We start from the raw sequence: 55,392 nt of genomic DNA on the forward strand, positions 1-55,392 counted from the left end.
CCCGCGCACAGCTATGATTTCGGCCAACCGGCACCAGCAGCCAAGGCTACTCGCAGCATTGAAGTTGTACTGAACGACATGTCGTTCGACCCCAAGGCGATTCAGGTCAAGGCCGGTGAGACGGTTCGCTTTGTGCTGGTGAATAAAGGCCAGTTGCTGCACGAATTCAACCTCGGTGACGCGGCGATGCATGCCCAGCACCAGCAGGAAATGTTGCAGATGCAGCAAAGCGGCATGCTCACGCCTACCGGCATGAAAGAAATGTCCCACGACATGGCGGGTATGGATCACGGCAGCATGGGCCACGGCATGAAGCACGACGACCCCAATAGCGTGCTGGTCGAGCCGGGCAAGACCGCCGAGCTGACCTGGACCTTCAGCAATGCCACCAGCCTGGAGTTCGCCTGCAATATTCCCGGTCACTACCAGGCGGGCATGGTCGGCAAACTGACTGTCAGTCAGTAAGCACTCAAAGGCGGGCGCAAAGGCTGATAGAATCCGCTGATTCTTCAGTCAGGTTTCCGCCATGCATCCCGCAGCCGAACATTCGCCGCTGGGCAAATCCAGCGAATACATCGCCACGTACACGCCGTCCCTGCTGTTCCCGATTCCGCGCACCGCGAAATGGGCCGAGCTGGGCCTGACCGCCGAAACCCTGCCGTATAAAGGCGTGGATTTCTGGAACTGCTTCGAACTGTCGTGGCTGTTGCCGTCGGGCAAGCCGGTGGTGGCGATCGGTGAATTCAGCATTCCGGCGGATTCGCCGAACATCATCGAATCGAAGTCGTTCAAGTTGTACCTGAACTCGCTGAACCAGACGCCGTTTGACGATATCGCCAGCCTCGAAGCGACACTGGTCAAGGACCTGTCGGCCGCTGCCGGCAAACCGGTCGGCGTACGGGTACGCAGCCTGAAGGACGTCGAAGCCGAAGGCGTCGTGGCGTTGCCGGGCGTGTGCATCGACGATCTGGACATCAGCGTCAGCAACTATGAGCATCCGCGTCCGGAACTGCTGCGTTGCGATGATTCGAAGATTGTCGAAGAGAGCGTGCATAGCCATCTGCTCAAATCCAACTGCCCGGTGACCAGTCAGCCGGACTGGGGCAGCGTGGTGGTGGAATATCGTGGTGCGGCGCTGGATCACGCGAGTCTGCTGGAATACATCGTCAGCTTCCGCCAGCACTCGGACTTCCACGAGCAGTGCGTGGAGCGGATTTTTCTCGACCTGCAACGTTTGCTGAAGCCGGAGAAACTGACGGTGTTTGCGCGCTATGTGCGTCGGGGTGGGCTGGATATCAACCCGTATCGCAGCACTGAAGCGGTACAACTGCCGAACCATCGTCTGGTCCGTCAATAAAGAATCAGGATGTGGCATATCCAATGTGGGAGCGTTTCAAATTGTGAAAATGAAAAAGCCCCGCCAGCGCTGGCAGGGCTTTTTGCATTTCAGGGGAGGAAAATCAGATCCCCATGCTACCCAGCGCATTGACGATATTGCGCAGGGTGCCGGCAATGGCCGGGTGTTCGACTTCGAAGCGTTCCACTGCCAGGTTCACACCGTCGGCGATGCTCGCGTCCTGAGTGGCAGTTTCCAGTTTGATTTCCGATTCAATCTGCGCCATCAGCTCACGCAGATCGTCACGTTCGGCTTCGGACAGCGGCGGATTCTGCTCCAGTTGCTCGCGCAGGGTGTTGAGCTGTTCTTGAAGTTCACGGGCGGGCATGGTGGTTTCCTTTTATCGAGAGGCACTGGCATTGACCACAGCCGCGCGCCAAAGGTCTATGGCTGACCTTTAGATTAATCCACTCTGCTGCAACCTGCATGATCCCGGTCAGGGCTTTTCGCCCTTGAGGCGGCGCAGGTTGATGTCGGCCAGGCAGGTGTCGAGCTCGCCCAGATGATCGATCACCGAATGCACGCCCAGCCCGAACAACTGCAGGGTTGCCTTACCGCGTCGTTGGTCGCGTTCGTTCTGGCTCAGCGCTTGCCACTCGCTCGGCGACAGGCCGCACAGTGAGCCGCAGGACGCCAGGCCGATGGTCCACAGCCCGGCGTTGAGGCCCGCTTGCAGCAACCGGGGCTCGCCGCTCACCAGCACGCAGCCATCCAGGCAGCTGACGTTCAAAACCATCAGCGCCTGCCAGCAGGCGTTCGGTGCGGGCCATGGATTGATTGTTGCTGAATATTGCGTCGGTTTGATCCACGCCGGCAGAGAGGCCGCCAAGGGTTGCGCGAGGGCAGGGGGCAGCTCGTCGATCCACGCGCAGGGAATCTGCTGGCGCTGCAGGCTGAGCAGGCTGTCGAGAGCGCCAGGAGTGGCGTCGGCGTGCTCGGGCAGCATGCTGGCGTGTTGATGGGCACGGGCACCGAAATCCACCAGACAGCCACTGAGTCCGAACAGCACGGCGGTCAGGCCGGGCGCGGCGACAGGCAAGACTTCAGCGTGGGTCATGGCAACGTCCCTGAAATAAGCATGAGGCTAGGCGACATCGGTGACAGTTGGATGACAGGTGTGTGAAGGCGCTCCCTGGAAACGTCCTGCATTACTCTTCACGGGCAGACTGCCCAAAACGGCTTTTGCGCTTATACTAGCGCTCTTAACGCCTGGGCCCGGGTGCCCGCGCCAGTAAAAATCCAAGGAGTTTTTCTATGCGCTGGAGCAATCCTCTCGCTCAGCTATGTGTATGTGCCAGCGTCCTGCTGGTTCCGTTCGCCGCCAACGCTGCAACGGAAGAAGACCCTTGGGAAAGCGTCAACCGCCCGATCTTCCAGTTCAACGACTTCGTCGACACTTACGCGCTCAAGCCGCTGGCGCAGGGTTATGAGTTCGTGACGCCGCAGTTCCTCGAAGACGGCATCCACAACATGTTCCGCAACGTCGGTGACGTCACCAACCTGGCGAACAACATTCTGCAGGCCAAGCCGGCAGCAGCCGGTGTCGATACCGCGCGTATCATCTTCAACACCACCTTCGGCCTGCTGGGCTTCTTCGATGTCGGTACCAAAATGGGCCTGAATCGCAGTGACGAAGACTTCGGCCAGACCCTCGGTTATTGGGGCGTCAGCAGCGGCCCGTACGTGATGCTGCCGTTGCTCGGCCCGAGCACCCTGCGTGATGCACCGTCCAAGTACGTCGACAGCTTCACCGGTCCGTACCGCTACATCAACGACGTGCCTGTCCGTAACTCGGTGTTCGGCCTGAACATCGTCGACACCCGCGCCAGCCTGCTGTCGAGCGAGAAGCTGATCAGCGGCGACAAATACACCTTCATCCGCAACGCCTACCTGCAGAACCGCGAGTTCAAAGTGAAGGATGGCCAGGTCGAAGACGATTTTTAATCTCGACCGATGACAAGGAGGCGGCCCATGAGGCCGCCTTTTTTGTGTGCGCTTATTTCATCTTCAAAATGGTCAGGCCGAGCTTCTGGCTGGCGCCATCCTGTGCCTTGACCCAGACCACTACGGTCTCCGCCTCCAGCCCGCTCAGCGCCGCATGATCGGAATCGATGCGCACGCTCAAACGGTCACCGACCGCGAACTGGCGCGGTGCTTCGACCTGCATGCCGCTGCTGGAGAGGTCGATGCACACGCCGGCGATCTCATCACCTTCATGAATCAACACCACATCGGCATCGACCCGCATGCGGATGAAATCGCGCTTTTCGCTGTAGTCCCGACCGGTTTGACTCATGGCTTCGACCTTCCATTGGGTTACGGTTTGAGCTGTTCTTATAACTCTCGGTGATTTGACAAGTAAAGTCGTCAAGCGACCATCGGCGCATGCTTGAAACGCCCCGCGGATGGGAGTACCGTCTGCGCCTTAGAAGGGCACCTCTGGTGCAATCGCGTTCCGGCTCAGTGCTCGAAAGCGGTGCAGCAGAGAGGCTAGAAAGCGAATCCAGTAGTCTGAGCCGGGCCGATGCCCCGCCTGCTACGCCAACCTAATTCTGGCGCCGTTTGCCCACATGCCAAAAACCAGTGCCACGCTGCTGATAATCGATGATGACGAAGTAGTGCGCGCGAGCCTCGCGGCCTATTTGGAAGACAGCGGTTTCAGCGTCCTGCAGGCCAGCAACGGCCAACAGGGTCTTCAGGTATTCGAGCAAGACAAGCCCGACTTGGTCATCTGCGATCTGCGCATGCCGCAGATGGGCGGTCTCGAACTCATCCGTCAGGTCACCGAGCGCTCACCGCAAACGCCGATGATCGTCGTTTCGGGTGCCGGCGTGATGAACGACGCGGTCGAGGCGCTGCGCCTGGGTGCGGCGGACTACCTGATCAAGCCTCTCGAAGACCTGGCCGTGCTCGAGCATTCGGTGCGTCGCGCGCTGGATCGTGCGCGCCTGCTGCTGGAGAACCAGCGCTACCGCGAGAAGCTGGAGAAGGCCAACCGCGAGCTCGAAGCCAGCCTGAACCTGCTCCAGGAAGACCAGAACGCCGGTCGTCAGGTGCAGATGAACATGCTGCCGGAAAGCCCGTGGCGCATCGACGAGTTCCAGTTTGCCCACCAGATCATCCCGTCGCTGTACCTGTCGGGTGATTTTGTCGACTACTTCCGTGTCGACGAGCGTCGGGTGGCGTTCTACCTGGCCGACGTATCGGGCCATGGCGCCTCGTCAGCGTTCGTCACGGTGCTGCTGAAGTTCATGACCACGCGCCTGCTGTTCGAGTCCAAGCGCAACGGCACGTTGCCGGAATTCAAGCCTTCGGAAGTCCTTGGTCATATCAACCGGGGGCTGATCAGTTGTAAGCTGGGCAAACACGTCACAATGGTCGGTGGAGTCATCGACGAGGAGACCGGTTTGTTGACCTATAGCATCGGCGGCCATCTGCCGTTGCCTGTGTTGTACACGCCTGACAGTGTTCGTTACCTCGAAGGCCGCGGTTTGCCGGTGGGCCTGTTCAATGAGGCCACCTACGAAGATCACGTGCTTGAGCTGCCTCCGACGTTCAGCCTGACGCTGATGTCCGACGGCATTCTGGATCTGTTGCCAGAACCGACGCTCAAGGAAAAAGAAGCCGCTTTGCCCCAACGGGTGAAGTCGGCGGGCGGCAGCCTGGATGGTCTGCGGCAAGTGTTTGGATTGGCCACGCTAGGGGAGATGCCGGATGATATCGCCCTGTTGGTGTTGAGCAGGAACCTTCAATGAGTACCGGTAGAATCCAGTTCGCCGAGCAGGACGGCACCTTCGTCCTGAAGTTCGTCGGTGAAGTTCGCCTGACCCTGTGTTCGGCGTTGGATGCGACTATTGAGAAAATCTTCACCGCGTTGAATTTCAACGCGATCGTGATCGATTTGACCGAAACCCGCAGCATCGACAGCACCACCCTCGGCTTGCTGGCCAAACTGTCGATCCTGTCGCGGCAAAAGGTCGGCCTGCTGCCGACCGTCGTCACCACCCACGAAGACATTACCCGTCTGCTGCAGTCGATGGGCTTCGAACAGGTGTTCAACATCGTCAACCACCCGGTGCCGTGCCCCGAGTGTCTCGATGACCTGCCGGATCAGGACCAGTCCGAAGAAGTGGTGCGGATCAAGGTGCTCGAAGCGCACAAGATCCTCATGGGCCTGAACGACTCCAATCGTGAAGCCTTTCATGATCTGGTTAACGCCCTCGAAAGACACTGATTCTTTGGGGTTGAGGTTGTCTGTTCCGGCCTCTTCGCGGGCAAGCCCGCTCCCACAGTGATTGAGTGACCCCGAGATCTTCATTCCACACCTGACCCTGTGGGAGCGGGCTTGCTCGCGAAGGCGCCAGTCCAGACGATGCATCTTTCAGCACCGCATAAAAAAAAGGGCGAACCCGTTTGGGTTCGCCCTTTTTGCATTTCAGCGATTCAGATCACAGCTTGGCCTGCAGCAGCGCCTCGAGCTTCTCCTGGTCACGGGCAAACTGACGGATGCCCTCAGCCAGTTTCTCGGTAGCCATCGCGTCTTCGTTGGACAGCCAGCGGAATTGCGCTTCGTTGAGGCTCAGGCGCGCTTCGCCGGCGTGGCCCGGGGCGAGTTTGCGTTCCAGTTTGCCGGTGTCTGCCGCGAGCTTGTCGATCAGGTCCGGGCTGATGGTCAGGCGATCGCAGCCGGCCAGTTGCTCGATCTGGCTCAGATTGCGGAAGCTGGCGCCCATGACCACGGTCTTGTAGTCATTGGCCTTGTAGTAGTTGTAGATGCGGGTGACCGACTGCACGCCCGGATCATCGGCACCGGTGTAGTCGTTGCCGTTGGCCTTTTTGTACCAGTCGTAGATGCGGCCCACGAACGGCGAGATCAGGAACACCCCGGCGTCAGCGCAAGCGGCAGCCTGAGCGAAGGAGAACAGCAGGGTCAGGTTGGTCTGGATGCCTTCCTTCTCGAGGATCTCCGCAGCGCGAATGCCTTCCCAGGTCGAAGCGATCTTGATCAGCACGCGGTCACGGCCGATGCCGGCCTTGTCGTACAGCTCGATCAGGCGATGCGCACGCTTGAGCACGGCGTCCTGGTCGAACGACAGGCGCGCATCCACTTCGGTAGAAATGCGGCCCGGAATCACTTTGAGGATTTCCTGGCCGACAGCGACGCCGAAACGGTCGCTGGCCAGACCCACGTCGCCCTTGCAGTCGCTGACGCAGGCGTTCAGCAGCTCGGCGTAGGCGGGGATGGCGGCTGCCTTGAGCAGCAGGGAAGGGTTGGTGGTGGCGTCGACCGGCTTGACCCGGGCGATCGCTTCGAAGTCGCCGGTGTCGGCAACTACGGTGGTCATCTGTTTGAGTTGTTCCAGCTTGGAAGTCATGGGTGTGCTCTGTCCTGTGGGTTTGACGACATTACCCGAGCGTTGACAGCCACTCAAGGGCATCAAGGCGCAACGGGTTCCCCGGGGGCAACAACCTGAGAACGGCTGTTTGAATGGTGGGGCGCGGTATCGATGAATACGATGCCAAAATCGGCCGCAGGTTCAAAGCAACTGACGGCCAGCGCCCCTTGAGCACATTGATGGAGGTTATTGCTGGCTTAGCTGGGTTTTGACCGCAGTTTCTGCCGGTTTCGGCTGGCCATCGGACGTCAACAGACCGAAATTCTTCTCGCGGTCATTGCTGCCGGTGTCGCTGTTTTTCCACTCGTAAATCGAGGTCAGGGCAATGTTGCGGGTTTTGATATCGGCGACGAATGCGCTGATTTTGCTGGCCTGACCCTCAATCCCGCCGTTGGAGGCGAGCGCCGAGATGCCCCATTCGCTGATCACCCCCGGCAGATGGAAGTTCTGCTGGATAAACGCCTGGGCGTTGCTGATCTGCGTGCCGCTCATGCCGTAGGGATGATAGGAGACCGCGTTGAGGCATTTGGGGTATTCGCTGACGATTCGGTTGAGTGCCACGGTGGACGCCGAGCCGGCAGTCGGCGGCCGGGCGAAGCCAAAACCGATCACCGGGACAGTCTGGGGTTTGTCTTGCAGGGTCTTGCACGCTGCGCTCATGAACGGCACGAAGGTCGTGTCGAAATTGCCGGTCGGCCAGTAGGTGCCGAGGTCCGGCTCATTCCATAGCTCGATCGCCACCAGTTGTGAGCCATAGGTCGCTGCCAGGCTGGTCAGCGCGTTGGCATACGCGATCCCCGCGTTCGCCAGATCATTGGCCGGTAACGGCTTGGTCGCGCGCAGGGTCATCAGCACCGGCAGACCAGCAGCGCGGGCCACGGCGAAGGCATTGCTGATCTGCTTCTGGTAGGCCGCGCTGGGCAGGCTGTCAGTCCATACGCCAAAACGCACGAAACTGAAGCCGGTGGCTTTGACGCGCTCGGCGTCGGCAGCGGAGAAGGTCTGGACTTTGACCTGAACCCCGATGGTTTTATTGGCGGGCAATGCCGGGAACAGTTCATTGGCCTGGCTCTGGCCGGTTGCCGCCAGCAGTAACAGGGTCAGGGCGCTCAGGGGTTTGAGATGGGCTGATTTCATGTCGGTTCTCCGGGTGAGAAGTGACAACGGCGAAAAAGTATCTCGAGATAACTGTTTCGAAACTGACAATGGCACTAAGTGCGCCAATGTTATTTTTTGTCAGGAAAACCAGCCCTGAAAATCACAGTTATTTTTAGTCCGTTAATTGTGTTTTGGCGGCTTTTGACCCTGTGGTACTTAATACGCTGGTACTAACAGGGCGAATCTATTTCTGAGTGCAGAATGATCTAGTGGGTTCATTAAGATCCGCTCTAGATGTTGGCAGAATGATATTACACAGGAATGTAAACCTTGTTCAAAAAGATCCTCGTCGTGTGCGTTGGCAATATTTGCCGAAGTCCGACAGCAGAACTTCTGCTGCGCAACGCGCTGACCCCCTCAACCATTTCGGTGACGTCCGCAGGTCTTTCTGCGCGGGTCGGCGAAGGCATGGAAGCCTCGGCGCGCCAGGTGCTGGAAGACCACGGGCACAGCGCCGAGGGTTTCCGGGCCCGGCAATTGACCGCCGATATCGTCAATGAATCAGACCTGATTCTGGTCATGGAAAAACAACATGTGAATCAGGTGCTGAAGATTGCCTCGCACGCCCGAGGCAAAGTATTTCTTCTCGGCAAGTGGCAGAGCGAACGAGAAATACAGGATCCGTATCGTCAAGGTAAGGCCGCTTTTATTCATGCCCATGCATTGATTGAAGATGCTGTTAGCTCGTGGGCGCAGCGCCTCGGACATTGATGAATATTCTTCAGATCAGTGAATGGTAAGAAAGACTTATGCAGTTACCGTCAGTAATCGCCAACCGTGATAACGATCAAGACAGTATTGATCTTCTCGGCATATTCGGCAGTTTGATCGACCAGAAATGGTTGATCGGTGCATTCACCGGTGCATTCATGGCCGCCGGCGTTGCCTATGCGGTATTGGCGACGCCGGTGTATCTGGCGAACGCGCTGGTGCAGGTCGAACCGAAAAAGAACGACATGCTCGGTTTTTCCGACCTCAGTAGCATGCTCGGCGGGCAATCGCCGTCGGTGACCGAAATCGGCATCATCAAATCCCGTGCGGTGATCGGCAAAACCGTCGATGACCTGCGCCTGGATATCGACGTCACCCCCAACACCTTCCCGGTGGTCGGCGGTTTTCTCGCCCGGCGTTATCGCGGTGAAACCGAGTTCAGCGTGGCGCCGCCGCGTTTTGGCTTCAACAGCTACGCCTGGGGCGGCGAGCGTCTGGAGTTCACTCGGCTCAATCTGCCCAAAGAGTTGTTGGGCAAGAAGCTCACCCTGGTGGCTGGCGAACAACAGCACTTTCAGTTGCTCGATGACAACGACAACCTGTTGGTCGAGGGCGTCGCCGGCGAAGCCTTCGCCCAGGACGGCGTCGAGGGTTTGATCGAGCGCCTGCAAGCCAACCCGGGTACTCGCTTTGAAGTGGTGCGCAATCCACGGATCGTGACCATTCAGGGTTACCAGGATGCGCTGGATATCTCCGAGCAAGGTAAAGAGTCGGGGATTATCCGTCTGGCGCTGGCCAGCGCCGATGCGGCCGAGGCGGTGAAGATCCTCAACAAAATCGCCGCGCTCTACGTGGACCAGAACGTGCGCCGCACCTCGGCGGAAGCGGCGCAGAGCCTGGCGTTCCTGCAAAGCCAGTTGCCGCAGGTCAAGCGTGATCTGGCCAAGGCCAGCGATGCGCTCAACGCGTATCAGACCCACGGCAAGACCGTGAATATTTCCCTGGAAACGCAATCGGTGCTTGGTCAGTCCGTGGCGCTGGAAACGCGGATTTCCGAGCTGAAAATGCAGCAGGCGGAAATGGATCGCAAGTTCACCAAACAGCATCCGGCGTATCGCGCCTTGATGTCGCAGATCGGTGAGTTGACCCAGCAGCAGAAGTCGCTGGAAGGCAAGGTCGGTAATCTGCCGGCCACGCAGCAGGAATTGCTCAACCTGACCCGCGATGTGGAAGTGGCTTCGCAGATCTACACGCAGTTGCTGAACAAATCCCAGGAATTGGACATCGTCCGCGCCGGGGCGGTGGGCAATGTGCGCCTGATCGATCCGGCGGATGTTGACCTGAGCAGCCCGGTCAAACCGAAAAAAGCCCTGATCGTGCTGATCGCAACGTTCCTCGGCGCCTTTGTCGGCGTAGCCCTGGTGCTGTTGCGCAAATCGTTGAGCAAAGGTCTGGAAGGGCCGGAAGCCATCGAACAGCTCGGGCTGCCGGTGTACGCGTCGATTCCCTACAGCGCCTTGCAGCGTGACGAGGACACGAAAAAAGGCCGAGCCAAAATCACCGCCGAGACGCCGGCCTATCTGCTGGCCCTGCGCAACCCGACCGACCTGTCCATCGAGTCGATCCGCAGCCTGCGCACCTGCCTGCATTTCGCCGCGCTGGATTCGACCAACAACCGCATCATGATCTCCGGCCCCAGCCCGCAGGTCGGCAAGACCTTCGTCTCCTCCAACCTCGCCGCGGTCATGGCGCAGAGCGGTCAGCGCGTGTTGCTGATCGACGCCGACATGCGCAAGGGCCACTTGCACAAGACGCTGAATGTGCCGATCGCCAATGGCCTGTCGGATCTGCTGGTCAAGCGCTGCAGCATCGAGCAGGCGATCAACACGGTGGAAATCGACAACCTGCACTTCATCAGCCGTGGTCAGGTTCCGCCGAATCCTTCCGAGTTGTTGATGCACGCCAACTTCCGCGACCTGCTCGCCGAACTGAGTCAGCGCTACGACGTGGTGATCATCGATACGCCGCCATTGCTCGCGGTGACCGACGCGGCGATTGTCGGGCGCGAAGCCGGCATCAGCCTGATCGTCACGCGGTTTGCGGTAAACCCGGCCAAGGAAATTGAAGCGACCATTCGCCGCTTCGCGCAGAACGGCATCGAGCTCAAGGGCGCGGTGTTCAACGGCGTCGAGAAGCGCGCTGCCAGCTACTACGGCAATGGCAGCTATGGCTATTACAACTACGAATACGCGTCGGACAAATCCTGAAATCAGGGACGTTCCAACAGGCATGAAAGTGGGTGGGTTGTGAAGAAAATACTGCACGTGGCTGAAACGATAAAAGGTGGGGTCGCCACCGTTATCCGCACCATCTCGGCGTCGCCCGAAGGCCAGGATTCGAATTACGAGCTGGTCTATCTGGTGCCGCTCGACCAGAAACAAGAGCTGCACGGCATTGATGCACAGCAGATTCGCACGTTCGAACGCAGCGGGCGTGATGTGCGTTCGCTGCTGCGTTTTGCCTGGCAACTGACCCGGGTGATGCTCAAGGAAAAACCCGATGTGGTGCATTTGCACAGCACCTTTTCCGGGGTGATCGGCCGCGTGGTCTGTGTGCTTCTGCGACCGTGGCGCAAGCCGAAAATCGTCTACTGCCCGCACGCCTTTTCGTTCCTGATGGAAAGCTCGCCGACCAAGCAGAAGATCTACGCATGGATCGAGCGGGTCCTGCAGCGGGTCACCGACGTGATCATCTGCGTCAGCCGCTACGAAATGGACAAGGCCGCGCGGTTCGGCATTCAGCGCAAGCGCATGAAGCTGATCTACAACGGCATCCACCAACGCGACGAAGCGCCGAAGGCCGAGAGCCCCGCGCCGATCCATCTGCTGTTCGTCGGTCGTCTCGACTACCAGAAAGGTTTCGACGTGCTGCTCAAGGCCTTCGCCAAGGTGCAGCGCAGTGATCTGAAACTGACGGTGGTCGGCAGTGCGGTCAACGAGGACACGGTCGAGTGCCCCGAGATGGACGCGGTCGAGTACCTGCCGTGGGTCACGCCGGCCGAAGTGCAGGCGCTGTATCAACAGGCCGACGCGCTGATCGTTCCGAGCCGCTGGGAAGGTTTTGCCATGGTGCCGCTGGAAGGCATGGCCATGGGCTTGCCGGTGATCGCCAGCAACTGCACGTCGCTGCCCGAACTGGTCACCCATGAAGTGTCCGGCTACGTCTTTCCCACCGGTGATCACCAGGCGCTGGCCGACGTGCTGGCGCGAATCCAGAAGCCGCGGTTGCTCGACCTCGGCAGCGAAGGCCGGAACATCGTGCGCGAACGTTTCAGCGCCGCGCTGATGATCCGCCAGACCTACGACGTGTATTGCGCTCCCACTTATTAAGTAGAACTCAGCTTATGAACGTAACGATTTTGCATGGCTACAGTGCGTCCAACTCCGGTGACGGCCTGCTCGTCGATCTGGCCATCGCGTTGGTGCAGCGCAACTTTGGCGAAGACACCGCGATCAATGTCGTGGCGTCCGACCCGCAGTCTTTCGCCTACCTGCCGCACCCGCGTTTCGATGCGCCGGTGATGGCGGCCAAGGGCCTGGGGCGGGTCAAGCAGGCGGTGTTCCTCAATCAGTCGTATGCCGGACTGGCGGATCTGTTGCGCAAGACCGATCTGATCGTCGGCGTCGGTGGCGGCTACATGCGCTCGAAAAGTGCCTTCGAACACATCAAGCTCAAACTCGGTCACGCCAAGCAACTGGAAACGGCGATCCTCAGCAAGGTGCCGTCGGTGTACCTGCCGCAAAGCATCGGCCCGTTCCATGGCGAGAGCCGCAAGATCGTCGATCACTACGCCAGCGCTGACGCGGTGTTCGTGCGCGATAACCGCTCCTCGGCAATGTTCGATGCCTGCGAAAACGTCTACCGCGCGCCGGATCTGGCGGTGCAGTCGTTGGCCAGCAAGATCCTTCAGCAGCCGAAGTTCACCCGCTGCGCCGCGTCGCCGGCCACCGTGTGCGTGGTGCTGCGCAAGCCGCCGGAGTGGAGCAAGGACAAGAAGGTCGCCTACGTCGCCAATCTGAAGTTGCTGCTGCAGCGCCTGAAGAACAAAAGCAAAGTGGTCTGCGCCGTGCAGAGCGCCGTTCGCGGCAACGATGACGGTGCGTTCTATCGCGAACTGGGCATCACCGAGGACCTGCTGTCGTTGAAGGCGACGATTGCCAAATATCAGCCGGACCTGGTGATCTCGGTGCGTCTGCACGGCGCCATCGAGTCGCTGCTGTCCGGTGTCCCGGCGTACCACATCAGCTATGAGCGCAAAGGCTTTGGCGCCTATCAGGACATGGGCGTGGAAGACTGGGTGATCAATGGCGGCGACATCAATGTCGACCAGATCATCGACACCGTGTACGCCCCGAACGCGCTGTCGAATTTCGGCAAGCGCCTGACCGATACTTGCCGCGAAATCGAAGCCAAGACGGTGATGATGGACGAGATCATCAAAGGCGTCGTTCGATGATATTTCGCTTGCTGCTGCGCGGCGGAGCCTTGGGCGCGAAGTTTCTGCTGGTGTTGGTCATCACCCATTACCTGGGCTACGAAGCGCTGGGGTTTTATGGCGTGGTGGTCGCGGCGTCGCTGATCGCTTCGAAGTTCTACAGCGTTGGTTTCAGTTCCGAGATCAACCGGTTGATCAGCGTCGGCGGCAGCTCGCGGCGGGTGGTCGACAAAGTCCTGTTGCTGTACCTGGCGGTGGGGCTGCTGCTGTCGCTGCTGACGGTGGGGATTTACTCGCTGTTCCAGCAGGTCGAGGCGAGCACCGCGTTGATTCTTTGCGTGACGCTGGTGCTGCTCACCGAACACCTGTCCTTCGAGATCAACTCGTTCGTGTTTTCCGCACAGAAAGCCACCGCGGGCGCGCTGCTGTTCTTCATCAAGACCGGTCTCTGGGCGCTGCTGGCGGTGGGCGGGATGATGCTCGACTGGGTCGCCGGCATCGCCAGTGTGCTGTGGCTGTGGGTGGCCGCCAACGTGCTCGTGATCGTCGCCGGTTACCTGATCGTGGTGAATGTGCACAAGGGTCGGGTCAGCGAAGCACTGACTACCGCGACCGTGTGGAAGGCCGGCCTGCCGTTCTACTTCGGCACGGGGTTGATCGCGCTGAGTCAGTACGCCGAGCGCTTTCTGATTGCCGATCTCGAACCCTACGCCAGCCTCGGTAAATACGTATACGCGTGGTCGGCGGCGAACACTTTGCAGGCGCTGTCTTACGCGGTGGTGGCGGTGGTCGGCATTCCGGTGCTGGCCAAGCGGTTTCAGGCGGATCAGCAGTCATTTACGGTCAAGCAATTGTTCGTCAACAAATGGGTGATGCGCTCGTTAGTGGTGTCGGCGGCGGTGGCGGTGCTGATCTATCTGTTCTTCAACGTGGTGCTCGATTACGTCGCCACCAGCGTGCCGCGTCCGGATAACGCGATCCTCGGCGTGCTGATCTTTTCCTTTGCCCTGCGGGCCATTGGCGACATCGTCTGGGGTGGTCTGATCGCTTCGAAAAACAGTCGGGTGTCATTCGCCAGCGCGGCGATCTGCCTGCTGGTGTCGGTGCCGGTCAGTTACCTGCTGATCAAGCACTATTCGATTTATGGCGCGGCGTGGGGCAATGTCTTCGCGATCATCGTCCAGCTCGGAGTGATCGCCGTGTTGACTCGGGCGACCCGTGCCAAAGGGGCGCTGGCATGGGGTTGAAGTTGCCGTGCATCGAGTTTCGCGGCCGCAAACTCGATTCTTCGCTGTCGTTCCTGATTCTGTTCACCGGGTTGTTTCTGTCGGTGGCGATGCCGCTGCTGATCCCGCGCGCTCCGGGCCCGGATGCGATGACCTTGTGGTCGTCCTACGCCCGCGCCGACAACTGCAATTTCTGGAACCCGTTCTCGCCGGATCGCTCCTCCTACGAGTGTTCGGCGTTCCTGCTGCGGCCCACCGGGATCAACCTGACCAACGCCTGGGCCTACGGGATGTTCTGCAACTTCTTCCTCACGGCGATTCCGGTGGTGGTGTTCCGGCGCATGCCGCTGGCGATCTTCGGCACCCTGTGTCTGTGGGGGATTGTGCGTTCGTTCTTCCTGGAAAACCTGACCAAGGAAATCATCGTCTCGGTGGCGGTGCTGAGCATCTTGTTCAGCTCGCTGACGCGCAAATACCGCGGCGGATTTTTTCTGTCGGCGGTGATCTACGGCGTGCTGATCCGGCCTTACTGGATTCTGTTTTCGCTGTCGTGGGTCGGCGTCTGCGTGATGAAGAAGTACGTGTCGCGCTTCACCTTCTTCCTGATGCTGTTCCTGTTTTACCTGGCGGTGGCCATGGCGATCCAGCTGGCGCTGGGGTTTCCGGTGTCGTCGATTCGCGCCAGCAATAACGAGTTGCGCACGGCGGGGGAGGAGGGCTCGAAATCGCTGATTGTCTCGTGGCTCAGCGGCAGTGACTTCGTTTCGCAGGCGCTGGACTCGATGATCATTTTCTTCCGGCTGTCGTTCCCGGTGGAGCTGATTCTGTTGTCCGGGCCGGGCCAGGTGATCTTTGTGGCGCTGATGATCATGACCGCGCTGCTGCTGTTCAAAGTCATCACCTCCACTGATTACAAAGGCGCGCCGATCGAAACCAAACCCAAGGAACTGATCGCGATTCCGCTGGCGTTCCTGCTGGTGCAGGGTTTGTTCGAGCCGGACTTCGGCTCCTTCGCCCGGCATTTTTCCATGGTGGTGCCGGTGCTGTTTGTCGGTCTGGGCCTGATGTTGCGCGCGAACAAACCGGTGCGGGTTGAATCACGAGTTCTGAATTGAGGCAGGTGCTGTATGTCGAGCAAGAAAAAATCGCTGGAGATCGAAACCCTGCGTGGCCTGGCGTGCCTGCTGCTGGTGCTCTATCACGTCATTGGCCCGTTGGGCGGAGGCCTGAAGATCGATCTCGGCTCGCCGTTTCGGGTGATCGCCGACTCGATGGTGTACGTGCGCATGCCGCTGTTCACCTTCATTTCCGGCTACATCTATTCGATCTACAAAATTCGCGGCAATGACTTTTCCGCGTTCTTCAGCGGCAAGGTACGACGGCTGATCGTGCCGCTGTTTTGCGTCGGTGTGCCGTTCTCGGTGTTGCAGGCGGTAGGGCCGGGGGTGAACAAGGATGTCGGCGTGATCGATGCGTTGCTGTCGTTCTGGGTACCGGTCAATCACTTCTGGTTCCTGCAGGCGGTGTTCATCATTTTCATGTTCGTCGGGCTGCTGGAATGGCGCGGGATGCTGCGCTCGATGACGCGCTTGTATCTGCTGTTCGCCTTCGCTGCGGCGGTGTTTCTGTTGCCGCCGTTCAAGCTCGATGCGTTCGGCATCAATGGCGCGATTTACCTGCTGCCGTTTTTTGTGGCGGGGATGATCGGCCAGGAAAATGTCGAGGCGTTGAAGCAGCGGTTCAAGGTGATCGGGCCGCTGGTGTTTGTGCTGATCTCGCTGACGCTGCTGTACGTGGCGGCGATTGACCGTGAGTTGATCGTCGACCGCCGCAGCCTGATCGGTCTGACCGTGGGGTGTGTGTCCTGCATTGCTTTGCTGTCGAGTGACATGCGCTCGAAGTGGCTGACCTGGCTGGGCGGCTATTCTTACGCGATCTTTCTGTTCCATGTGCTGTTCGCGGCGACTTCGCGGTTTGTCATGGGGCGGCTGGGGGTGAAAGACGAAAGCATTCTGGTGCTCAGTGGGCTGCTGTTCGGCCTGTTGGGGCCGGTGGTGCTGTCGATGATTTTCAGTCGCTTCAATGTCACCTCGGTGCTGTTTTTGGGCGAGCGTGCGGCGAAGAAAAAACCGCTGGCGAGCATTGCTCCGGTGGTGCCGGCCAATAGCTGAAAAGCTTCGCGAGCAAGGATCTCCGGAACTCACATCATCCCTGTGGGAGCTGGCTTGCCAGCGATGGGGACCGATCAGATGAAGCTTATTCGCCTGACCCACCGCATCGCTGGCAAGCCAGCTCCCACAGGATTTGGGTGTACAAGGATTTAGCGGATGACCTCAACCTCTGCTCGCGAAGGGGCCATTCCAGACTGAAGGAAATAACGCATGTTGGTAGTAAATGACGCTCAGCCCGTCGCGGCGTCGGTGGTGGAAGTGGGCGATGCCCGCGAGCGCTTTGCGCAGTGGCGCGAAGGCAAGGCCGGGAAGGTCTTGTCGGTCTCGGTGATCGGCGACAGCTACAGCGCCGGGCAGGATTTCTACCTGAACAAACTGGTGCAGCGCGTGGCCGGCGAAGTGGGTTTTGCCGGCCCCGGTTACGTCGGTTTCAACCACGGCGCCGCGCTGGGCGGCACGCATTTCAAATACACCCGCAGCAGCGAAAAATACTTCGGTGGTGGCTGGCAAGTATCCGGCCTCGGCCAAGCCAGCCCCGACAGCCGCACGGTGACCGGCAAGCCCGGTGCCTGGCTGCAAATCGATGCCAGCCCGACACCGGCCATCGACACCCAAGTCACCCAGGCGAAATTGCTCTATCTGGGCAACGGCGAAGCCAGTGAGCTGCGCTACCGTTGGACACCCTCGGAAGACTGGCAGCCGTTGACGCTCAAGGGTTCAGGCGTGCAGGAAGTACCGCTCGCAGGTCTCTCTTCAGCGGCAGACTGGTCGTTCAAACTGGAAGTGGTGAAGGGCGCACCGACCTTGTTTGGCTTGTGGATGAGCAACGAACAGAACGGCGTGCGTGTTTCGAAACTGGCGGCCTCGGGCGCGGCCTCGGCGGACTTCTATCACCGCGACCCGCAATGGCAGGTGCAGTGGAAAGCCGCCGTGTCGAAGATCCCCGCCGACGTTTATCTGATCATGCTCGGCGGTAACGACCAAGGCTTCGGCGTCAAACCTGCGGAGTATCTGCAGAACGTTCAGGGCCTGGTAACGATGATCCGCGAGATCCAACCGGCGGCGAGCATCAACCTGATCATGCGTCAGGACACCACACGTTCCAGCGCCTATCCGATGTCGGCGTATGCGCAGGTACTGCAGCCGTGGGCGCATGAGCAGCAGTTGGGCTTTGCCAATCTGCAATGCGCGTTCGGCCCTGACGTCAAACGCTATGCGGCGGCGATGATCGGCCCGGACAAGATTCATCCGCAGCCGGCCACGGGCGGGAAGGTGATTGCCGATTACTTCTATCGCTGGATCGTCAGTGGCATCAACGCGGACAGTTGCGACTTGTAGGAGCTGCGGCACGCTGCGATCTTTTGATCTTGCTCTTGAAAACAAAATCAAAAGATCGCAGCGTGCCGCAGCTCCTACAGGGGGCGTGTTTTATTTGAAGTTATCTATCTGGCTCAGGAGCTCAGCCGTTTTCTGCGGCATCAGTTGCGTGGCACACCGCGTCTCGACGTTGATGATGATCGCCGGCTCGTTGTAGCACAGGCGTACGCGGAAGCGCCAGTCGCTGAAGATCACCTTCAGGCCATCACGATCGTCCATTTCCAGCGCCTGCTCGGCATACCGTTGTTTCAGATGGGCGAGCAGGGGATAGGGATCCGCCAGCGTGCGGCGAATGTCGCCGGACGCGGGAAACATGCCGATGCGTTCCACCAGCAAAATACTGCCCAGCCACGACTCGTTGGCGCTGGCCAACGGCTGATGGTGTGACAGCCAGCTCACCGTGCCGAGGTTGCCCACCTCCCGTTCAATCTCTGCTGCATGCTGTGCCATGTTCATGGGTTGCCTCCTGAAAAGAGAAGTGGGCGGGGACCGTCTCAGCGGCCCTTGAGGTAGACGTTGTCGTAGCAGAAGTTGGTCGCCTGCAAATAACCCTCGGCGTCGCCGCAGTCGAAGCGCAGGCCCTTGAACTTGTAGGCCAGCACGCAACCGTTCTGCGCCTGTTTCATCAGCGCGTCGGTGATCTGGATTTCGCCGCCCTTGCCCGGTTGGGTGTCGGCGATCAGGTCGAAGATGTCCGGCGTCAGGATGTAGCGGCCGATGATCGCCAGGTTCGACGGAGCATCCTGCGGTGCCGGTTTTTCCACCATGTTATTGACCCGGTAGATGCCGTCGGAAATCAGTTCGCCGGCGATCACCCCGTACTTGTGGGTCTGGTCGGCCGGGACTTCCTGGATGGCGACGATCGAGCAGCGGAATTTCTTGTACAGCTGGATCATCTGCGACAGCACGCCGTCACCTTCCAGGTTCAGGCACAGGTCATCGGCCAGCACCACGGCGAAGGGTTCATCGCCGATCAGTGGACGACCGCTGAGAATCGCGTGACCGAGGCCCTTCATTTCCACCTGACGGGTGTAGGAGAAGGTGCAGGTGTCGATCAGCTCGCGGGTGCCGGCGAGGAATTTCTCTTTCTCGGTGCCGCGGATCTGGTGTTCGAGTTCGTAGCTGATGTCGAAGTGGTCTTCCAGCGCACGCTTGCCCCGACCGGTGACGATGGCCATGTGTTGCAGGCCGGCGTCCCGTGCTTCTTCAACGGCGTATTCGATCAACGGCTTGTTGACGATCGGCAGCATCTCTTTCGGCATGGCTTTGGTCGCCGGCAAGAAACGCGTGCCGTAACCGGCAGCGGGGAACAAACATTTACGAATCATAAAAGTATCCTGGACAGTCATGGAGCACAGGCAACGGGTGCGCGCACTTATCAAAGCGCACAAGTTTCAATGATTATTGAACGAGTACTTTAATACCTGAGTCAGGTTGTTAATGGCAATTAGCGCAGGGGGTAAAACATGACAATGTTATGAGATGTCGGTTAAGGCGTTATTAGTTATTTTTAGTCGGTATCTGTTGATAGTGATGAGTGTACTTGGGGTGCTAATAAGTACCGGGCAATACAGTTTGACCTGCAAAAATATTTATTGCCAGTGGTTGAACTAATTTTGTTTAAGGCTGTTGTCGTCCTTATTTGTGTGGTGCGCCACAGATTCAATGAAAGGGACTTGACAGGCTACTTGTCACTTATCCAATGACGGACCGCGCTATGAAGATTCTGGTAACGGGTGGCGCCGGCTATATCGGCTCGCACACCACACTTGCGCTGCTTGAAGCAGGTTATGAAGTTGTTGTACTGGATAATCTTTGCAACAGCAGCGATGCGGCATTGCACGCGATAGAAGGTATCTGCGGCAAAAGCGCGTTGATGATTCGCGGCGATGTCTGCGACCGGGCGTTGCTCGACCGGATTTTCCGCGAGCATGCGATCGACGCGGTGCTGCATTTTGCCGGGCTCAAGGCCGTCGGCGAGAGCGTGCGCAAGCCGCTGGATTACTACGAAAACAACGTCGGCGGCAGCATCACCTTGTGTCAGTCGATGGCCGCAGCGGGGGTGTTCCGGCTGGTGTTCAGTTCGTCGGCCACGGTGTACGGCGAGCCTGAGCAGATGCCGATCCGCGAGGATTTCCCCACCGGCATTCCGACCAATCCTTACGGTCAATCCAAGCTGATCGTCGAGAACGTGCTGCGCGACCTGAGTCAGGCCGAGCCGCGCTGGAGCATCGCCTTGCTGCGTTACTTCAACCCGATCGGCGCGCATCACAGCGGGCATATGGGCGAAGACCCCAGCGGCATCCCCAACAACCTGCTGCCTTACATCAGCCAGGTCGCGGTTGGCAGCCTGCAGGAATTGTCGATTTTCGGCGACGACTACCCGACGATCGATGGCACCGGAGTGCGCGATTACATCCACGTCGTCGACCTCGCCGATGGCCATCTCAAAGCCTTGCAATCGATTGCCGACCGTCCGGGCATTCATACCTGGAACCTTGGCACCGGCGACGGCTACAGCGTGATGCAAGTGCTGCAGGCCTTCGAACAAGCCAGTGGACGTCCGGTGCCGTACCGGGTGATGCCACGGCGCAGCGGGGACATTGCCGAGAGCTGGGCCGACGCCTCGAAAGCGCAAAAAGAACTCGGCTGGAAAGCCACGCGCAGTCTGCAGGACATGGTCACCGATACCTGGCGCTGGCAATCGAATCATCCGCGCGGTTATCTCGAATGATGTCGTTCTAATACTGAATGTTAGTTTCGGTCAGCTGTTAGATATCGTCGGGAAAATACGCTGGAAATGCCTTTTGCAAGTCCGTAGATATAAACCTGCCGTTCGACTTTTATCAGTTGGGTAAGACTGTGAAAGAACGACGGATCTTGTTCGCGCTTTTCGCGGACTTGAACGCTACCACCGCTAACAAAGACCGGTTTTTAACAGGTCGAATGTTAGAAAGGAGTTGATATGAAAAAAGTGATGGCGATTGCCCTGTTGACGATGTTGAGCAACTGGGCGTCCGCTGCTGAAGCGCCGCTAACTGCGGTGACCAATGTATCTGGCAGTGTTGCGGCTTCTACAGCGCCTGCTGCCAGTACTGCAATGGTTGCCAGTGCAGTCGCAGCGTCCAACAGCGGCGGAAGTGCCAACGGCGGTACCACTGGCACCACCGGTACTACCGGCACCACCGGCACGCACAACTAACAGGAACATTTGTTAGTGCAGTACAGGGTCGCCCGACGCAAGTCGGGTGACTTTATTTTTAGATTCGCCCTTGAATAGCGTAGTGCCATTATGACTCGTAGTTTTTCTCTTTTGCTGTTGGCAAGTATCGCTTTGCAAGGTTGCATGTTTTCCCCCGGCCAATACCTGAGCACCGGCGACATCACGCGCCAGGGCGCCAGCGAAAGCAGTCGGGTCGAGCTGATCCCGATCACGCCCAAGCTGATCTCGATGACCCGTGCCACGCAGAAGCGTGAGTCGGTACCGTCGGAACTGTTGGCAACGCCTGCGGAATACCGCATCGGCAGCAACGATGTGCTGTACATCACGGTCTGGGATCACCCGGAGCTGACCGCGCCATCGGGGGCACAACAGCAGATCGACGCCAACGGTCGACTGGTGCGCTCCGATGGCACGCTGTACTACCCGTTCATCAAGGAAGTGCAGGCGGCCGGCAAGACTATTCAACAGCTGCGCTCGGACATCGAAACACGCCTGTCGGCGTTCATCGCCGAGCCGCAGGTGGATGTCGCGGTGCTGCGTTTCGCCAGTCAGAAAGTGGTGGTTTCCGGTGCCGTGGCCAAAGCCGGTCCGCAGCCGATTTCCACCAACCCGCTGAGCGTGGTCGAGGCCCTCGGCACTGCCGGCATCGACACCAACAACGCCGACCTGTCGGGCCTGTTGCTGACCCGCAATGGCCGGGTGTATCCGCTCAATCTCGACTCGCTCAACCAGCAGGATTCCGAGTTGCAGCACGTCTTCCTCAAGGGCGGCGATCAGCTGTACCTGCCGTACAACGACAACAAGCGCATCTACGTCATGGGTGAGGTCAATCAGCCACGTGCGCTGAGTTTCAAGACTGCGACGATGAACCTCTCCGACGTGCTCGGTTCGGTCGGCGGCTTGAGCCAGACCACCTCCAACGGCAACGCGGTGTACGTGATTCGCGGGGTGGAAAACCTCGATGTCGAGCCGGCGAAAATCTATCAACTGGAAGCCCAGTCGCCGACCGCCATGGCACTCGCTTCGCACTTTCAAGTGCGTCCCCAGGATGTGGTGTACGTCGGCCCGGCCAACGTCACGCGCTGGAACCGCTTCATCAGTCAACTGGTGCCGTCGGCATCGATTGTCGGGACCGGGGCTTCCGCTGCGAAGAACTGGAGCGAATTCAGTAACAACAGCAAATAAGGCCGACCGTGAAAACCTTGAAAGTTGGCGTCTGCCTGATGGCGGCCTTGATGTTGTGTGGCTGTAACCCGCTGATGACCGCTTCGGTGCGCAACCTCAAGTCGGCGGTGATCGGCCCGGACGAGCTGGACGTGAGCGCGGCCCAGGTGGCCGAGGTCAAGTATCCGCAAGTCAAACTGACCACGCCGTCCGGCTCCGGGGTGCTGGCGCTGGTGCGCGAGCGTGAAGACCTGCAGTTCTGGGTCGCTTCCGGCAAACAGGTGTTGCTGCTGCGTGACGGCCTCGCTGTGCGCACCATCGGCCTCGGCGTCGAGGGCGACCTGGACGGTACGCGGCTGGCCGACGACGCGCCGTTCAAGCGCGGCCTGCATCAAGTCGCCGATGGCTTCACCAGTCAGCGCTGGATCGACCTGTACAAGGGCCAGGAAGTCGGCTTGATCGTCAACAGCCGGTTCTCCCGCCGATCCACGCAAACCCTGCAAATTCTCGACAAGGAATACACCGTGCTGCGTGTCGACGAACGTATCGACGTCCCGGCGATCGGGCTGCGCGCGACCAACCATTACTGGGTCGATCCGCTGGACGGATTCATCCTGCAGAGCGAGCAGCAACTGACTACGCAAATGCGTGTGCGCATCGTGCAACTGACCCCTGATCGCAGGCATCTGCCGTGAAGCGCTTACGGATGTTATCGGCGGGTTTGCTGTTGCTCAGCGGCATCAGTCAGGCAGCGGTCACGGTCAGTGGCGATGTCGCCAACCCAGGGCCGGTGGAATTGCCGCCGGGCGGGCGCTTGCTCGACGTGATCAGCGTGGCGGTGCCGAATGCCGAAGGTTACTGGCTGGCCGGCGTGTTGCTGCGCCAGTCGTTGCTGGAACAGCAGGCGCGGCTCAAGGCCGGGGTGTTGTTTGATCTCGATGTGTTGCAGCGCATGGCCTCGTTGTTTGACCGCCCGAGCCGCGCGGCGCTGGCGCTGCGCCTGGCCGAGCAGGTGCGGCAAATGCCGGTCACCGGGCGTCAGGTGGCGGACCTCGATCCGGTCGCGGTGGAAGTCGGTTTCGCGCGCAACATTCGTCTCGACGATGGCGATCAGCTGATCTACCCGAAACGGGTCGACGAGGTGCAAGTGTTGGGCGCGGTTGCCGAGACCTGCCACCTGCCTTATCAGCCCTTGCTGGAGGCGCGTGAGTATCTGGAAAGCTGCACGCCGCTGGATGATGCCGAGGCCGATTACCTGTGGCTGATTCAGCCCAATGGGGCGGTGCGACGTGTGGGCATTGCGCATTGGAATCGCGAGAGCGGGCAGTTCCCCGTGGCCGGCAGCAAGATTCTGGTGCCGGTGAAAAATGATGATCTGGATCCGCCTGTTCCTGAACTGAATCAGCAGTTGGCCGAATTGATTGCCACGCAGCTGGCTGAGGTGGTTCGTTGAAGTTACGTTTTGCAGCTGTGTTGTTATTACCGTGCGGTCTGGTGCATGCCGAGCCGCGTATTACCCAAAATGATTTCGGCGGCACCGGTCTGTTGCAGACCCCGACCGCGCGCATGGCTCCAGCCGGCGAGCTGAGCGTCAACGCCAACCGCACCGAGCCTTACAGCCGCTACAGCGTGTCGTTGCAGCCACTGGACTGGCTCGAAGGTTCGTTCCGTTACACCGCGATCACTAACCGGCCGTACGGCTCTGAGGCGCTGAGTGGCAGCCAGAGCTACAAGGACAAGGCGGTCGACGCTAAAGTCCGGCTGTGGCAGGAAAGCCACTGGGCGCCGGAAGTCGCGCTGGGCTTCCGAGACATCGGTGGTACGGGCTTGTTCTCCAGTGAGTTTTTCGTCGCCAACAAGCGCTTCGATAATTTCGATTTCAGCGCCGGTATTGCCTGGGGTTATCTCGGTAATCGCGGTGATCTCGACAACCCGCTGGGCTACGTCAGTGATCGCTTCGACACTCGACCGGCTCTCGAAGGTACCGGTGACGTCAACTCCGGCTCGTACTTTCGCGGTCGGCCGTCGTTCTTCGGTGGTGTGAGCTACCAAACGCCGTGGGACCGACTCAGCCTGAAGCTCGAATACGAAGGCAACGACTACAAGCACGAGCCAAAGGACAACGTGATCAAGCAAGACTCGCCGATCAACTTCGGCGCGGTGTTCAAGGTGGCGGATTCGGTGGACGTCAGCGCGGCGTGGGAGCGGGGCAACACGGCGATGTTCGGCATCACCTTCCACACCAATTTTGTCAGCCGCAAGGCGCCGGCCAAGACTTACGATCCGACGCCGGAACCGCTGCCGGCGAAGATGCCGACCACGCCGATGGAACAGGTCAACTGGGCCGACGTGTCGCAGCGTCTGCAGCAGAATGCCGGGTACAAGGTCGAGCGCATCAGCCAGCGTGATTCCGAGCTGATCGTCTACGGCGAGCAGCAGCGCTACTTCCATTCGTCGAAGGCTGTTGGTCGCGCGAGCCGGATTCTCGACAACAGCGTGAACGACGACATCAACTGGTTCACCGTGGTCAACAAGCGCTACGACCTGCCGCTGGAAGAGACCAGTGTGCCGCGTCAGACCTTCCGCGAAGTGATCAACAACGAGGAACCGCTGGAGTCGTTGCACCGCACCACCGAGATCAACCCGGCGATGCCGCACAACGAGAAAACCCTCTACAGCGAAGCGCCGCAGCACTTCAACTATGGCGTCGGCCTGGGCTTCAAACAGAACGTTGGCGGCCCGGATGGTTTGCTCTATCAATTCAGTGCCGACGCGGACGCCGAGTACCGCTTCAACCGCAACACCTGGTGGAACGGTCTGCTCAGTGCCAACCTGGTGAACAACTTCGACAAGTTCACCTACGATGCACCGAGCGGCCTGCCGCGGGTGCGTACCGATTTGCGTCAATACCTGACCACCTCGGAAGTGACCATGCCGTTGTTCCAGGTCAGCCATGCCGAGCAGTTGGACAAGGACCTGTATGGCATGGTCTACGGCGGCTATCTGGAGTCGATGTTTGCCGGTGTCGGCGGTGAGGTGCTGTTCCGGCCGACCGGTGAGCGCTGGTCGGTGGGAGCGGATCTGAACTATGTGCGCCAGCGCGAGTTCGACCAGGGTTTCGGCCTGCGCGACTACTCGGTCTGGACGGGGCACATCACCGGTTACACCGACTTGCCGTACGACACGCTGGCAGCAGTCAGCGTCGGTCGTTATCTGGCCGGCGACTGGGGCGGTACGCTGGACATCTCCCGCGAGTTTTTCAACGGCGTGCGCTTCGGCGCCTGGGCCACGATCACCACGGCTGGCAGCGCCGAGTACGGGGAGGGTAGTTTCGACAAGGGCATCTATTTGTCGATCCCGTTCGACGAAATGATGAGCATGTCGACCATGCGCCGCGCCAACCTGGTCTGGGCCCCCCTGACCCGTGACGGCGGCGCCAGGCTCAATCGCAGCTTCCAGCTGCACTCGATGACCGATAGCCGCGAGGGTGACATGTTCTACCGCAACTTCTCGAAGATTACCGAGTAAACCCCGGGCCTTCTCGGGACCTGTGGGAGCGGGCTTGCCCGCGAAGGCGTCGGCACATTCAACATTTGTGCTGCCTGACCCACCGCTATCGCTTGCAGGCAAGCTCCCACAGTGATTTTGTGGTGTGCCCGATTTGAGTGAACGCCGCCGGACCCTGTGGGAGCGGGCTTGCTCGCGAAGGCGGCGGCACGTTCAACATCTCTGTCGCCTGACCCACCGCTTTCGCGGGCAAGCCACGCTCCCACAGTGTTTTGTGGTGAGGCACATATCCCGATCCATACCGAGATCCCCTGTGGGAGAGGGCTTGCCCGCGATGGCGCCGGCACATTCAACATCTGTGCTGCCTGACCCACCGCTTTCGCGGGCAAGCCACGCTCCCACAGTGTTTTGTGGTGAGGCACATATCCCGAATCCATACCGAGATCCCTTGTGGGAGCGGGCTTGCTCGCGAAGGCGTCGGCACTGCCACCCTCGCAACAGCCTGACCCACTGCCCAAATCCCGCCCACAAAAAAGGGGACTTTCGTCCCCTTGCGGTATTGCCTGATCTACCACTCGCGCATCAATAAATATCTTTCGACAACAACGTAAATGGCGTCTTCACCAGGATCTTCAGATCCAGCCATAACGACCAGTTGTTGATGTAATGCAGGTCCATCTCCACCCGGCGCTGCATCTTGTCGATGGTGTCGGTCTCGCCACGGCAGCCGCTGATCTGTGCCAGCCCGGTAATACCCGGTTTGATTCGATGACGGGCCATGTACGCGAGGATTTTCCCCGAGTAGTAGTGGTTGTGCGCTACAGCGTGAGGACGTGGACCGACCAGGGCCATCTGCCCCTGCAGCACGTTGAACAACTGCGGCAGCTCATCCAGCGAGGTGCGGCGGATGAAGCGGCCAACCGCAGTAATACGCGTGTCATTACGGCTGGCCTGAACCACTTCACGGTCATCGTGCACGCGCATCGAGCGGAATTTCCACACCTGAATCACCTTGCCGTTCCAGCCGTGGCGATCCTGCTTGAAGAACACCGGCCCCGGCGAGTTGATCTTCACCGCCAACGCGATGAACAGCAGCACCGGGCTCAGCAGGATGATCGCCAGCAGCGCCACGCCTTTTTCCACCAGACTCTTGCTCAGCGCAGCGGTAGGGCGGCTGGTCAGCGGACTTTCGTTGAGGCAGATCGCCGGCAGACCATCCACGACCTTCACCGAGTGGTTGAGCAGGGTCAGACTGTTCAAGTCCGGCACCCAGACCACATCGACGTTGGCGTCGAGCAAATCGACGTACATCGCTTCGATTTTCGCGGCCTCGGCCAGCGGCAAGGTGATGTACAAACGGCGGATGTCATGGTCCTTGATCAGCTCCAGCAAATCTTCCTGATCACCGACCACACGCGGTGCATCCGAGTCCAGAGTCGGTGTCGCGCCATTGCTGACCAAACCTACCAGCGGCAGGTTTTCCACCTGACTGATCTTCTTCGCCAGACCCAGAGCCAGCTCGCCGGTACCGACGATCAGGGTCTTCTGTGCGCTGGTGCGGGAACGCTGGTAGTACTTGGAAAAGGCATGCAGTGGCGCGTACATCAGCGCCTGACCGAGGAAGCCGTAGACCGCCCAGCTCAGCGTCACCTCGCGGGAGAACACCTCGTCAGCCTTGCACACGAACGCGATGCCGGCCAGCGCCACCATGGTCATCGACCAGCCCATGAACAAGCGTCCAAGCCCGGTCAGGTAATTGTCCTGCTTGCGGTACACGCCGCTAAACGTATACGCCGGTACCGAGGCCAATACCGCCAGTGTTGCGCACATGCGGTAATAGAACTCGACGGTGCCGGTCTGCCGTTCAGCCAGTATGAATAACAACGCAACAATGAAAGCCTGCGCCAGTGCCCATTGGCCCCAGAAGGTAAGTCCCTTGAGGCCGTTATTTCGATTGATCCGTAGAGAAAGTTCCATGAGATATCCCCAGAAATACGTCCATTCAGGTTTCGACAGTTGAAGTCCGAGTTGCTAGATAGGCTTGTTGTTGTTATTGGACGAGTGTCCTGAGGTAACAACGTCGATAGGCCGAACTGTCGTCAATCAATAGACTAAGTTATTGCCGGAGAGGGTGTCTGACGAGTTCTAACAGGATGGCACAGTGCCAACTTTTTAATAATCAAATACAAGGGTGTTAGAAAAGGTCGCAGAGCGGGGGGTGAATAAATTATGTTGTGTTTGTTACTGTAGGAGGGGTGGAGGCAGGGAGCTATTATTACCAGGGGGGAAGCCAAACAGAGTGCTCTTGTTGTTTTTGTAATCGCACTGTTTTCTGTTTGTTTTGTTCGCGGATATCGGCGGTATTTACGCAACGATTTCCTGAATGAGGCAATAACCGCGGTTTCTTACGGCACGGAACAATCGCTCACCATTACTCGCGTTTTTGAACTTGTCCTGCAGGCGACTCAGGCACATCTCCAGGCCGCGATATTGCTCCGGCTCGCGGCCGATGCTGAGGATCAGGTCATCTCGACTGACTACACGTTCTTCGTGATGGAGCATTTTGCGCACCAGCGCGGTTTCCAGTCCGGTAAGGCTGATCTCGACGCCTTCCTTGACCAGGGCGCCTTGATCGTTGTCCAGATGCCAGGTTTCGTTGCAGGTGGTGGCGTCTTCGATGGCGGCAGTGCGGGTGTCGCTCTCTGCACTTTGAAACGGCTTCGCCGATTGTGCGGACAGCCATTCCGATTCAAGGGTGGCCAATATGCGCTGGGTGTCGTGTTCAATCGTGCGGGCAACGTTTTTCCGGGTGCCCCTTGGGTAAGTGAACTCCATCAGCATGGGAGCGGAAGAGGGCGAAGTAGCACCTTCAATAAACATTTGTGCCTGAGACGTGCCAAACGAATTGAAGCGCTCGCTGGACAGAATGCTCTCAAGTTCACGCTGCGACGTTGTACTGTTGGTCACGACGACAAAATATTTTCTTGGGAGGGTTGTACTAGTTTCCATGTCTCTCTCCTAAAATGTGCACCAAAATGGGCGAAAAGGTAAATCGGCAGGCGAGCAATGACTTCCTTGGAAGTAACCGACAGGCAGGGTCTGGGCCCAAAATGGCCTCGATAAATTCCACTCGTTCTGCTGCTATGTTGTTAAGTTTATTGTTATGGTTCGGTGTAGCCGCGCTCATTCAATGGCTTGATTATTAGTAGATTTGAAGTACAACTTGAGCTGTATGGTTGCATATGACGATCCTTCGTGATTATGCAAAGAGAATGGCTGCCCGAGAGTCAGGCAGTCGATATCAGACCCCGCATCAGGCGATAGCCGTAGCCGCGGATGCTCTGAATCGCATTGGTACCATACATGTCCTTGATTTTTCCACGCAAGCGGCTGATGGATTTTTCCAGCGCTCTCGGATCGTAGAAATTGGTATTGAGCCCCATGATGCTGGCGATTTCATCATGGCTGAGAATGTGATTGCTGGTCTGCGCAAAGGCTTCCAGGATCTTCATCTCGGCAAACGAGATGTCGAGTTTCTGGCTGGTGCCGCCCTGCAGGCAGATGCGCGTCGGGTCGAGCGTGAGGTTGATATCCCGCTGCCATTCTTCACTGTTGAAGAATTCACCGAGCAACTCGTCGCCCTCGTCGGAAAGGGTATTGAGTTTGATACAGAAGTCGGCACCGGCCAGGAAGTACTTGATCTTGTTGAAAGCGCCGCGACCGGTTATGACCGCGCAAATGATCGGTTTCAAGTTGTCGGAACGCAGGTTCTCGATCAGCGCAAGATTGTCTTCCAGCGCTTGCGGAGTGTCGATAACGATGAAGATGGCTCGATACGAACCAGAAAGTTCATTGTTATAGGAACTAGTGTACGAACTGGCCTCAAGTGCCATATCAGTGCGTACGTGCTTTGCGATCAGCGCACTAAAATGTTCGGCCACGCCACGGGTACGGCCCAGTGTGAGAACGCCGGGTACGTCGTTTGTCGGGCGCGGACTTCTAGTCGCCAAGTTCCCTGAGAGCATCATGCTTTGACTCGAATTAGGTGCTGACATCGGGATGTTAAAGCACCGGTTCTCATCTGTGACTGACAATTGGTAACATTCACGCGATTTTTAGACGTGGCTCCCGAGTTTTCTAACAATAATTAAGCATTTCAAGCTTTTAGTTGATTTTCTCGGGGTTGTGAACTAGTCGTTACATGATGGCGATGTGGAATTGTGCCACTATTTTGAATCTATGGCGATGGCTTTGTTCATGTCCAATTGCCACTGTCGACGATCCTGAGGCAATGTGAGCTGGATCACACTTTATTGGCCAGTCGAACTTTTTTCTACTATAGCCCTAAATATTTTTCGTGTAGTTCGTAGGCGGACGTTTATTAACATGGCTTGAGTGTGTCTTTTGATAAGACATATTCTCCGTCGCCTGATCAGGCAATGGGTGTCGCGTTATACCGATTGTTTAACTTCAGATACTCAATTCCTGAATACAGTTGACCGGTCGCTCATCAAGAGCGCTCTGACGGAGGATTAATGGATTTCTGGACCTTTATCCAGGTGTTGATATTGGGCGCGGTAGAAGGCCTGACCGAGTTCTTGCCGATCTCCAGTACCGGCCACCAGATCATCGTCGCCGACCTGCTGGACTTCGGCGGCGAACGCGCGATGGCGTTCAACATCATTATTCAGCTGGGCGCGATCCTGGCCGTGGTCTGGGAGTTTCGCCCGAAGATCTTCGACATCGTCAAAGGCCTGCCCACCCAACGCAATGCGCAGCGTTTCACCCTCAACCTGCTGATAGCTTTCCTGCCGGCGGTGGTCCTCGGCGTACTGTTCGCTGACAAAATCCATCAATACCTGTTTAACCCGATCACTGTGGCCATGGCCTTGGTGGTGGGCGGCATCGTCATGTTGTGGGCCGAACAGCGCAACCATGTGGTGAGCGTCGATCACGTCGACGACATGCGCTGGTCAGACGCGTTGAAGATCGGTTTCGTGCAATGCCTGGCAATGATTCCCGGCACGTCGCGCTCCGGCTCGACCATCATCGGCGGTTTATTGTTCGGCTTGTCCCGGAAAGCCGCCACAGAGTTCTCGTTTTTCCTCGCCATGCCGACCATGGTCGGCGCTGCGGTGTACTCCGGCTACAAATACCGCGACCTGTTCCAGGCCAGCGACCTGCCAGTGTTCGCCCTCGGTTTTGTCATCGCCTTCATCTTCGCCATGATCGCCGTGCGCGGCCTGCTCAAATTCATCGCCAACCACAGTTATGCGGCGTTCGCCTGGTATCGGATCGCGTTTGGTTTGTTGATTCTGGCGACGTGGGTGTTTGGTTGGGTGAACTGGACGGAAGCGGCGGCCTGATCACTGACTGCTGATCAATGTAGCAACCGCGAGGTCGTTCAACGCCGAGTCGGGCAATTCTTGGCGGTAGCGCTGCAAGGCTGATGTGAAATACGCGGCTTGCAGCATGCCGTCGCTGGCGAGGTAATAGCGCGCCGCTTCGATTTCCTCTGGCGAGTAAACACGTTTCTTGAGTCTGGACACATCTGAGGTCGCATCGAACGAGGCCACCGTCGCCGTGAAAAACAGAAAGCCGGAAAGCTGAGTCGACTCAAAAGGGCCACCATCTCCCTTACCACACCCCTTCACAAAGTCGCAGGAGGCGACGGCGCTGGAAGAGATAGTCGAGATTAAAGCGAGGAGGATAAAACGCTTGAACGAAACACAGCGAAACGCGGGCATAAACAAAAGACATCCTGTCAGCACATCGAAACTTCGGGCAACGCTCATTCGTTGCCCGCACAGTCAAACCATCAATCAACGGCCTTCAAGCAACTCGCCAGCCTGATCCAGCAACGCCAGCGGATCCTTGGCCTTGTGAATATCCACCGACAACAACTGACGGAATTTACGCGCCCCCGGGAACCCGGTGCCCAACCCCAGCACGTGACGGGTGATGTGATGCATCGCACCGCCCGCCTGCAAATGCTCGGCAATATAAGGCCGCAACTGCGCCAGCGCCTCGGCACGGCTGATCACCGGCGCGCTGCTGCCGAATAACTGCTGATCAACCTCCGCCAGCAAATACGGATTGTGATAAGCCTCACGCCCGAGCATCACACCGTCAAAGGTCTGCAAATGTTCATGGCAGGCCTCCATCGTCTTGATCCCGCCGTTCAGCACAATCTCCAGCTCCGGAAAATCCGCCTTCAACTGCGCCGCCACGTCATAACGCAGCGGCGGAATGTCCCGATTCTCCTTCGGCGACAAGCCCTCAAGAATCGCAATCCGCGCATGCACGGTAAAACTGGTGCACCCGGCATCCCGCACCGTCCCGACGAAATCACACAACTCGGCGTAACTGTCGCGCCCATTGATCCCGATCCGATGCTTCACCGTCACCGGAATCGACACCGCATCGCGCATCGCCTTCACACAATCCGCCACCAACTGCGGATGCCCCATCAGGCACGCACCGATCATATTGTTCTGCACCCGATCACTCGGGCAGCCCACATTCAGATTCACCTCGTCGTAACCATGCTCCTGCGCCATGCGCGCGCAGGCGGCTAGATCCAGCGGAACACTGCCGCCTAACTGCAGCGCCAGCGGATGCTCGGCTTCGTTGTGACGGAGGAAACGTTCGTGATCGCCGTTAAGGAGGGCGCCGGTGGTGACCATTTCGGTGTAGAGCAGGGCGTTCTTCGACAAGAGGCGTAGGAAGAAACGGCAGTGGCGGTCAGTCCAATCCATCATCGGGGCGACGGAGAAGCGGCGGGAGAGTGGGGCGGGTGTGGCGGAGATAGGGGACATTGGCGATTCTGGATTGGGTGGGGCTGGGAGGTGGGGGAGTTTATCAGGAATGGGGGGAGGACGGGGTTTGTGGCTAGTAGAGGTCTGTGCTTGAAAAATTGGCCGGACATTGGGGAATGATAGTAAATATTTCTGACTCCTTTTCTCTCTGGAAAAGGAAAAGGAGATATTTCTCTACAATGGTAAGTCAGTGTCTGCATCCTTAACCTGGGCCTGCTCCCTCTTGGGAATCGAAGATCTGCATTTTCATGATCTGCGGCACGAAGGGGTAAGTCGGTTGTTCGAAGATGGAATGGGACATCCCGAGGGTGTGGAGCGTATCAGGGTATCGAGATTGGAATTCGCTCCGTCGGTACACGCATTTGCGGAGCCGATTAGATCGATATAACGAGTAGGTTTGATTAAAAACGGTTGTCTAAAAATTATGGGTATGCAAAATAATATGCCCTTTCGTTCTTGGATTATTACTTTTCAAGAAGTGCGACCAAAATTTTTTCATCGGAACAGGGCAAACGTCCTGAAATTTTGGTTAAAAAGCGGCAAATTGACTAAGGGAAATCCCTCAAGTGTCGATAAAAAATGATGCGTTGAATTAGGTGCACCCGCCTGTCAACGGAAGATAGATCAGCGAAAATAGTCAACAGGAGTCGTCAATGTCAGTTCAAACCTACACGTGTGGTCATTGCCACTTTCAATTCAATCGAGGGGTGACCACCTGCCAAGGTTGCCTTGGGACAGTTGTTTGGGGGGCTACCCCGAAAGAGAAACATGAAGCGGGGCTGTTCGGAGCTATCGTCGGCGCTGGTGTAGGTGGCGTGTTGATGTTTGGTCTACCTGCAGCACTCAACAAGTACCTCAGCATGGATGTAGCGATGGGCTTTGGCCTTGGTTTGGGAGCGCTCGCCGTTATCGCGGTTTTAGCGGGCATTGGGTACGTCAAAGGATCCCTCAGTGCCGAGAAACAACATCGTGGCGAGTGCAGAACATTTCGTTAACTCGATAAAATTTGATCAGGGCGCGAAGTAATTCCAAGAAGATCTCTAAGAAACTGTGCGCAGATAAACCCCATCGCTCTCACGAGCGTTGGGTTTTTTTGGGGGGGCGATAAACCCGCTCGCGTTGCGGGGTGCTGAAGGACTAGATGCACGCATTAACAGGTCTGCCAAGCGCCTTATCCCTTTCGCGCAGCGAGAGTCAAGCCGTAAGATCAAGTTAAGAGGCGTAATTGTCGCGCTTTAGCGAAAGTGGAGTTGCGCGGATCAGTTCCAGCCCCTTCTGAGTTAAAACAACGTCCCGGGGGTAGTAGTCGTTCAGATGGCCATTGAGATATTGTTCTTTAATCAAAAAACTCACACACTCGGCCGCAAAAACGTGTTGCTCATAATGCGCCGTATGCCCATAACCGTCTAAACCTGTCTCGGACAGGGCTGGCCCGGCGACTAAACCTAAAGCCTCAAAGTCAAGACTTAACGGCGCTGGAAAATGCTCAGCCAAAGCTGAAAAAACTCTAATTACTACACGATCAAATTCAGTGGCATTTGTCAGTTCCATTGGAAACACCCATTGGACAGTGAGGGGAATCAGAAGTGTAGGCCATGGCTTCGCATAATGTGCCTCATCGTTAACTCCGGCGCCAGCGCTGGGCGATTTTCCGGAACCAACTTGTCTCGCTGGTCGCGAGTACCATAACGTTTTTGGCATCATGCGCAGCGTCACGTGCTAGCTTGAGGGCATGAGGTGATCAAATAGAGACCAAGCACGCTCCTCAAAATTTTCTCAGCGCCGTTCTTCTGAATCCTAGCGAACCTAAAAAGGTGATGGATTTATATTAGAAGCTTCCATCCACCAAGCTCAGCATTGGCTCTCGCGCACTACGGAAAAGTGATCGATAAGGTTCTGGCGGTAAATAAATCCATTCCCTTTTTAGTCGGTTTTTATAGACCCCTCGTTATCAACTGCTGTAACCAATAACGAGGGGGAATAAATGGTCGGAAGTCGACTCAGGGTTACCGAGCTTTCAAATCGTCAATCATCATCATGAGTGGTCCTGATGAAGCACCCAAATTGATCATCTTGGCTAAGTTTTCTGGTGTAAAAAAACGATTGCCTGCATGAATGACTTCGCGAGCGCGTTCAAGATGTTTTGGCACCTCGCCTACCCACTTTGCCTCCCGTTGCAGCTGGCGGGGCTTTAGCGATTCCAGTTCCTCGGGCTTGACCTTGCTCAGCTCGCGCATGGGCTGAATAAGATTTGTGACAACCATGTCCTTAATTCGAGCTTTGAAAAAGGAGAGGCCGTCGAGAGTGGTCACGTAGACGGGCTTGGTTGGCCAACCAAGCCCGTCACCTTCGTAGCGATTCGACGTTTCGAAATGAGCCTCTGCCTCTGCCTTGGTCATTGGGACTTCTTTCTCAATCACGTTCTCATCTCGGTCAGCGCGCAGTCGAAGTTTCTGAAAGACTTCGGTGCCAACTGTGCCCATCAGTCGAGTTTTGAGTGACGAGAGATCCTTGTAGGCCATGTCGAGGGCTTCGATCTCGACGAGCATTTCCGACATGGTTTCCAGCATCGAGCGTATCGCAGTTATTCGTTGCCTTCTCGCAATTGCTTGGTCAACGCGCTTACGTTCCCTAGTGAACGAAACACCAAAATGGGTCTTGCCGCAATTTCCACCGATACCTGTTTCCTTTCCGTCGCTCGTACTGATCAGGTAGCCGGCCATGTGTGGTTGATGGCAGTGGGCGATGCCGCAAATGGTCTTTTCTAAGAAGCGGTAGGGCGCAATCACAGATCCAAACCGGCGTGAAGCATGCGGGTGAAATGCCAGTGACGCCTCGTAGGCGGGACGAGCTCTCAGATCCTGGATTGAGTCGATTACAACAAGTGTGTCGTTCAAATAGCAGTCCCTCGCGTTAATAGTGGCAAATTGGTTGCATTTGACTATAGAACTTGATCGACATGGTGGCACTAGAATTTCGTCACAAGGACAGTATGCCTGTGAACAACAGTGCCTTTGATTGGAGCGGAATTCGGATGCTTAAAATTTGCTTCAGGTCAGGCACAAGATGTGCGCTTAGGAGGAGGGGTTGTACGAATCTGGTACAAAGGAAATAAAAGCCTTTGTTTACGGGAGGTTTTGAGTAAGTGGCTCCAACCCATACTGGAGCGACGTACAGCGCTTGAAAAAGGACCGCATTGCTCTTTGCACTGGTGACTGTATCGAGATCGATTAGCGTGCTCTTAGAGCCTTAGCGAACTGAAAAATCGCGTCTGTTTAAATGAAGCCTATTGTTGCAGTCCCGCTCCTACACCACCTTGCGCCTCCCCCTACACCTAAGACAGAATCCGCCGGCTTGTGCGTCTAGCTCGCGGGTTCTATCGTCCCTACGTCACTGAAAACCAGTGATCGGGTTTGGTAGCCCGTCTCCGTCAGAAGCACAAGACTACTGTCTTGCGAGGGCGTTTCTCGTCTTCGTTTTATGGTGGTCATGCGCGGGGCGTCTTCGGATGCGCCGGGGTTCCTGACGACCGGTCTACCAACCTGCGTATGGCCTCCACCCTTCGTTTGGTAGCGAGAGTGATGGCTCCTTTTCGTTTATCCGTCAGGAGTTACACCATGTTCAAACCAACACCCAACCCACCCGAATCCAACCCCGCATCCCCCTACGAATCCCTCGACTCCCGCAAACTCCACGAAGCCGCCGAGCGCGCCCTCGATCACTACCTCACCCCGGCCAGCCAGATCATGGCCAGTGGTGATCAATCCAGACCGATGTTCCTCGCCAACCCGGCCTACGACACCGAATCCCTGCTCGCCAATGCCAGCGAATCCCTGGGTTCCGCCACGACCATGCTCAACGATTTCGCCGCGTTGCTGGATGTCTCGCACCGCAAGACGCTGCTGGGCATTGCGCAGGTGGTGATGTTGGGGGAGTTGGCGGTGAATCAGGCGTTGGATAACGTCGAGCTCAAGGCGTAGATCGCTGCCCTCCGTGGCGAGCGGCGAGCTTGTGGTCGCGGAGGGCATTCTGTCGATGCGCAAAACAACCGTCCAAAATGGCGGTTTTCAGCCTGTTTCTGCAGCAATAGCGATGTGCCACAAAAAATGATGGCAATGCGTCATCACGCGCTCAAAAAAGTTCAACGATTATACAAAAATATAAAGTTGTACAACTTTTCCCAAAATTTATAGCATCCGTTCCAACACCTTTGCTGAAACGATAAATCCAGCGTCAGTCCTGGATTTGTCCGCTGGTGCGTGGCCCGTCGGTACGGCTTTTCGCGTCAGTTTGTTGCAGCCGGGTCAGTGGAAGCTGCCCGTATTTCGCCCAGGACGACGACCCCGAATATGAGCGGTAACTCCGGTTATCAGAGATCTATTTTTTGTGCCTGACGCTGAATCGCGTCAGGGCGTTAGAGGCTGAACATGGCAGAAGCATCGAATTTCCTGGGCAACATCAAGGTTTCCCGAAAGTTGGGGGCCGGGTTTGGCGTTCTTTTGCTGGCGGTGGGGGCGGTGGCTTTCATTGGCTATAGCAGCAGCAATGTGCTGGTGGATCGCCTGGACACCACGCGTCTGATCGGCACGCTCAACGATGCGTCGCAGGACATGCGGTTGTCGGAGAAGCAGTACGAAGCGGCAGCGGATGCGGCGTTTGCCGAGGCTTATCAGTCGCGGCTGACGGTGTTGCAAGGGCTGATCGCGAAGGCCTTGCAGACCCTGACGCGGGCGGAAAACCAGCAAGCCTTGAAGCGTTTGCAGGACACCACGCTGGCTTACGATCAGCAGGTCAAGCGTTTGGTCGAGGCGGACAAGGCGACCAGCGATGCGCTGAAACCGTTGGGGGCGATGTCGGACAAGTACGCCGAGACCTTCAACAGCATGTTCGAGAGCACCACGGCCAGCGCATTGGCATCTGCCGACAGCGCGCGGGTGGCGGACTTGCGCACGGTGGCGGATCTGCGCAATGGCATGACGATGTTTCGTCTGATGCTGCGGCGTTATATCGCCGTGCCGAGCGAGGCCAACAAGCAGGTGCTGCTGGACACCACCGATGCCTTCCTGGCCGACATGAGCAAGGCGCGCAGCGGGTTGCCGGCGGCCCTGTCGAGTCAACTTGAGGAGGCGCAGGCCGGGATGCGCCGTTATCGCGAGGTGCTGGTGCAGGTCGCCGCGCTGTTCGAGCAGAAGCAGAGCCTGCGCCAGCAGGTCGATCAGCAGAGCCAGGCGATGGACAGCATCATGACCGGCCTGATGGACACGCAGCAGCGTCTGGCGCGGGACGATCAACAGCGTGCGTTTATCCAGATTGCCGTGCTGACGGTGCTGGCGCTGGTGGTCGGTCTGTTGGCTGCGGTGCTGATCTCGCGGCAGATCACCGGGCCGCTGGCGCTGACGGTGGAGCTGGCGCGACGGATTGCCAAGGGCGACCTGACGGTGCAAGCCAAATCCAGCCGCAAGGATGAATTGGGCGATCTGCAAAACGCGATGCAGGACATGGCGCAAAGTCTGAACACGCTGGTGCAGGGGATCGGTAACGGCGTGACACATATTTCGACATCGGCGGAGAAACTCTCGGCGATGAGCGAGCAGACCAGCGCCGGTGTGCGCCAGCAGAAAGTCGAGGTGGATCAGGTCGCCACGGCGATGCACGAAATGGCCTCGACCGTGCAGGAGGTGGCGCGCAACACCACCGACGCATCCGCCGCCGCGACACTGGCCGATCAGCAAGCACGACACGGCAGTGCGGTGGTCAAGCAGGCGACTGTGCAGATCAGCGAACTGTCGGTGGCGATCGAAGAGTTGGGCGCGGCGATGAACGTGCTGTCCCAGGACAGTGAGCAGATTGGCAAGGTCATCGATGTGATCAAGGCAGTCGCTGAGCAGACCAATTTGCTGGCGCTGAACGCGGCGATTGAAGCGGCGCGGGCGGGGGAGCAGGGGCGTGGTTTTGCCGTGGTTGCCGATGAAGTGCGCTCGCTGGCGCAACGTACTCAGGACTCGACCAAGGAAATCGAAGCGCTGATCGTCACCTTGCAGCAGGGTACGCAAGCGGCATCTACGCTGATGACATCCAGCCGCGAGCGCACGCTGGACACCGTGGTGCTGGCGCAGAAAGCCGAGCAGGCGATCACCGAGATCAACCATTCGATCGGCACGATCCAGCAAATGAGCCTGCAGATTTCCGCCGCCGCCGAGCAGCAAAGTGCGGTGGCCGACGAGATCAATCGCAGCATCGTCAGTGTGCGCGATGTGGCCGATCAGTCGGCCGTCGCCAGCGAAGAAAGTGCTGCCGCAACCATTGAACTGGCGTCGCTGGGGCAGGACCTGCAACGCATGACGGCGCATTTCCGCACCTGATGGCATTTCGCAATGAACCTGGCCGGAATTGACCGGTCAGCCTGTATAAGCGGGGGCCGCCAAGCGGCGCCACCCGGTCCGTGCAGTGATTTTTTTCTGGGCCATGGATGGTTGCAACCCGCTCTCAGGGGGCGTCATGACCAATACACCAATTTTCCCCCAGCCCAGCGGGGGGTGCCAAGGATGCCGGCAAAAAGGCGAGGCCGATATGGCGTTCTCCTTCGCGTTCCAGCCGATTGTCGATGTGCGTGATCAATCGACCTTCGCCCACGAGGCACTGGTCCGGGGCGTGCAGGGCGAAGGCGCACTGTCGGTTCTGCAGCAAGTCGATGACCAGAACCGCTATCGCTTCGATCAACTATGCCGCGTGCGGGCGATCTCCACGGCAGCGCAGTTGGGGCTCACCGGGTTTCTTTCGATCAACTTCCTGCCGAACGCCGTTTATCGTCCGGACCTGTGCATTCGCAGCACGCTGGAGGCGGCCCGCGCACACGCGTTTCCGCTTGATCGACTGATCTTCGAAGCGGTCGAGGGCGAGCACGTTGAAAGCAATAAGCACTTGATGAACATCCTGCGCGAGTATCGCGAGTTTGGTTTCAAGACGGCCATTGATGACTTCGGTGCGGGGTATTCCGGGCTGAATCTGCTGGCGGACTTTCAGCCGGATCTGATCAAACTGGACATGGCGCTGATCCGCGATATCCACCGAGACCGTGTGCGTCAGGCGATCGTGCGGGGCGTGGTGGGCATGTGTACTGAACTGGGGATCGAGGTGATTGCCGAGGGCATCGAGCACCCGGAGGAACGGGACTTTCTCGCCGATTGCGGGATTTATCTGATGCAGGGTTTCTGGTTCGCCAAACCGGCGTTTGAGGCGATGGCGCAGATTCCGCTGGAGGCGTGGCAGCCGATTTGAGGCGAACCTGAACCCGCGCTGTCGATCAGCAAAGTTTCATCTTGCCGGGTGCGGCGAAGGCCTAGGATGCTTGCACAAGATCATCCCAAGGGGAGCCGTACCATGCGCACCAATGTCGTCAAAGTGCTGTTGATCGCTGCAGCTGTCTCGGTATTGAGTGCCTGTTCGGGCTCCGGAGGTTTGACCACCACCAGTTGTTTCTCCTCGGATTGCCAATCGCCGGAGGGGCGCAGTCATGCGACGACCCTGAAGTTTGGCGGCAACAGCATTGGCAGCAGCTTGAACCAGTACAGCTCCGGGATGTTGCATGACGATTGATAGATTTCCTGGCTGAGAATCAATGTGGCGAGGGAACTTGCTCCCGCCGGGGCGCGAAGCGGCCCCTCAAAAGAAGGCCTGCTGCGCAGCCCAGCGGGAGCAAGCTCCCTCGCCACAAATGTTTGTGCCTGGAAGATTACTGCGGCACTGCCAGCCACTCACCAATGACCTTCTGATAACTGCCAGTGACTTTACTCAGATGCAGCCACTGATCAACGTACAGTTTCCAGCTGATGTCATCGCGCGGCAGCAGGTACGCCTTCTCGCCGTACTGCATGTATTGGTGCGGATTCACCGCGCACAACCCCGGTTTGAGTTTCTGCTGATACAGCGCTTCCGAGGCGTCGGTGATCATCACGTCGGCCTTGTTGTCGAGCAGTTGCTGGAAGATCGTCACGTTGTCGTGCAGCGCCAGTTGCGCCTTGGGCAGGAAGGCGTGGACGAAGGCTTCGTTGGTGCCGCCGGCGGGTTCGACCAGACGCACGTTGGGCTGGTTGATCTGCTCGATGGTCTGGTACTTGGCCTGCTCGGCACAGCGCACCAGCGGGATCTTGCCGTCGCTGTCGAGGGTGTCGCTGAAGTAGGCTTTTTTCTGCCGGTCCAGCGTCACCGAAATCCCGCCCATGCCGATGTCGCACTTGCCGGCCTGCATGTCCGGCATCAGGGTTTTCCAGGTGGTTTGCACCCACTCGACTTTCACTCCGAGGCTGTCGGCCAGCGAGCGCGCCATGGCGATGTCGATGCCCTCGAAGTCGCCGTCGGTGCGCTTGAAGGTGTAGGGCTTGTAGTCGCCGGTGGTGCAGACGCGCAGTTGGCCTTGTTGCTGGATGCTGTCGAGGTGCGAAGGGCTTTCCTGCGCCTGAACGCCGGCGGCCAGGGTCAGCGCGCCGCAAAGGATCATCGTGCTTTTTAGAATGGTCATGGACATCGGGCTTCTGCAGAGGACGGTGAGCCAGTGTAGTGAAAGGCCTTCTCGGGTGTCATCCCGCGTCCGGACTCAACGTGCCGAGCCACGCCACCAACGCCACGATCAGCAGGGCCATGCCCAGTTCCAGCAGCACGCTGCGCCTGAGTGCATGCGCCGCGATGACGTGCTGTCCATCGCGTAGCGATCGCTCCAGCGCAGGCCCAAGGTGAAAGCGGTTCAGCGCGGCCAGCACCAGCATCGCGGCAAACAGCAAAACCTTGATCGCCAGCAACATCCCATAGGTGCCGAGCAGCACGTCGTCAAGCCTCGGGCCGACGATGAACAGGTAATTCACCACGCCGCTCACCGACAGCGTCAGCACAATCGCCGCGCCGATCCACTCGAAGCGTTTCACCGCCGCAGCCAGCAGGCGAGTCCGCGCTTCATCCACACCATCCCGCGTCAGCAGCACCAGCGCCAGCATGCCGCCCAGCCATGCCCCCGCCGCCAGTAAATGAAGCACGTCGCTGAGGAAATGCCAGAGTCGCAGCGAGCCCTCGTCCATTGCTCCGTGCCCACTCCACGCAAGGGAGGTGAGGGCGACCGCGCCGGCCATCGACGCGAGCCACTTCCCCGGCTGAGCCAGCACCACGATCAGTGCAATCATGCGCAGCGCCCACGCCAACCCGACGTCCGTTTCCAGCAGCATCATCTGCAGGTGCGGCCAGAGTGCGGCGAGTTGGGTTTCGCCACTCATGGCGCTCGTCATCAGCAGCAGTCCAGCGACTGACAGCAGGGCACCGAGCAACGCCAATCCACGCAACAGCGGCCTGAACCGCAGCGGCGCGTTCACGCTGTACAGCGCAAACAGCGCCACCCCGAACAACAGCAACAAATCCACATACAACGCCAGGCGCAGAATGATGTTGATCAGTTCAGCCATCGCTCACTGCACTTTGAACGTGACGTTGCCGGTGATCGGGTGCGTGTCGGACGACACCGCGCGCCACTCGACTTTGTAGGTGCCGGCGGACAACGGCGTGAGCGGGGTGACAAGCATGGATTTCGGGTCGCTGCCGGCGCTGACTCTGGCCTTCATCGGCATCGGCGAATGGGCCATGCCGGGCATCTCGGTCATCACCAGTTTGGCGCCGGAGAACTGAGTCAGCAGGCTCTCGGAAAAGTGCAGTTCGATCTTGTCGGGAGCCGCGCCGTCGGCACCTTCGGCCGGGGTTGATGACAGCAGTTTCGGGTGAGCCTGAGCGAGGCTGCTCAGGAGCAATCCGCTGGCGAGTACAAGGGTGATATTCAACGTGCGCATGCAAGACCTCTGGGGGTGTTTTTCAATGGGATTCAGAACCACAGCCGCACACCAAGCACGAGCCGTGCTTCGCTGCGACTTTCGCCTTCTTCGCGGACGTAATCGGCGGTGTTGCCGTAGGTGCGGTGCCACGTCACGCCGAGGTACGGCGCAAATTCGCGGCGGATTTCGTAGCGCAGGCGCAGGCCGGCTTCGGTGTTCGACAGGCCGGAGCCGAGGCCCCGTTGCGGGTCGTTTTTGCCGTAGACGTTGAGCTCGGCGGTGGGCTGCAGGATCAGCCGATTGGTCAGCAGAATGTCGTAATCGCCCTCCAGCCGCAGCGCGCTTTGTCCGCCTTCACCGAGAAACGCCGTGGCCTCGGCTTCGAAGTTGTACAGCGCCATGCCCTGTACGCCGAACGCGGCCCAGGTTTGCGGCGCGCCGGGTTTGAAGTCCTGACGCACGCCGCTGACCACGTCCCACCACGGCGAAATCGCGTGGCCCCACAATGCCTGGAGCTCGGCGTCCTCGGCCTTGCCGTTGCTGCGTTCGCCTTCGGAGCGCAGCCACAGGCGATCAATGTCGCCGCCAATCCAGCCGGACAGATCCCAGGCCAAAGCGCTGCCGTCATCGGCGTTTTGCCATTCGAGTTTGTCGGCGAGGAAGTAGCTGTTGATCGCGCTGTCGTGCACCTGATGGCCGCCGGGGCTGACAAACACGGCGGCGCGGTCGGCGTCGGTCAGCACCGGGATCGGCGTGCGACTTTCAGTCGGCGCGGCGGGCTGCATCATGCCGTCGTCCATGCTCTGCATCGAGTGATCCATGCCGGGCATCTGACTGTGATCCATGCCTTGCATGTCGTCGGCGGCCATGACGGAGCTGCCGAGGATTAACAAGGAGAACGCTGCGAATCGAGTCATGTTCGGCCCCTTCATTCTTCCACCCGCACTTCGCGGAACATGCCGGTTTCCATGTGATAAAGCAGATGGCAGTGATAGGCCCAGCGGCCCAATGCATCGGCCGTCACCCGGTAGCTGCGACGGGTACCGGGGGGCATGTCGATGGTGTGTTTGCGCACCTGAAAGTTGCCGTTCTCGTCTTCCAGATCGCTCCACATGCCGTGCAGGTGGATGGGGTGGGTCATCATCGTGTCGTTGACCAGCACCAGACGAATGCGCTCGCCGTACTTGAGGCGCAGCGGCTCGGCGTCGGAGAATTTGATGCCGTTGAACGACCAGGCGAATTTCTCCATGTGCCCGGTCAGGTGCAGCTCGATCGTGCGCCCGGGATCGCGGCCGTCCGGGTCTTCGAAAGTGCTGCGCAGGTCGGCGTAGGTCAGCACGCGACGGCCGTTGTTGCGCAGGCCGAGGCCAGGGTCGTCGAGTTTCGGCGCGGTGCTCATGGCTTGCATGTCCACCAGCGGATTGTCCTGTTCGCTGGCGGGGTGCGATTGCATCGGGCCCATCGCCGAGTGATCCATGCCCGCCATGGCGCTCATGTCCATCGAGCCGTGATCCATCCCGGCCATGCCCATGTCGTCCATGGTCACCAGCGGGCGCGGGTCCAGCGCAGGCACCGGTGCTGCCAGACCGGCGCGGGTGGCGAGGGTGGCGCGGGCGTAACCACTGCGATCCATGGCCTGGGCAAACAGGGTGCAGGCCTCGCTGTCAGGCTCGACGATCACGTCGTAGGTCTCCGCCACGGCGATGCGCAGCTCGTCGACGCTGACCGGTTTGACGTGCAAACCGTCTGCAGCGACCACGGTCATTTTCAGCCCCGGAATGCGCACGTCGAAGTAAGTCATGGCCGAGCCGTTGATCAGCCGCAGACGCAGTTTCTCGCCGGGGCGAAACAGCCCGGTCCAGTTGCTGTCGGGCGTATGGCCGTTGATCAGGAAGGTGTAGGTGGCGCCACTGACGTCGGCGATGTCGGTGGGGTTCATCTTCATTTGCGCCCACATCGTGCGGTCGGCGACGGTGGCCCCCCAGCCTTTGTCGCTGACGTCGTCGATGAAATCGCCAACGGTGCGCTTGTGGTCGTTGTAGTAGTCGGACTGCTTTTTCAGGGTCTTCATCAGGCTGGCCGGGTCTTCGTCGGTCCAGTCGCTGAGCATCACCACGTAGTCGCGGTGGTACTGGAACGGCTCCGGCTCTTTCGCGTCGATCACCAGCGGCCCGTAAACCCCGGCCTGCTCCTGCAAGCCGGAATGGCTGTGATACCAGTAAGTGCCGTGCTGCCGCACCTTGAACTGGTAGACGTATACGCCGCCGGGTTCGATGCCGTGAAAACTCAGGCCCGGCACACCGTCCATGTTCGCCGGCAGCAGAATGCCGTGCCAATGGATCGAGGTGCTGGCGCTGAGTCGGTTGCGCACCCGCAACGTCACCGTATCACCCTCGCGCCAGCGCAAGAGCGGGCCGGGCAGACTGCCATTGATGGTCAGCGCAGTGCGCGGGCTGCCGGTGAAGTTGACCGGGGTTTCGCCGATGAACAGCTCGAATTCGCTGCCGCTCAGTTCGTTGATCTGCCCAGGCGGGGTCAGCGCCCAGACAGGCGCGCGCCACAGACCGAGGCCGCCGAGCAGGCCGCTGGCGGCCAGGCCTTTGACGAAGGTGCGTCTTGAGGTGTTGGAAGGCATGCGCTGGAAGTCCCCGTTTGATACATGACGGGAGGCTAACCAGCGTCAGCTTTCAGTTGGCTGAGGCGGGAATTACAGTTTTGACAGTTTGATCGTTTGCCCTACAGACCGAGACCTTCCTGCACTGCCAGCAACAGATTGTTTTCGGTCAGCGCGATGGCATCCAACTGCTGGCCCGTTTCAATCGACTGCATCCACCAATGGCTTTCACCGTGCTCATCCACGGTACGCAGCAGATAAGTGTCCGTGGCTGACGGGATGATCTGCACCCGCCCGGCGCCATCCTCGGTAAACCGTGCAATGGGATCGAATGTCAGGGTTTGATGATTGGCCTCTATCACCAGTTGGTCGATGGCGTAATCGTGGGATTCACCGTCGGGTGAAGTTTCGCAAACGTGGGTCGGATTGCGGCGAATCTTCAGGCCGACTTCGGTGACCGGTTGCAGCCACGCTTCGATGCGGTGGTACAGATCGTAGACCTGCGCCGGCCAGCAATCGATCTCCAGCGCGGCATCCGCATGGGTGTGCCGGGTTTGCTTGAGTTTGGCGGCCAGTTCGTCGGCTTTACTCATTTCGGATCCCTTGGTTTGATGTCTGCCTGTTAATCGTAGACCGTTCAACGGCGTACGGCCTTGCCTTGCGTCATGCGCTTGCAACACAAGCATGGCGAAATCAGCGCTGGCCAAGTCTGGTCAGCATCAAAAACCACGGACGCAGGCGTCCCAAGGAGCGGGTACATGAAAAAGCTGTTTACAATTCTGGCGCTGATCGCGCTGACGGCCGGTAGCATCGGCCTGAGTTCGGCGCGTCAGTCGAACGCCAGCAAGGTACAAACGGAAGCGGTAGCGGGGCAGTTCGATTACTACCTGCTGACGCTGTCCTGGTCGCCAACGTTCTGCCTCACCCACAAAGATGACGTGCAATGCTCCGGCAAGGGCTACGGTTTCGTGCTGCATGGTCTGTGGCCGCAATACGCCAATGGCGGCTGGCCGGAATCCTGCCCACCACTCACCACGCTGTCGGCGGCGGAAACCACCAAAGGCCTGACACTGTTCCCGACCAGGAAACTGCTCGATCACGAATGGTCCAAACACGGCACCTGCAGCGGTCTGGGCGCGATGGGCTATCTGGATGAAGCGGACAAAGCGGTTGGCGCGGTGAAAATTCCGCAGGAGCTGCAACCGTTCAGCTCCTCGTATTACTTCGAAGCCCAGGAAATCGCCGACCTGTTCCGCAAGGCCAACCCGGGGATCCCGGCCAATGGCATCGCGGTGATCTGCAGCGGCCCGGAACTCTCGGAAGTGCGGGTGTGCATGGGCAAAGATCTGCAGTTTGGCGCGTGCGGCAAGGGCGTGAAGACCCAGTGCCGGGCGGGGGATATTCGGGTGCCGCCGTCGCGGTGATGTGAGCGGTTCCACGAACAGGAAAGGGCGCCCGAGCGGGCGCCTTTTTTTTGCCTGAAGGTTTGAAGCACCCGGAAAATTCACGCATGCTTGCGCGCCCCAAAAGGATGACCCGCCACACTGCAAGGAGCTGTTCATGAGCGGAAAACCCGCCGCCCGCGTCACCGATCCGACCGCCTGCCCACTCCCGGGACATGGCACCAATCCGATTGCCAGTGGCTCGCCGAATGTGAATTTCGACGGATTGGTGAAAAGTGGCTTATCTCCTTTGGCCCTTCATTAAACGTCAATGTAGACACAAATCATGCAAATGCTTTGGGGTTGTTTACTGCCCGTATCGCGGGGAGCAAATCGGCAGCCGATATGCTTTTTGACTCAATCATGAAGGATTTTCCATGATGTACAGGGTGCTCATTTGTTGCTTGCTCGCTATTTGCTCAGGTTGTGCGAAAGACCATACAAAGCCTCCCGCAAACCTGAACTTCGAATCTGTGGAAAGAGAAAAGTCGCTGCTATACATCATCCGGTATCAGTCGGACGTTGATGTGTTGGATCTTTTTGATCGCGGGGAGCGAGTTGGGATGATTTCGGGCATGCTTCATTGCGCATTGGCGGATGATCATGATTTCTCAGTAGGCAAAGCCATACAGTTCTCCGCATCCGGTTTGATACGATCGGAAAAAAATGAAAACAACAAGGGAAAGTTTTCCTACCTTACTCGCGCATTCCTCAGTGAAACTTCCAGCAACCGAAGTTCTGAGAGAAATCTTTCAGTAACAGAACTGAATCAACTCCTCGCGAACAAACAACAAATCCCCTGCAAAGTCGTCGTCACCGCGTACGGCTACAAACCCTACTACTCAAACACCATGAACCTGCCGGTCGCGGATTTGCTGCGGGAAATCAACAAACCCCGATAGCCGTCATCGGTGCACTGCGCGATTGCCCTACGCAGATACGCGAGGGCGATCACCCGCAAAACCACCACTGAAAATAAATCGACGTGCGGAGATCATCCAAATCCCTTGCGCGCCGATACAACGGGGCAGGCGTGTGTTGGCGGGGCGGGTTTGCTGTGCGCACCCCGCTGGGCTACGCTCATGAAAAGTAAGGGTTTCGGGCTGCGGCCCCTGTCGTACCTGCCCAGGACACGTTTTTGCCAATCCCCATTCACGACCCCCATCAGACTCCCGGCACGCTTAAACGCCTGCCACTGCGCAAGGCGGCAGCGCTGTTCATCGTTGCGGTATGCCTGTGCCTGTCCGGCTTGCTTTATCTGCAACTCGAGCAGACACGGCGTCAGGACCTGGCGAACGCGCAGATCGCGTCGACCAACCTGACCCGAGCCATGGCGCAGCAGGCCGAAGACACGTTTCTGGCCGCCGATTTGGTGCTCACCAGTCTCGCTGATTGGGTCGAGGACGATGGTTATGGCGCCGCGCAGCGACCACGTCTGCAAAAAACCTTCGCGCGTCGGGTGCAACAACTGGAGCAGTTGCACGGCATGTTCCTCTTCGATCGCGAGGGCCAGTGGGTGATCACCTCGTTCCCGGACCTGCCCCGTGGCAATGGCATCGCTGACCGCGAGTACTTCAGGTTTCACCAGCAAAACGCTTCTACCGTGGCGCACATCGGCCCGGCGATTCGCAGCCGCGAGAATGGCCAGTGGATCATCCCGATCTCGAAACGCATCAACGACCGCGCCGGCAACTTCCAGGGCGTGCTGATGGCCGGGATCAAGATGGCGTACTTCGACCGGTTCTTCAAAAGCTTCAGCCTCGATGACAACGGCATCATGTTTCTCGGACTCAAGGACGGCACGTTGCTGGCGCGGCGACCGTTCGACGAAGGCCTGATCGGCTCGTCGCTGGCGCAAGGCAGGATCTACCAGAAGCTGCTGCCCGAAGCCCCGGCCGGCACTGCGATGATCAAGTCGGTGGTCGACGGCGTGGTGCGCTTGTACGGCTACCGCCAGTTGGCGGCTTATCCGCTGGTGGTAGCGTCCGCCTCTTCGCGCGACACGATTCTCAAGGGTTGGTATGAGCGGGCCTTTCAGTCCAGCGTGATTGTGGCGCTGGTGATTCTTGGCGTCGGCCTGTTCGGCTGGGTGTTCATTCATCAGGTGCGCGACGGCGAGCGAATCGAGAAAAACCTGCGCAAGGCACAGCGCACACTGGAGCAGATCGCGACCCACGACAGCCTGACGGGGCTGGCGAATCGGCGCCTGTTCGAGCAATCGCTGGAGATCGAATTTGCTCGCGGTGCACGGCAGTCGAGTCCAGTCGGCTTGATCATGCTCGATATCGATTTCTTCAAGCGCTACAACGATGCCTACGGGCACGTGGCAGGGGATCACTGCCTGACTCAGGTGGCCCAGGTGTTGAAGCATTGCTCTCAACGCAAGTCTGACCTGGCGGTGCGTTACGGTGGCGAAGAGTTCGCGGTGTTGCTGCCGGATACCGACATCAACGGTGTGCTGGCGATTGCCGGGCAGATTCGCCGCAGCGTGATGGATAAACGCATTACTCACAGCGGCTCGCCCACCGGTTACCTGACGGTCAGCTTGGGCTGCTACTCATTTATTCCGAGCGGCAATGACAGCCTCGAAGTGTTCATCCAGCGTGCTGATGCGGCGCTGTATCAGGCAAAAAATGCCGGGCGCAATCGCGCGGCGGTGTTGTCGCTGGAGGAGGGTGTTGCCGAGTTGATGCGGTCGGATCGCTAAAGCCTCCGCGCTTGATCTGTGGCGAGGAATCGGATTCCAGCGCCACAGATTCATGCCTTCATGCCGGATCACCAGCGGTCACGCTTATTCGTTCAGCTGCCTGTGCCACCGCCGGCACCGCCAGTTCCGCCGCCGGCCGAACCGGTGCCGCCCCCCGCTCCCGATCCAGAACCCATGGTGCCACTGTTGGTGCCGGTACCCTTGCTGGCGCCATCGGTACTGTCACCGTTTTTCGGAGCGCCGGGGGTGCTGTTGGGTGGCATGTTGGTGCCGCTTGTAGCACCGGATTTGGTGCCGGAGGCATCCGCCCCGTCATTGGCGGCAAAGGCGCCGACCGAGGCGGTGGCCAGCAGCCCGGCGAGCAACAGGGAAGTCAGTTTGCGCGTTGTCATGGTACGTCTCCCAAAAAGGTTCGGTTACCTGACTTTGGTCTGACGGCCGCAACTGTTGGTGCCGATTGGCTGACGAGCGGTTGTCGAGCCTCAGCCTCGATCCTCAGCCAGTTTCTGCTCCAGCACCTGCCGCACCTGCGGCCACTCGTCATCGATGATGCTGAAACGCACCGAGTTACGCTTGCGGCCGTCGGGCATGATCCGCTCGTGGCGCACGATGCCTTCCTGTTGCGCACCGAGGCGCAGAATCGCGTTGCGCGACTTCTGGTTGTTCTCGTCGGTGGTGAACTGCACTCGCACGCAGTCGAGCACCTCGAAAGCGTGACGCAACATCAGGTATTTAGCTTCCGTGTTGACGAAGGATTTCTGCCAGCGTGCCGAGATCCAGCTGCTGCCGATTTCCAGTTTGCGATTGAGCGGGTCGATCTTCCAGAACCGGGTCGAGCCGATCACTTCGCCGCTATCCTTCAACACGATCACAAACGGCATGACCGTGCCGGCATCACGGCCGTCGAGGGCTTTTTTCAGATAGCTGTCGATGGTGCTCGCCGACGGCACCACAGTGACGGTGAGGTTCCACAGTTCGCCGTCGGCGGCAGCGCGGAGCAGGGCGTCGGCGTCGCTGTACTGAAGTGGACGCAGGAGGATGCGCGGGCCTTGCAGCGTGGTGAGCATGGAGGCGAGTCTCGGCAGTTTGGGGCAGTGACGAGCGCCTATTACGCCGCAGCCGGTTGATCCGATGCAACCACCGCCTTTAGCAAAGGGTCACAAATTTCACACCTTGTTCGCCGGAGCCTGGACGATGAAAAACCTGCGGATCGCCACGTTCAACGTCAACGGCCTGCGCGCACGCTTGCCGAACCTGCTGGCGTGGCTCAAGCGCGAGCAACCGGACATCGCTTGTCTGCAGGAACTCAAGTTGGTCGACAGTGCATTCCCCGCCGCCGAACTGGAGGCAGCGGGGTACGGCGCGATCTGGCACGGGCAGGCGTCGTGGAACGGCGTGGCGATTCTCGCTCGCGATGCGCAGCCGCTGGAGAGTCGCCGCGGTCTGCCGGGCGATCCCGAGGACAAGCACAGCCGTTATCTGGAGGCGGCGGTGCACGGTGTGTTGGTCGGCTGCCTGTACCTGCCCAATGGCAATCCGCAGCCGGGGCCGAAGTTCGACTACAAACTGGCCTGGTTCGAACGCTTGATCCGCTACGCCAAGGATTTGCAAAGCAGCGATCATCCGGTGGTGCTTGCCGGCGATTACAACGTGGTACCCACTGACATGGACATCTACAACACCCGCTCCTGGCTCAAGGATGCGCTGCTGCAACCCGAAAGCCGCGAGTGTTATCAGCGGCTGCTTGATCAAGGCTGGACTGATTCGCTGCGCCATCTGTATCCCGACGATCGCCTCTACACCTTCTGGGATTACTTCCGCCAGCATTGGCAAACCAACTCCGGTCTGCGCATCGATCATCTGCTGCTCAACCCGGCACTCAGCCCGTATCTGCACGAGGCCGGCGTCGACGCCTGGGTGCGCAACGAACCGCACGCCAGCGACCATGCGCCGACCTGGATTCGCATCGGTTCGCGCAAGCGTCGGTAGCGCTGATTGGCGAAATCAATTGTCGGAGTCCGGGGGCGATCCCGTATACATGTCGGCCATCGGCGCAGCAATGCGCGGCCACATGCAAAAGGACTGAGCAATGAGCGAGCCACGTCTGGCGAATCCGACGTTGTACCTGCAACACCTGGGGTTCGACGCTCCACCGGCACCGACCCTGGAAACCCTGCGGCAGTTGCAGTTGCGGCATACCGGCGTCTTTCCCTTCGAGAACCTGTCGACGATCACTGGCGCGCCGGTGCTGATTGATCTGGCGTCGGTCGAACAAAAAGTTCTCCACGGTGGCCGGGGTGGTTACTGCTACGAACTGAACAATCTGTTTCTGGCGTTGCTGCAGGAGTTGGGCTTCGAGGCCCGTGGCATCTCCGGGCGCGTGGTGCTGGCGCAACCCGAGGGCGCCTGGACGGCCCGTACGCATCGCTTGAGCCTGGTGATCATCGACGGCGAGCGTTACATCACCGATGTCGGCTTCGGTGGTATGGTGCCGACCGCGCCGCTGCTGCTCGATACCGAGGCTGAACAGGCGACGCCGCACGAGTCCTATCGCATCGAGAAACAGGCCGATGGTTACATGCTGCGCGCCAATGTCGCCGGCGAATGGCGCGCGATGTACCTGTTTGATCTGCAACGCCAGGAAGACATCGATTACACCCTCGGCAACTGGTACGTCTCGACCCATCCCGAATCACCGTTTGCTCAGCGGTTGATGGTTGCGCGCACCGGCGATGGCTGGCGCCGGACCCTGAACAACGGCAGTTTCGCGATTCATCATATGGGCGCCGCCAGCGAGCGACGCGAGGTGGCGGATGTCGATGAACTGCTTGAAGTGCTGGAGCAGGAATTCGGCCTGCGCGTGCCTGACCAGCCGCATGTGCGCCAGTCGCTGGCGCGGATGCTCGTACCGGCCTGATCTCAGGGCTTGGCCTCCGGTTCCAGTACCCGGCGGATTTCCCCGACCGCCGCCGACAGCTTTTTTTCCAGACTCTTGAGGTCGGCGGCGGTGATGCCTTTCTTGAATTGCCCGGAGTGGTGCGGCTCGACGTCCTGCGTTTTGCTGCCAGCCTCCAGCAGGGTATGGCGCAGAGTGTTGTTGATCACCGTCTGATAACCGAACCCTTCGTTTTCCGCCACGCTACGGGCGGCTTCGATGACGGCGTCATCGAGCATGATGGTGATGCGGGTCTTGCCCTTGGTGGACGCCAAGGCACCGCGTTTGCCCTGCGAGAAGTCGTATTCGTCTTTCATCGTTCAAGCCTCCTGAAAATAAGCGCAACGTTCGCTCGGTGTGGCGACACGTGCAGAAATGATTCGTACGACGTTGGCTTCGCGATAACTGTACGCAACCACCAGCAAACGTCCTTTGCCATCGAGACCGAGGGTGATCCAGCGCTGTTCGTCATGATCGTTGTTCTCGATCGTCAGCGCGCGTTCGTCATGAAAGACCGGCTCGGTCTCGGCAAGGCTGACGCCCCTGTGCTTGAGTTTGTTGGCTGCGTTCTTGCTTTTGTCGTACTGAATTTCGAATGACTTCATTATGCATACTTTATATGTATAAAAAAGAGCGCCGGTGCACCGCTGGTCGCCATGAATAATTCAGCCTAGTGCGATAAGAACCGGGGGCAGGAGGGGATGTGTTGCCGGATTTGTGGGAGATGGAGGTGGCGAGATAGAAGCTTGGGTGGCTACCTATCCATTATGTGACTGATAAGTTGTATACAACTCTATGGACATTTGTCCCGAGTATTGAATACAGTGTGCGCATAACAAAAACCAGGGAACCCCCCACATGAAAACGCCCCATGTTTCACACCAACGGCCCGAGGACGAAAATCTCGGGGTCGGCGCGAATATGGCTTACGGCCTGCAACATGTTCTGACCATGTACGGCGGTATCGTTGCGGTGCCACTGATCATCGGCCAGGCGGCCGGGCTGTCGCCGGCGGACATTGGTTTGTTGATTGCTGCTTCATTGTTTGCGGGGGGGCTGGCGACACTGCTGCAAACCCTGGGTCTACCGTTTTTTGGCTGTCAGTTGCCGCTGGTGCAGGGCGTGTCGTTCTCCGGTGTGGCGACCATGGTCGCCATCGTCAGCAGTGGCGGGGAGGGCGGCTTCCAGTCGGTGCTGGGCGCGGTGATTGCCGCGTCGTTGATCGGCTTGCTGATCACCCCGGTGTTCTCGCGAATCACCAAGTTTTTCCCTCCACTGGTCACCGGTATCGTGATCACCACCATCGGCCTGACGCTGATGCCGGTGGCCGCGCGCTGGGCCATGGGTGGCAATAGCCACGCGCCGGACTTCGGCAGCATGCAGAACATCGGTCTGGCGGCGGTGACGCTGGTGCTGGTGTTGCTGCTGAGCAAGGTCGGCAGCTCGACCATCTCACGTCTGTCGATCCTGTTGGCCATGGTGATCGGCACGATTCTGGCGGTGTTCCTCGGCATGGCGGATTTCTCCGGTGTAACCCAAGGGCCGATGTTCGGCTTCCCGACGCCGTTCCACTTCGGCATGCCGACCTTCCACTTCGCCGCGATCCTGTCGATGTGCATCGTGGTCATGGTGACCCTGGTGGAAACCTCGGCGGACATTCTGGCGGTCGGTGAGATCATCGGCACCAAGGTCGACTCCAAACGCCTGGGCAACGGTCTGCGCGCGGACATGCTGTCGAGCATGTTTGCGCCGATCTTCGGTTCGTTCACCCAGAGCGCCTTCGCGCAGAACGTCGGGCTGGTGGCGGTGACCGGGATCAAGAGCCGTTATGTGGTGGCTACCGGGGGCATCTTCCTGGTGATTCTCGGGCTGCTACCGTTCATGGGCCGGGTGATCGCTGCAGTGCCGACTTCGGTGCTGGGCGGCGCCGGTATCGTGCTGTTCGGTACGGTGGCGGCGAGCGGGATTCGCACACTGTCGAAGGTTGATTACCGCAACAACGTCAACCTGATCATCGTCGCCACCTCGATCGGCTTCGGCATGATCCCGATTGCCGCGCCGAACTTCTACGATCATTTCCCGAGCTGGTTCGCGACCATTTTCCACTCGGGCATCAGCTCGTCGGCGATCATGGCGATTGTGCTGAATCTGACCTTCAACCACTTTACCGCCGGCAACTCTGACCAACAGTCGGTGTTTGCCGCCGCAGAAGAGCGCACCCTGCGTTATCGCGACCTGGCGGCGCTGCGTGAAGGCGATTACTTCAGCGACGGCAAGCTGCACGATTGCGATGGCAAGGAAGTGCCGGTGATCGAGCCTGATGAACACGATCATGGGCATGGTGCGCCGAAGACCCAGATGAAGAGCAGCGAGCATGTTTGAGCGCTGAATGGATGAAAGAGGCCGATCTGTTGTGAGACAGATCGGCCTTTTTGGTTTGAAGAGCAAAAGATCGCAGCCTGCGGCAGCTCCTACAGGGGATCGGAGCTGCAGCAGGTTGCGATCTTTTGACTTTTCGAGCGCCCACAAAAAAGCCCCTGAATCTTGCGATTCAGGGGCTTTGCTATTTGGCTCCACAACCTGGACTCGAACCAGGGACCCAATGATTAACAGTCATTTGCTCTACCAACTGAGCTATTGCGGAATTGGTGCGTATGTTACTGATTCAAAAAGAGAAGTCAAGCGTCGGGTGTAAATTTTCTGCGTTAGGCAGGACGGACGGTGTTTTGTCAGCGATTGGCGGTTACCAGAACCGCCTCACAGGTCTACCATGGTTGCCCGGAAGTGGTGACACGCGCTGCCGGCCATTCGCCGAAAAGGTACGCGCCATGACTCGAACCGTTGTTGTTTCCCTTTCACGCGAGGTGCTCGTATGAGCGTCACGCAAATCAGTCTGCCCAAGGGCGTTGGCCCGCACGCCGAGAAACTCTTCGACGCGATCACCCAGGCCAGCACCGCTGAAGAGCTGAACCGTGCTGGCGGCAAGGCCGAAGGGTTCGTGCTCGGTCTGGAAAGCACCAAGGCGATCAAGAGCCAGATCGCCGAATCGCTCTACGTCGCGTATGACGATGCGGCCAGTCAACGGGCGACGGAGCTCGCCTAACCGCCGAAGGTGATCGTACCGAGCATCAGTTTGGCGTAAGCGGCGGTGGCGGCCAGTTGCACCAGCCACAGGGCCAGGCCGCCGAGGAAGACGCCCGCTGCGACTTGCAGCACCAGGCTTTTGTCGCGTTTGGCCGGGGTGCG

At 58.7% G+C, this 55,392-nt stretch carries 57 protein-coding genes, 1 tRNA gene and 3 pseudogenes (2 of these 61 running past the window's edge); 35 read left to right on the plus strand and 26 right to left on the minus strand.

Annotation, left to right across the window (positions count from 1 at the left end; all coding sequences use genetic code 11):
* A protein-coding gene (locus CRO59_RS05640; RefSeq protein WP_097088570.1) for a plastocyanin/azurin family copper-binding protein crosses the window boundary here: on the plus strand, positions 1-465 show its 3' portion. 69 nt of this gene lie to the left of the window's left edge; only the last 465 of its 534 coding nucleotides appear in the window; its start codon lies beyond the left edge, outside the window; it ends in the stop codon at positions 463-465.
* A 61-nt stretch (positions 466-526) separates the two neighbouring features.
* Positions 527-1,357 carry an NADPH-dependent 7-cyano-7-deazaguanine reductase QueF gene (gene queF, locus CRO59_RS05645; RefSeq protein WP_097088572.1) on the plus strand — a complete coding sequence of 277 codons (831 nt, stop codon included), beginning with the start codon at positions 527-529 and terminating at the stop codon, positions 1,355-1,357.
* Positions 1,358-1,460: 103 nt separating this feature from the next.
* Here the strand turns inward: queF and CRO59_RS05650 are convergent, their stop codons facing one another.
* Together CRO59_RS05650 and CRO59_RS05655 are read right to left on the minus strand one after the other, a co-directional pair.
* Entirely contained in the window at positions 1,461-1,724 is a 264-nt protein-coding gene (locus CRO59_RS05650; protein WP_097088574.1) for a DUF4404 family protein, read from the minus strand.
* Between the two features lie 108 nt (positions 1,725-1,832).
* The gene (locus tag CRO59_RS05655; protein ID WP_096797164.1) at positions 1,833-2,453 is read right to left on the minus strand and encodes a phosphatase; all 621 of its coding nucleotides are present in this window, start codon (positions 2,451-2,453) and stop codon (positions 1,833-1,835) included.
* Between the two features lie 197 nt (positions 2,454-2,650).
* Here CRO59_RS05655 and CRO59_RS05660 point away from each other — a divergent pair, with 197 nt between their 5' ends.
* A complete protein-coding gene (locus tag CRO59_RS05660; RefSeq protein WP_027611467.1) occupies positions 2,651-3,340 on the plus strand; it encodes a VacJ family lipoprotein in 690 nt (229 codons plus the stop codon).
* Between the two features lie 52 nt (positions 3,341-3,392).
* On the opposite strand, the gene CRO59_RS05665 is transcribed toward CRO59_RS05660, so the two are convergent.
* Positions 3,393-3,692 (minus strand): PilZ domain-containing protein, encoded by a 300-nt coding sequence (locus tag CRO59_RS05665; protein ID WP_027611468.1) that lies wholly within the window; start codon positions 3,690-3,692, stop codon positions 3,393-3,395.
* 274 nt (positions 3,693-3,966) lie between these two features.
* Here CRO59_RS05665 and rssB point away from each other — a divergent pair, with 274 nt between their 5' ends.
* A complete protein-coding gene (gene rssB / locus CRO59_RS05670; RefSeq protein ID WP_041074010.1) occupies positions 3,967-5,151 on the plus strand; it encodes a two-component system response regulator RssB in 1,185 nt (394 codons plus the stop codon).
* Positions 5,148-5,630, plus strand: coding sequence for an anti-sigma factor antagonist RssC (gene rssC / locus CRO59_RS05675; protein WP_003226553.1), 483 nt, complete (start codon positions 5,148-5,150; stop codon positions 5,628-5,630). The genes rssB and rssC overlap by 4 nt, the downstream gene beginning before the upstream one ends.
* Positions 5,631-5,844: 214 nt before the next feature.
* On the opposite strand, the gene tal is transcribed toward rssC, so the two are convergent.
* Positions 5,845-6,771, minus strand: a complete 927-nt coding sequence (gene tal, locus CRO59_RS05680; protein ID WP_027611470.1) for a transaldolase — start codon at positions 6,769-6,771, stop codon at positions 5,845-5,847.
* A 207-nt stretch (positions 6,772-6,978) separates the two neighbouring features.
* Entirely contained in the window at positions 6,979-7,929 is a 951-nt protein-coding gene (locus tag CRO59_RS05685; protein ID WP_097088576.1) for a glycosyl hydrolase family 5, read from the minus strand.
* Positions 7,930-8,220: 291 nt separating this feature from the next.
* Here CRO59_RS05685 and CRO59_RS05690 point away from each other — a divergent pair, with 291 nt between their 5' ends.
* From CRO59_RS05690 to CRO59_RS05725, 8 genes are all read left to right on the plus strand, one after another.
* Complete coding sequence (locus CRO59_RS05690; protein ID WP_007968224.1) at positions 8,221-8,661, plus strand: low molecular weight protein-tyrosine-phosphatase; 441 nt, start codon at positions 8,221-8,223, stop codon at positions 8,659-8,661.
* Positions 8,662-8,699: 38 nt separating this feature from the next.
* The gene (locus CRO59_RS05695) at positions 8,700-10,928 is read left to right on the plus strand and encodes a polysaccharide biosynthesis tyrosine autokinase (RefSeq protein WP_097088578.1); all 2,229 of its coding nucleotides are present in this window, start codon (positions 8,700-8,702) and stop codon (positions 10,926-10,928) included.
* Between the two features lie 39 nt (positions 10,929-10,967).
* Entirely contained in the window at positions 10,968-12,050 is a 1,083-nt protein-coding gene (locus CRO59_RS05700) for a glycosyltransferase (protein WP_097088580.1), read from the plus strand.
* Between the two features lie 14 nt (positions 12,051-12,064).
* Positions 12,065-13,177, plus strand: coding sequence for a polysaccharide pyruvyl transferase family protein (locus CRO59_RS05705; protein ID WP_097088582.1), 1,113 nt, complete (start codon positions 12,065-12,067; stop codon positions 13,175-13,177).
* Complete coding sequence (locus CRO59_RS05710) at positions 13,174-14,403, plus strand: polysaccharide biosynthesis C-terminal domain-containing protein (RefSeq protein ID WP_097088584.1); 1,230 nt, start codon at positions 13,174-13,176, stop codon at positions 14,401-14,403. Before CRO59_RS05705 ends, CRO59_RS05710 begins: the two co-directional genes overlap by 4 nt.
* Entirely contained in the window at positions 14,394-15,497 is a 1,104-nt protein-coding gene (locus tag CRO59_RS05715) for a hypothetical protein (protein ID WP_003226536.1), read from the plus strand. Before CRO59_RS05710 ends, CRO59_RS05715 begins: the two co-directional genes overlap by 10 nt.
* A 12-nt stretch (positions 15,498-15,509) precedes the next feature.
* Positions 15,510-16,553, plus strand: coding sequence for an acyltransferase family protein (locus CRO59_RS05720; protein WP_097088586.1), 1,044 nt, complete (start codon positions 15,510-15,512; stop codon positions 16,551-16,553).
* Positions 16,554-16,763: 210 nt separating this feature from the next.
* Positions 16,764-17,891 (plus strand): GDSL-type esterase/lipase family protein, encoded by a 1,128-nt coding sequence (locus CRO59_RS05725; RefSeq protein WP_097088588.1) that lies wholly within the window; start codon positions 16,764-16,766, stop codon positions 17,889-17,891.
* A gap of 90 nt (positions 17,892-17,981) precedes the next feature.
* Here the strand turns inward: CRO59_RS05725 and CRO59_RS05730 are convergent, their stop codons facing one another.
* Both CRO59_RS05730 and galU read right to left on the minus strand, forming a co-directional pair.
* Positions 17,982-18,386, minus strand: coding sequence for a mannose-1-phosphate guanylyltransferase (locus CRO59_RS05730; protein ID WP_097088590.1), 405 nt, complete (start codon positions 18,384-18,386; stop codon positions 17,982-17,984).
* 38 nt (positions 18,387-18,424) lie between these two features.
* Positions 18,425-19,258 (minus strand): UTP--glucose-1-phosphate uridylyltransferase GalU, encoded by an 834-nt coding sequence (galU, locus tag CRO59_RS05735; RefSeq protein WP_047600100.1) that lies wholly within the window; start codon positions 19,256-19,258, stop codon positions 18,425-18,427.
* Between the two features lie 389 nt (positions 19,259-19,647).
* Here galU and galE point away from each other — a divergent pair, with 389 nt between their 5' ends.
* From galE to CRO59_RS05765, 6 genes are all read left to right on the plus strand, one after another.
* The gene (gene galE, locus CRO59_RS05740) at positions 19,648-20,664 is read left to right on the plus strand and encodes a UDP-glucose 4-epimerase GalE (protein ID WP_097088592.1); all 1,017 of its coding nucleotides are present in this window, start codon (positions 19,648-19,650) and stop codon (positions 20,662-20,664) included.
* 231 nt (positions 20,665-20,895) lie between these two features.
* Positions 20,896-21,132: a hypothetical protein gene (locus tag CRO59_RS05745; protein WP_003226528.1), complete on the plus strand. Its 237-nt coding sequence runs from the start codon at positions 20,896-20,898 to the stop codon at positions 21,130-21,132.
* Between the two features lie 144 nt (positions 21,133-21,276).
* Entirely contained in the window at positions 21,277-22,338 is a 1,062-nt protein-coding gene (locus CRO59_RS05750; RefSeq protein WP_097088594.1) for a polysaccharide biosynthesis/export family protein, read from the plus strand.
* 8 nt (positions 22,339-22,346) lie between these two features.
* On the plus strand, positions 22,347-23,012 hold the full coding sequence (locus tag CRO59_RS05755; protein ID WP_097088596.1) for a YjbF family lipoprotein: 666 nt from the start codon (positions 22,347-22,349) through the stop codon (positions 23,010-23,012).
* On the plus strand, positions 23,009-23,770 hold the full coding sequence (locus CRO59_RS05760; RefSeq protein ID WP_371917802.1) for a capsule biosynthesis GfcC family protein: 762 nt from the start codon (positions 23,009-23,011) through the stop codon (positions 23,768-23,770). Before CRO59_RS05755 ends, CRO59_RS05760 begins: the two co-directional genes overlap by 4 nt.
* The gene (locus CRO59_RS05765; protein ID WP_027611486.1) at positions 23,767-25,845 is read left to right on the plus strand and encodes a YjbH domain-containing protein; all 2,079 of its coding nucleotides are present in this window, start codon (positions 23,767-23,769) and stop codon (positions 25,843-25,845) included. Before CRO59_RS05760 ends, CRO59_RS05765 begins: the two co-directional genes overlap by 4 nt.
* Before the next feature lie 561 nt (positions 25,846-26,406).
* Here the strand turns inward: CRO59_RS05765 and CRO59_RS05770 are convergent.
* The 3 genes from CRO59_RS05770 to CRO59_RS05780 form a co-directional block, all read right to left on the minus strand.
* Positions 26,407-27,801: an undecaprenyl-phosphate glucose phosphotransferase gene (locus CRO59_RS05770; protein ID WP_097088600.1), complete on the minus strand. Its 1,395-nt coding sequence runs from the start codon at positions 27,799-27,801 to the stop codon at positions 26,407-26,409.
* A gap of 387 nt (positions 27,802-28,188) precedes the next feature.
* On the minus strand, positions 28,189-28,833 hold the full coding sequence (locus CRO59_RS05775; RefSeq protein WP_097088601.1) for a helix-turn-helix domain-containing protein: 645 nt from the start codon (positions 28,831-28,833) through the stop codon (positions 28,189-28,191).
* A gap of 278 nt (positions 28,834-29,111) precedes the next feature.
* Positions 29,112-29,852, minus strand: coding sequence for a winged helix-turn-helix domain-containing protein (locus CRO59_RS05780; RefSeq protein WP_027611489.1), 741 nt, complete (start codon positions 29,850-29,852; stop codon positions 29,112-29,114).
* Positions 29,853-30,359: 507 nt separating this feature from the next.
* Here CRO59_RS05780 and CRO59_RS05785 point away from each other — a divergent pair.
* The gene (locus CRO59_RS05785) at positions 30,360-31,190 is read left to right on the plus strand and encodes an undecaprenyl-diphosphate phosphatase (RefSeq protein ID WP_097088603.1); all 831 of its coding nucleotides are present in this window, start codon (positions 30,360-30,362) and stop codon (positions 31,188-31,190) included.
* Here the strand turns inward: CRO59_RS05785 and CRO59_RS05790 are convergent, their stop codons facing one another.
* Positions 31,191-31,571, minus strand: coding sequence for a DUF2388 domain-containing protein (locus CRO59_RS05790; RefSeq protein ID WP_097088605.1), 381 nt, complete (start codon positions 31,569-31,571; stop codon positions 31,191-31,193).
* Positions 31,572-31,646: 75 nt separating this feature from the next.
* On the minus strand, positions 31,647-32,642 hold the full coding sequence (dusA, locus tag CRO59_RS05795) for a tRNA dihydrouridine(20/20a) synthase DusA (protein ID WP_097088607.1): 996 nt from the start codon (positions 32,640-32,642) through the stop codon (positions 31,647-31,649).
* A gap of 160 nt (positions 32,643-32,802) precedes the next feature.
* On the opposite strand from dusA, the pseudogene CRO59_RS28900 reads away from it, so the two are divergent.
* Positions 32,803-33,037: pseudogene (locus tag CRO59_RS28900) on the plus strand (tyrosine-type recombinase/integrase); the annotation flags it as partial.
* A 258-nt stretch (positions 33,038-33,295) separates the two neighbouring features.
* Complete coding sequence (locus tag CRO59_RS05805) at positions 33,296-33,637, plus strand: hypothetical protein (RefSeq protein ID WP_097088609.1); 342 nt, start codon at positions 33,296-33,298, stop codon at positions 33,635-33,637.
* Between the two features lie 217 nt (positions 33,638-33,854).
* Here the strand turns inward: CRO59_RS05805 and CRO59_RS28500 are convergent, their stop codons facing one another.
* The gene (locus CRO59_RS28500) at positions 33,855-34,193 is read right to left on the minus strand and encodes a hypothetical protein (protein ID WP_143503096.1); all 339 of its coding nucleotides are present in this window, start codon (positions 34,191-34,193) and stop codon (positions 33,855-33,857) included.
* 455 nt (positions 34,194-34,648) lie between these two features.
* The gene (locus CRO59_RS05810) at positions 34,649-35,539 is read right to left on the minus strand and encodes a hypothetical protein (protein ID WP_097088610.1); all 891 of its coding nucleotides are present in this window, start codon (positions 35,537-35,539) and stop codon (positions 34,649-34,651) included.
* A gap of 720 nt (positions 35,540-36,259) precedes the next feature.
* On the opposite strand from CRO59_RS05810, the gene CRO59_RS05815 reads away from it, so the two are divergent.
* The 5 genes and pseudogenes from CRO59_RS05815 to CRO59_RS05830 all read left to right on the plus strand — a co-directional run bounded on the left by CRO59_RS05815 (position 36,260) and on the right by CRO59_RS05830 (position 40,238).
* Positions 36,260-36,622, plus strand: coding sequence for a DUF6124 family protein (locus CRO59_RS05815; protein ID WP_097088612.1), 363 nt, complete (start codon positions 36,260-36,262; stop codon positions 36,620-36,622).
* A gap of 447 nt (positions 36,623-37,069) precedes the next feature.
* Positions 37,070-38,146 (plus strand): annotated as a pseudogene (locus CRO59_RS29195) (methyl-accepting chemotaxis protein); the annotation flags it as partial.
* Between the two features lie 78 nt (positions 38,147-38,224).
* The gene (locus tag CRO59_RS29200; RefSeq protein WP_371917805.1) at positions 38,225-39,004 is read left to right on the plus strand and encodes a methyl-accepting chemotaxis protein; all 780 of its coding nucleotides are present in this window, start codon (positions 38,225-38,227) and stop codon (positions 39,002-39,004) included.
* Positions 39,005-39,140: 136 nt separating this feature from the next.
* Positions 39,141-39,920 carry an EAL domain-containing protein gene (locus tag CRO59_RS05825; RefSeq protein WP_097088616.1) on the plus strand — a complete coding sequence of 260 codons (780 nt, stop codon included), beginning with the start codon at positions 39,141-39,143 and terminating at the stop codon, positions 39,918-39,920.
* A 102-nt stretch (positions 39,921-40,022) separates the two neighbouring features.
* Positions 40,023-40,238 carry a hypothetical protein gene (locus CRO59_RS05830; protein ID WP_097088618.1) on the plus strand — a complete coding sequence of 72 codons (216 nt, stop codon included), beginning with the start codon at positions 40,023-40,025 and terminating at the stop codon, positions 40,236-40,238.
* A 136-nt stretch (positions 40,239-40,374) separates the two neighbouring features.
* Here CRO59_RS05830 and CRO59_RS05835 read toward each other — a convergent pair whose 3' ends face one another.
* From CRO59_RS05835 to CRO59_RS05860, 6 genes are all read right to left on the minus strand, one after another.
* Positions 40,375-41,160 (minus strand): transporter substrate-binding domain-containing protein, encoded by a 786-nt coding sequence (locus CRO59_RS05835; protein ID WP_097088620.1) that lies wholly within the window; start codon positions 41,158-41,160, stop codon positions 40,375-40,377.
* Between the two features lie 58 nt (positions 41,161-41,218).
* On the minus strand, positions 41,219-42,088 hold the full coding sequence (gene copD / locus CRO59_RS05840) for a copper homeostasis membrane protein CopD (protein ID WP_097088622.1): 870 nt from the start codon (positions 42,086-42,088) through the stop codon (positions 41,219-41,221).
* A gap of 3 nt (positions 42,089-42,091) precedes the next feature.
* A complete protein-coding gene (gene copC, locus CRO59_RS05845; RefSeq protein WP_097088624.1) occupies positions 42,092-42,466 on the minus strand; it encodes a copper homeostasis periplasmic binding protein CopC in 375 nt (124 codons plus the stop codon).
* A gap of 32 nt (positions 42,467-42,498) precedes the next feature.
* Positions 42,499-43,365: a copper resistance protein B gene (locus CRO59_RS05850; protein WP_097088888.1), complete on the minus strand. Its 867-nt coding sequence runs from the start codon at positions 43,363-43,365 to the stop codon at positions 42,499-42,501.
* A gap of 11 nt (positions 43,366-43,376) precedes the next feature.
* The gene (locus tag CRO59_RS05855) at positions 43,377-45,083 is read right to left on the minus strand and encodes a copper resistance system multicopper oxidase (RefSeq protein WP_097088625.1); all 1,707 of its coding nucleotides are present in this window, start codon (positions 45,081-45,083) and stop codon (positions 43,377-43,379) included.
* Between the two features lie 101 nt (positions 45,084-45,184).
* Positions 45,185-45,655 carry a hypothetical protein gene (locus CRO59_RS05860; RefSeq protein ID WP_097088628.1) on the minus strand — a complete coding sequence of 157 codons (471 nt, stop codon included), beginning with the start codon at positions 45,653-45,655 and terminating at the stop codon, positions 45,185-45,187.
* Between the two features lie 165 nt (positions 45,656-45,820).
* Between CRO59_RS05860 and CRO59_RS05865 the strand changes: the two genes are divergently transcribed.
* The 4 genes and pseudogenes from CRO59_RS05865 (at position 45,821) to CRO59_RS05885 (ending at position 49,211) form a co-directional block, all read left to right on the plus strand.
* On the plus strand, positions 45,821-46,486 hold the full coding sequence (locus tag CRO59_RS05865; protein WP_097088630.1) for a ribonuclease T2: 666 nt from the start codon (positions 45,821-45,823) through the stop codon (positions 46,484-46,486).
* A gap of 136 nt (positions 46,487-46,622) precedes the next feature.
* Positions 46,623-46,733, plus strand: a pseudogene (locus tag CRO59_RS05870) (PAAR domain-containing protein); the annotation flags it as partial.
* Between the two features lie 148 nt (positions 46,734-46,881).
* A complete protein-coding gene (locus CRO59_RS05880; RefSeq protein WP_097088632.1) occupies positions 46,882-47,406 on the plus strand; it encodes a hypothetical protein in 525 nt (174 codons plus the stop codon).
* Between the two features lie 236 nt (positions 47,407-47,642).
* Complete coding sequence (locus CRO59_RS05885; RefSeq protein ID WP_097088634.1) at positions 47,643-49,211, plus strand: sensor domain-containing diguanylate cyclase; 1,569 nt, start codon at positions 47,643-47,645, stop codon at positions 49,209-49,211.
* A 92-nt stretch (positions 49,212-49,303) separates the two neighbouring features.
* Here the strand turns inward: CRO59_RS05885 and CRO59_RS05890 are convergent, their stop codons facing one another.
* Positions 49,304-49,603, minus strand: coding sequence for a hypothetical protein (locus tag CRO59_RS05890; protein ID WP_097088636.1), 300 nt, complete (start codon positions 49,601-49,603; stop codon positions 49,304-49,306).
* A 90-nt stretch (positions 49,604-49,693) separates the two neighbouring features.
* Positions 49,694-50,278, minus strand: a complete 585-nt coding sequence (locus tag CRO59_RS05895) for a GNAT family N-acetyltransferase (RefSeq protein ID WP_097088638.1) — start codon at positions 50,276-50,278, stop codon at positions 49,694-49,696.
* A gap of 127 nt (positions 50,279-50,405) precedes the next feature.
* Here CRO59_RS05895 and xth point away from each other — a divergent pair, with 127 nt between their 5' ends.
* Both xth and CRO59_RS05905 read left to right on the plus strand, forming a co-directional pair.
* The gene (gene xth / locus CRO59_RS05900) at positions 50,406-51,200 is read left to right on the plus strand and encodes an exodeoxyribonuclease III (RefSeq protein WP_097088640.1); all 795 of its coding nucleotides are present in this window, start codon (positions 50,406-50,408) and stop codon (positions 51,198-51,200) included.
* A 100-nt stretch (positions 51,201-51,300) separates the two neighbouring features.
* Positions 51,301-52,128, plus strand: a complete 828-nt coding sequence (locus CRO59_RS05905) for an arylamine N-acetyltransferase (RefSeq protein ID WP_097088642.1) — start codon at positions 51,301-51,303, stop codon at positions 52,126-52,128.
* Between the two features lie 2 nt (positions 52,129-52,130).
* Here CRO59_RS05905 and CRO59_RS05910 read toward each other — a convergent pair whose 3' ends face one another.
* Positions 52,131-52,463: a BrnA antitoxin family protein gene (locus CRO59_RS05910; RefSeq protein ID WP_097088644.1), complete on the minus strand. Its 333-nt coding sequence runs from the start codon at positions 52,461-52,463 to the stop codon at positions 52,131-52,133.
* A 3-nt stretch (positions 52,464-52,466) separates the two neighbouring features.
* Positions 52,467-52,751 (minus strand): BrnT family toxin, encoded by a 285-nt coding sequence (locus CRO59_RS05915; RefSeq protein WP_097088646.1) that lies wholly within the window; start codon positions 52,749-52,751, stop codon positions 52,467-52,469.
* 253 nt (positions 52,752-53,004) lie between these two features.
* Here CRO59_RS05915 and CRO59_RS05920 point away from each other — a divergent pair, with 253 nt between their 5' ends.
* On the plus strand, positions 53,005-54,528 hold the full coding sequence (locus CRO59_RS05920) for a nucleobase:cation symporter-2 family protein (protein WP_097088648.1): 1,524 nt from the start codon (positions 53,005-53,007) through the stop codon (positions 54,526-54,528).
* Between the two features lie 186 nt (positions 54,529-54,714).
* On the opposite strand, the gene CRO59_RS05925 is transcribed toward CRO59_RS05920, so the two are convergent.
* A tRNA-Asn gene (locus CRO59_RS05925) sits at positions 54,715-54,790 on the minus strand.
* 228 nt (positions 54,791-55,018) lie between these two features.
* Between CRO59_RS05925 and CRO59_RS05930 the strand changes: the two genes are divergently transcribed.
* Positions 55,019-55,249, plus strand: a complete 231-nt coding sequence (locus tag CRO59_RS05930; RefSeq protein WP_003226459.1) for a hypothetical protein — start codon at positions 55,019-55,021, stop codon at positions 55,247-55,249.
* Here CRO59_RS05930 and CRO59_RS05935 read toward each other — a convergent pair.
* Positions 55,246-55,392 carry the 3' portion of a hypothetical protein gene (locus CRO59_RS05935; protein ID WP_097088650.1) on the minus strand. The gene runs 54 nt beyond the window's last position, so 147 of the gene's 201 nt are visible here — the last part of the coding sequence; its start codon lies off the right edge, out of view; the stop codon is at positions 55,246-55,248. The genes CRO59_RS05930 and CRO59_RS05935 overlap by 4 nt on opposite strands.

Origin of the sequence: Pseudomonas sp. LAMO17WK12:I5 (assembly GCF_900215165.1) — a bacterium.
Classification (GTDB): domain Bacteria; phylum Pseudomonadota; class Gammaproteobacteria; order Pseudomonadales; family Pseudomonadaceae; genus Aquipseudomonas; species Aquipseudomonas putida_A.

What these genes read in the sequence shown, in the direction of transcription:
- queF (WP_097088572.1), top strand. Translation starts at nt 527, where the DNA reads ATGCATCCCGCAGCCGAACATTCGCCGCTGGGCAAATCCAGCGAATAC.
- CRO59_RS05650 (WP_097088574.1), bottom strand. Translation starts at nt 1,724, where the DNA reads ATGCCCGCCCGTGAACTTCAAGAACAGCTCAACACCCTGCGCGAGCAA.
- CRO59_RS05655 (WP_096797164.1), bottom strand. Translation starts at nt 2,453, where the DNA reads ATGACCCACGCTGAAGTCTTGCCTGTCGCCGCGCCCGGCCTGACCGCC.
- CRO59_RS05660 (WP_027611467.1), top strand. Translation starts at nt 2,651, where the DNA reads ATGCGCTGGAGCAATCCTCTCGCTCAGCTATGTGTATGTGCCAGCGTC.
- CRO59_RS05665 (WP_027611468.1), bottom strand. Translation starts at nt 3,692, where the DNA reads ATGAGTCAAACCGGTCGGGACTACAGCGAAAAGCGCGATTTCATCCGC.
- rssB (WP_041074010.1), top strand. Translation starts at nt 3,967, where the DNA reads ATGCCAAAAACCAGTGCCACGCTGCTGATAATCGATGATGACGAAGTA.
- rssC (WP_003226553.1), top strand. Translation starts at nt 5,148, where the DNA reads ATGAGTACCGGTAGAATCCAGTTCGCCGAGCAGGACGGCACCTTCGTC.
- tal (WP_027611470.1), bottom strand. Translation starts at nt 6,771, where the DNA reads ATGACTTCCAAGCTGGAACAACTCAAACAGATGACCACCGTAGTTGCC.
- CRO59_RS05685 (WP_097088576.1), bottom strand. Translation starts at nt 7,929, where the DNA reads ATGAAATCAGCCCATCTCAAACCCCTGAGCGCCCTGACCCTGTTACTG.
- CRO59_RS05695 (WP_097088578.1), top strand. Translation starts at nt 8,700, where the DNA reads ATGCAGTTACCGTCAGTAATCGCCAACCGTGATAACGATCAAGACAGT.
- CRO59_RS05705 (WP_097088582.1), top strand. Translation starts at nt 12,065, where the DNA reads ATGAACGTAACGATTTTGCATGGCTACAGTGCGTCCAACTCCGGTGAC.
- CRO59_RS05710 (WP_097088584.1), top strand. Translation starts at nt 13,174, where the DNA reads ATGATATTTCGCTTGCTGCTGCGCGGCGGAGCCTTGGGCGCGAAGTTT.
- CRO59_RS05715 (WP_003226536.1), top strand. Translation starts at nt 14,394, where the DNA reads ATGGGGTTGAAGTTGCCGTGCATCGAGTTTCGCGGCCGCAAACTCGAT.
- CRO59_RS05720 (WP_097088586.1), top strand. Translation starts at nt 15,510, where the DNA reads ATGTCGAGCAAGAAAAAATCGCTGGAGATCGAAACCCTGCGTGGCCTG.
- CRO59_RS05725 (WP_097088588.1), top strand. Translation starts at nt 16,764, where the DNA reads ATGTTGGTAGTAAATGACGCTCAGCCCGTCGCGGCGTCGGTGGTGGAA.
- CRO59_RS05730 (WP_097088590.1), bottom strand. Translation starts at nt 18,386, where the DNA reads ATGAACATGGCACAGCATGCAGCAGAGATTGAACGGGAGGTGGGCAAC.
- galU (WP_047600100.1), bottom strand. Translation starts at nt 19,258, where the DNA reads ATGATTCGTAAATGTTTGTTCCCCGCTGCCGGTTACGGCACGCGTTTC.
- galE (WP_097088592.1), top strand. Translation starts at nt 19,648, where the DNA reads ATGAAGATTCTGGTAACGGGTGGCGCCGGCTATATCGGCTCGCACACC.
- CRO59_RS05745 (WP_003226528.1), top strand. Translation starts at nt 20,896, where the DNA reads ATGAAAAAAGTGATGGCGATTGCCCTGTTGACGATGTTGAGCAACTGG.
- CRO59_RS05750 (WP_097088594.1), top strand. Translation starts at nt 21,277, where the DNA reads ATGTTTTCCCCCGGCCAATACCTGAGCACCGGCGACATCACGCGCCAG.
- CRO59_RS05770 (WP_097088600.1), bottom strand. Translation starts at nt 27,801, where the DNA reads ATGGAACTTTCTCTACGGATCAATCGAAATAACGGCCTCAAGGGACTT.
- CRO59_RS05775 (WP_097088601.1), bottom strand. Translation starts at nt 28,833, where the DNA reads ATGGAAACTAGTACAACCCTCCCAAGAAAATATTTTGTCGTCGTGACC.
- CRO59_RS05780 (WP_027611489.1), bottom strand. Translation starts at nt 29,852, where the DNA reads ATGATGCTCTCAGGGAACTTGGCGACTAGAAGTCCGCGCCCGACAAAC.
- CRO59_RS05785 (WP_097088603.1), top strand. Translation starts at nt 30,360, where the DNA reads ATGGATTTCTGGACCTTTATCCAGGTGTTGATATTGGGCGCGGTAGAA.
- CRO59_RS05790 (WP_097088605.1), bottom strand. Translation starts at nt 31,571, where the DNA reads ATGCCCGCGTTTCGCTGTGTTTCGTTCAAGCGTTTTATCCTCCTCGCT.
- dusA (WP_097088607.1), bottom strand. Translation starts at nt 32,642, where the DNA reads ATGTCCCCTATCTCCGCCACACCCGCCCCACTCTCCCGCCGCTTCTCC.
- CRO59_RS05805 (WP_097088609.1), top strand. Translation starts at nt 33,296, where the DNA reads ATGTCAGTTCAAACCTACACGTGTGGTCATTGCCACTTTCAATTCAAT.
- CRO59_RS28500 (WP_143503096.1), bottom strand. Translation starts at nt 34,193, where the DNA reads ATGGAACTGACAAATGCCACTGAATTTGATCGTGTAGTAATTAGAGTT.
- CRO59_RS05815 (WP_097088612.1), top strand. Translation starts at nt 36,260, where the DNA reads ATGTTCAAACCAACACCCAACCCACCCGAATCCAACCCCGCATCCCCC.
- CRO59_RS29200 (WP_371917805.1), top strand. Translation starts at nt 38,225, where the DNA reads ATGAGCGAGCAGACCAGCGCCGGTGTGCGCCAGCAGAAAGTCGAGGTG.
- CRO59_RS05825 (WP_097088616.1), top strand. Translation starts at nt 39,141, where the DNA reads ATGACCAATACACCAATTTTCCCCCAGCCCAGCGGGGGGTGCCAAGGA.
- CRO59_RS05830 (WP_097088618.1), top strand. Translation starts at nt 40,023, where the DNA reads ATGCGCACCAATGTCGTCAAAGTGCTGTTGATCGCTGCAGCTGTCTCG.
- CRO59_RS05835 (WP_097088620.1), bottom strand. Translation starts at nt 41,160, where the DNA reads ATGACCATTCTAAAAAGCACGATGATCCTTTGCGGCGCGCTGACCCTG.
- copD (WP_097088622.1), bottom strand. Translation starts at nt 42,088, where the DNA reads ATGGCTGAACTGATCAACATCATTCTGCGCCTGGCGTTGTATGTGGAT.
- copC (WP_097088624.1), bottom strand. Translation starts at nt 42,466, where the DNA reads ATGCGCACGTTGAATATCACCCTTGTACTCGCCAGCGGATTGCTCCTG.
- CRO59_RS05850 (WP_097088888.1), bottom strand. Translation starts at nt 43,365, where the DNA reads ATGACTCGATTCGCAGCGTTCTCCTTGTTAATCCTCGGCAGCTCCGTC.
- CRO59_RS05855 (WP_097088625.1), bottom strand. Translation starts at nt 45,083, where the DNA reads ATGCCTTCCAACACCTCAAGACGCACCTTCGTCAAAGGCCTGGCCGCC.
- CRO59_RS05860 (WP_097088628.1), bottom strand. Translation starts at nt 45,655, where the DNA reads ATGAGTAAAGCCGACGAACTGGCCGCCAAACTCAAGCAAACCCGGCAC.
- CRO59_RS05865 (WP_097088630.1), top strand. Translation starts at nt 45,821, where the DNA reads ATGAAAAAGCTGTTTACAATTCTGGCGCTGATCGCGCTGACGGCCGGT.
- CRO59_RS05880 (WP_097088632.1), top strand. Translation starts at nt 46,882, where the DNA reads ATGATGTACAGGGTGCTCATTTGTTGCTTGCTCGCTATTTGCTCAGGT.
- CRO59_RS05890 (WP_097088636.1), bottom strand. Translation starts at nt 49,603, where the DNA reads ATGACAACGCGCAAACTGACTTCCCTGTTGCTCGCCGGGCTGCTGGCC.
- CRO59_RS05895 (WP_097088638.1), bottom strand. Translation starts at nt 50,278, where the DNA reads ATGCTCACCACGCTGCAAGGCCCGCGCATCCTCCTGCGTCCACTTCAG.
- xth (WP_097088640.1), top strand. Translation starts at nt 50,406, where the DNA reads ATGAAAAACCTGCGGATCGCCACGTTCAACGTCAACGGCCTGCGCGCA.
- CRO59_RS05905 (WP_097088642.1), top strand. Translation starts at nt 51,301, where the DNA reads ATGAGCGAGCCACGTCTGGCGAATCCGACGTTGTACCTGCAACACCTG.
- CRO59_RS05910 (WP_097088644.1), bottom strand. Translation starts at nt 52,463, where the DNA reads ATGAAAGACGAATACGACTTCTCGCAGGGCAAACGCGGTGCCTTGGCG.
- CRO59_RS05915 (WP_097088646.1), bottom strand. Translation starts at nt 52,751, where the DNA reads ATGAAGTCATTCGAAATTCAGTACGACAAAAGCAAGAACGCAGCCAAC.
- CRO59_RS05920 (WP_097088648.1), top strand. Translation starts at nt 53,005, where the DNA reads ATGAAAACGCCCCATGTTTCACACCAACGGCCCGAGGACGAAAATCTC.
- CRO59_RS05930 (WP_003226459.1), top strand. Translation starts at nt 55,019, where the DNA reads ATGAGCGTCACGCAAATCAGTCTGCCCAAGGGCGTTGGCCCGCACGCC.